The sequence below is a fragment of the Microbacterium sp. zg.Y1084 genome (genome assembly GCF_024623595.1).
Classification (GTDB): Bacteria; Actinomycetota; Actinomycetes; order Actinomycetales; family Microbacteriaceae; genus Microbacterium; species Microbacterium wangruii.
The window spans coordinates 1-57,671 of record NZ_JANJGV010000004.1; the positions used below are offsets into that span (position 1 = coordinate 1).

Sequence of the window (57,671 nt, forward strand, 5' to 3'; positions counted from 1 at the left end):
CTCCACGGCGAGCTCGACATGCGCACCCCCGCCGAGGTCGAGCAGGCGTACTACGCTGACCTCGAATCAGCCCAGCCGGCCCCTGCCGGACAAAGCTCCCAATAGGAACGAAAGCCAGGCCGATTCACCTGGGGTTGGAGTCAGCCGCTACCGCGTACTTCGATCGAGCGCTCAAGCTGGGCGCGCACCCTCTCGGGTATTGGGAGATTCGTCGTCTCTGGCTCCAGCAGGGGCCAGATGATCCGAGTCTTGTCCCCGCAGATATCCATCACCCTCTCGTCCAGGCACGCAATCTGGAACTCTCCGGTGACCTCGATAGAGCAGCGGCAGCAATTCGTTACTGGAACCCGTCGACCGCCGTCGAATCGGTCACTCGCGGAGTGCTCCTGGCAAGGATTGCTCTGCATGCGAACGAGTTCGACCGCGCAATTGACCTTGCCCTGCCGCTCGCAAGAGAGCAGGGGTCTCCAGCGGGCGCTCTGATCGCTGCACGCGCCCTCATCGCTCGCGACACCACCAGCGACGGTTCACCGGTTCACTCGGCAGATCTTTCTGACGCCCTGGAGCTCTTGTTGGAGACGCGAGATGCGCAGCGCGTTTGGGGCTACGACACAAGCGCGGTGGTGGTGCTTGCAGTGACCGCTGCGCGACTGCTGAATGACCCCACGCGCGCTATGGCGCTAGCGACTCCACCCCCCGACGGTGAGGCAACTGAGATTGAAGCTGCCGCCCCGTCGGTTCGCGCAATCTACGCGCTCATGAGTGCAGAGAACGGAGTCCTGGAACCCGCGCGACTGCTTCTCGAACAAGAGGGCATCGCGCCTTCCCTCGTCCTGCAGTTGAAGGGTGCCGTCGCAGCGGCAGACGGCGACTCAGAGGCTGCCATCCACTATCTCAGTGAGGCACTCGAGCTTGTTGAGGAGTGGGACCAGAAGGGGCAATTGGCCGTCAAGTTGGCGACGATGGGCTACCTACATCCGTTCGTGGGTGATCAACTTCAAGTCGGCAACGAAGAGTTCGCGGCAGAACTGAAACTGATTGCCGAGGCGTTCGGCGACGCCCCTGGTGCGCTGCAGCGACTGCGAGCCGCCGCCCACTCCTCGGCGAGGCTCAGCATGATCTTGAGTCAGCTCTATGAGGCCCGTGGGGATACAGCAAATCAACTCCGCGCCCTCACCGCGGCGGCCGAGCGACTGAACGACGCAAACCTCTGGCTCGTTGCAGCCGGCATAGCTCGCCGCACCGGTTCAGATGCTGATGCGGTTGACTATGCCGAGCACGCACGAAGCAGCGCACCACAGGCCTGGGGTGCACACGAACAAGCACTCATGATCCTCATCGAGTCCTACGCAGCGCTCCGCGAGTGGGATGAGGCCACGACGCACGCGGCACTCCTCGTCAAGGCGAGGCCCGAGGATGAGACAGCGATCTGGACTCTTATCACTTGCCAGTATCACGCCGGGGAGCTGGCCGCGGCCCTGGGGACGTGGATTACCGTCGCCCGAAAGCAGCGTCCCCATCGTCGGGAGCACGTAACGGTCTGGCTTGGGCTCTGCCAGGAATTCGGGGAGGCAATCGCGTCCGCCGAGGACTTCGTTGCTGTAGCTGCGCAATTCCCAGACGACGAAGAGATCCGGCGCTTCATCGTCGGGCTCGTTCTGTTGCCGGCGGCCGACGGCGGAGGATCCCAGGATGCCGATGGCCTAGCCGGTGGTGAGCGGTCTGAGCTCGACGCCACCGGTGTACTCAATCAAGACAATCCTGGTCGCGCCGATGGCGGTAAGGCAGACCCAGATGACCCGCGCGCCACGCTGATACGCGACTACTTTCGCGACTTTCCCGACGGGCAAATTCGACAGTTCACAGTTGATCTCGAAGAGGACGCAGTCGGTCTACTCGATCAGATTGCCGCTCACGTAGGCGAGCGGCCGGACACCTCGGAGTTCGATGGGCAAATCTTCTCGGGCGCATTCCCACTTGGCGTAATCTCACTCACGCACGGAGCGACGTACAGCGAGGCGGTTGTCTCCCATGCGTCTGGAGTGCGATTTGCCCGCGGTGACGCCGAGAACGACCGCGCGTCCGCACTGGAGTCGCTCGACGGGCGACCCGTCCTCGACACCACGGCGGCTTTCGCGCTCAGCGCCCTCCCGAGCCCTTCGCGCACACTCTTGATGGCGCCCTTCGCACGATTGACGGTCGCGGCGGAGCAGTTCCGAGACGCCGTCCAAGGACTGCAAGCGGTGAATCGCTTCGGCCACGCTGGTCCGAACATCGGTCAATGGAAGGGCCCCGTTGCACTACGGGGTCACTCGGCACCGGCAAATGGCAACCGCTCCGATCGCGCAAGAATCGCGGCGCTCGTAGGATTTATGCGACCGCTACCTCGCGCCTCGCGCGTGGCCGGATTTCCGGCGCAAGACGCAGAGGACCGATTCGAAGACGCTGCGTGGTTCGCAGCTGTGGCGGTCGCAGCTGATGAAGCGCCGCTCTGGTCGGATGATCGAGCGCTAAATCTCATCGCGGCACACTTCGGCGTCGTCACGTTCACGACACTGGGTCTCGTGGATGCGCTCGAGAGCGAGTCGAGGATTAGCACGTCCGATGCACGTGACATCCGGGCGCTACTGGTCGCAGAACGATACGTCGGGATCCCCTTTGAGCCGGACCTCTACCAGTTGGCCCTCGACTCGCACCCTGCCGCAAGTGTTGACCTCGCCTCGGTCATCGAGTGTCTCGATGGCGTCTCTGCCGATAACGTCATCCGCTGGATGCTGACTCAGGCCCCATCGCTCCTCGGAGACGGCCATCTTCTCGAGCTGTGGATGTCAGCATGTGTTCGATACCTCGTTCGTGTCTCTCCAGATGAAGTGTCGACGACGGCGAATCTGCGGTTGCTTTCTTCGCGGATCGCGCGCTCGATTTGGGTCGTGCCGTCCTCCTTCGGGTTCATCGATCGAGGTTTCATGGATGGTCTTGATGGGGCGGTCCTAGACCCGCTGGCAGATGGAATCGATCGAGCGTTCCAACTCCTGGCGACGAGGGACCGCGGAATGGCCACGCGTTGGCTGTTCGACTTGCTCGCTGGTGTAGATCCCCTCCGACGACCTGTCTACTTGGGCATACTGCTTCGGCCCTGAGCTTTAATCCCGTTCCTCGCAGGCTACGTTTCATGACGATTGGCTTGCGGTGTCTGCGGTGCGCGGAAACCGGTCGCCATTCGCGCGGAAGAAGCTGACTGATGCGCAAGGAAGTCGACGTGCCGAGCGGTGCGCGTTTGACCCGTCCGCTTCGATTCCCGACGACGGGACCCTGAACGCACACACGCGCTCATCGTTGAGTTCACCTGGGCGGCTGGCACCCACTGAACCAGCGCAAATGGGAAGTGCTCGCAAACCACGCTCGGGACGCTGCTATCTCGGCGTGGAACCGCAACGCGACTCAACTACCCGAAATGTCCATATGGACATCGCGTGGACATTTCACCCGCGAAATGGACAATTTCAAAAAAAACCTACAGCAAGCGCCGTCCGCTACACCGGCGCCATGTCGGTGAAGCGGGAAAAGTGACCCTGGAAGGCGATCTCGATCGTCGCGGTCGGGCCGTTACGGTGCTTCGCGACGATGAGGTCGGCCTCGCCGGGGCGGGTGTCCTTGTCGTACACCGAATCGCGGTGCAGCAGCATGACCATGTCGGCGTCCTGCTCGATCGAGCCGGACTCGCGCAGGTCGCTGACCTGCGGGCGCTTGTCGGTGCGCTGCTCCGAACCACGGTTCAGCTGCGACAGCGCGATCACGGGCACCTGCAGCTCCTTGGCGAGCAGCTTGAGCGCACGCGAGAACTCGCTGACCTCCTGCTGGCGCGACTCGACCTTCTTGCCGCTGGTCATCAGCTGCAGGTAGTCGATGATCACCATGCGCAGGCCGACGCGCTGCTTGAGGCGACGGCACTTGGCGCGGATCTCGACCAGCGTCATGTTGGGGCTGTCGTCGATGTAGAGCGGCGCGTCGTTGATGCGGCCGCGGGTGGCGGCGATGGTGGTCCAGTCACGGGAATCCAAGGTGCCCTTGCGCATGTTCTGCAGCGGCACGGCCCCCTCGGCGCTCATGAGACGCATGGCGATCTCGCTGCGCCCCATTTCGAGCGAGAAGAAGATCGTGGGCATGTTGTGCTTGATCGCCGCGGAGCGGGCGAAGTCGAGCGCGAGCGTGGACTTTCCCATGGCGGGACGGGCGGCGACGACGATCATCTGGCCACCGTGCAGACCGTTGGTGAGCTCGTCGAGCTGCGCGAACCCCGTGGGGATGCCGGTCATCGACCCGTCGCGACCTCGCGCGGCCTCGATCTCATCGATGGCCGAGGTGACGGCCGTCTCGAGAGGCACGTAGTCCTCGGCGGCTTCGGCACCGGTGACCGCGTAGATCTCGGCCTGCGCGTTGTTGACCAGCTCGACGGCCTCGCCCTGGCCGGAGTAGCCCATCTGCACGATGCGGGTGCCGGCTTCGACGAGTCGGCGCAGCAGCGCCCGCTCGGAGACGATCGAGGCGTAGTAGCCGGCGTTGGCGGCCGTCGGCACGATCGAGGTCAGAGAGTGCAGGTAGTCGGCACCGCCGGCGCGCTGGAGCTCGCCGGTCTTGATCAGCTCGTCGGTGACCGCCACGACATCGGTGGGCTCACCGTGGGAATACAGGCTGAGGATCGCCTCGAAGATGAGCTCGTGCTTGGGCACGTAGAAGTCGGCGCCGCGGAGGGTCTCGATGACGTCGGCGACGGCATCCTTCGACAGCAGCATGCCCCCCAGCGCGCTCTGCTCCGCGAGGATGTCGTGCGGCGGGGTGCGCTCGTTGTCACGGCGGCCGCCGAGCCGTTCGTCGGAGATGTCAGCGATCGACACGCGTGCGTACCTCCGTCGATTCGGGTCTGTCGGGGTGGGACGATCTCACGCTAGACACGGCCACCGACACCTGCAACCAAGCCTGTGGATAACTCTGTGGAGAGTCTGCGCGAAACGCCGCCCACCCTGTGCACAATCCCTGTGGAAAACGCCCGGGATCCGCAAAAAGCACAGATGCGTTTTCCGGGACGACCAGGGAATAATTCCTCCACAGCCTGTGGATGGGATTGTGGTTGAAGTGGATGTTGAAGGTTGGGGACGGAGCCGTACGTTATGCACAGTTCGGAGGATCCCGCCACCCGGTGAAACGACGGATGCCGCGGACCTGAGGTCCACGGCATCCGTGTCGTTCACACGCCCCAGGGGGCGCTTCACCGCCCTTACTTGGCGGCGACCACCTGCAGGGTGATCACGGCGGTGAGGTCGTCACGCAGGCGGATCGTCGCCTCGTGCTCGCCCACAGCCTTGATCGGCGAGGTGATGTGGATCTTGCGCTTGTCCAGGTCGCCCAGACCGGCGGCCTTGACCGCGTCCGCGACGTCACCGGTCTTGACCGAACCGAAGAGGCGACCCTCGTTGCCGGCCTTGACGGCCAGACGAACCTTGGTCGACTCGAGCGAGTTCTTCAGGGCCACGGCCTCTTCGTGGTCGTGGATCGCGCGCGACTCGCGGGCGGCGCGGATGGACGCCACCTGCTTCTCGCCACCGCGGGTCCACGCCACTGCGAAGCCCTGGGGGATGAGGTAGTTGCGGGCGAACCCGTTCTTGACCTCGATCACGTCGCCGGCGCTTCCGAGCCCGGCGACCTCATTCGTGAGAATCAGCTTTGCCATGTCGGGACCCCTTAACGGCCAGCGCCGGCGTAAGGCAGGAGCGCCATTTCACGGGCGTTCTTGATCGCCTTGGCGATCAGACGCTGCTCCTGCACCGAGACACCGGTGATACGGCGGGCGCGGATCTTCCCACGCTCCGAGATGAACTTGCGAAGAGTGGCGACGTCCTTGTAATCAATGACGCCGACACGGATCGCCTTCGCGGGAGCAGCGTTCTTCGCGCCCTTCCGCGGCTTGCGGCGGTCGCCGCTCGACTTTCCAGCCATGGTTTTTCCTTAGAGAGAGTTGGTTGATCCGAGAGATCAGAACGGAGTGTCGTCGCCGTAAGCGCCGGGGGCGCTCCAGGCGTCGGGGCTCGCCGAACCCGGCGTGGCCCACGGCTCGTCGGCGACCTGGGGGCGGGACTGCTGCCCGCCACCGCCGCCGCCGGCGTTTCCGCCACCACCGCTGCTGCTGGTGCGCGTCACCTGAGCGGTGGCGTATCGCAGCGAGGGACCGATCTCGTCGACCTCGAGTTCGATGGAGACCCGGTTCTGGCCCTCACGGTCCTGGTAGGACCGCTGCTTGAGCCGGCCGGTCGCGATGACCCGCATGCCCTTGGTGAGGGAACCGGCCACGTGCTCGGCGAAATCCCGCCAGACACTCGCGCGGAGGAACAGCGCTTCGCCGTCCTTCCACTCGTTGGCCTGACGGTCGAAGGTGCGCGGCGTCGACGCGATCGTGAAGTTCGCGACGGGCAGCCCGCTCTGCGTGTAACGCAGCTCGGGGTCTGCCGTGAGGTTTCCCACAACGGTGATGATCGTCTCGCCGGCCATCGTCGTTACGCCTTCGCAGCCTTCGCGGGCGCGGCAGCCTTGCGGGCGGCCTTCGCGTCGGAACGCTCCTTCTCGGCGGCGACCATGGCCATGGCCTCTTCAGCGCGGAGGATCTTGGTGCGCATGATCTGCTCGTTCAGCTTCAGCTGACGGTCGAGCTCCTGCGCGGACTCGCTGGTCGCGGTGAAGTTGACGACGGCGTAGACGCCCTCGGTCTTCTTCTGGATCTCGTATGCGAGACGGCGGCGACCCCAGATGTCGACGTTGTCGACAGTGCCACCACCGTTGGTGATGACCTTGAGGAACTTCTCAAGGTTCGTGGCGACAAGGCGCTCGTCGATCTCGGGGTTGAGGATCACCATCAGTTCGTACTGGTGGATGTGCGTCACTGACCCACCTCCTTCGGACTAGAACGGCTCCCGGGCATTTCCCGGAAGCAGGAGGGTGTGTGCACGTGCCCGTTCTCACACGCACAGGGGCGCGACAGACGGGCAACCACGACAGTCTAGCGGACGGGGGCGCGTCCTCGACAATCCGCGGTTCCCGGTAGCGTGACGGCATGCAGCGCACCGCCGACGACGCGAACCGGAGAATCCCGCGATGAGCGCGCGATTCGATCCCCGCCCCCTCACGGATCCGGCTGACCGTGGGGCGATCGCGGCGCACAGGCGGCACCTCTCGGCGACCGGTCGGATATCGGGGAGCCCGAACGTCCAGACGATCGCCGCCCTCGTCGTCGTGGGTGTGTTCGGGTTCAGCATCGTCGGCTCGATGGGCAGCATGTTCGTCGGCTTCGCCTCTGTCGGGGGCGGAGTGTTCGGGCTCCTCGCCTTCGTGCCGGTGCTGTTCATCGTGGTCGTCGCCGCCGTGGTCGCCGTGGTGGTGGTGCGCTCCCTGCGCGGGCAGGGAGAGCGCGCCTACCGCCTCGACCGCTTCGCCGCCGCCAACGGCATGACCTGGCATCCGGAGCTCAAGACCCCGCCCCTGCCCGGGATGATCTTCCACCAGGGACGCAGCCGGGTGGCGTCCGACCTGGTGCGGGGGGAGCACCCGCGCTTCGTGGAGTTCGCGAACTACCGGTACACGACCGGGTCGGGCAAGAACAGCACCACCCACCGCTGGGGCTACATCGCCATCAAGCTGTCGACCCCGCTGCCGCACATCGTGCTGGATGCCGTCGGCAACAACGGCCTGTTCGGCTCGAACCTGCCCGCCAGCTTCGACAAGGATCAGCTGCTCAGCCTGGAGGGCGACTTCGACCGCTACTTCCGGCTCTACTGCCCGCAGGGCTACGAGCGGGACGCGCTCTACCTGTTCACGCCCGACATCATGGCGCGGCTCATCGACAGCGCCGCGGAGCTCGACGTCGAGATCGTCGACGACTGGCTCTTCCTCTACGCCCGGCGTGACTTCTGCACGCTCGACCCCCGCATGTGGGCGTGGCTGTTCTCTGTCGTGGGCGCGATGCTCGACAAGCTGGCCCAGTGGGAGCGCTGGCGCGACGACCGGCTGGCGACCGCGGCGTCGCTGCCGGCCGCTGCGGCACCCACCCCGGCGGGGGCGGCGCCCGCGGCCCAGGCCGCCGTCGGCGGGGCCGAGACCCTGCCGTTCACTCCGCCGACCGAGTCCCTGCGCCCGCCGGCCGGGGTCGCGCAGCAGGGACGGCGCCTGCAACAGCGCGTGCCGTGGGGCGCCATCATCGTGGCCGGGGTGTTCCTGGTGCTGTGGCTGGGTATGCAGACCGGCATGTTCGGCCTGTTCGGCCTGCTGAGTCGCTGACCCGGTGCCCGGCCGCATGAGCGACCCGACGGCATCCACGCCCTTCGACCCGGGAGCCTTGACCGAGCGCGTGAAACGCGCTGACGTGCGTGCGTTCGCGAGAGAGCTGCGCGCGTCGGGCCGCGCCGAGAACGCGGTGGTGTCGAGCATCGTCGCCGTCGTGCTGGTCGTGGTGTTCTCCGCGGGCATGATGGTGATCGGGACGCTGTCCGATGCGCGATCGCTCGCCTCGGGCCTCTCTGCCCTGTCCGAACTCGGCCCCTTCGTCATGGTGCTCCTGGCCGGAGGCCTGGCCTACCTGGTCTCGGTGCTCATCTCGCAGTCGCGTGCGGCCACGCGTCGGTACCGGCTCGACCGCTTCGCCCGTGCGAACGGGATGCGCTACCTGCCGCAGGTGCGCAGCACGGCGCTGCCGGGGATGATCTTCGGGGTCGGCTCCTACCGCGAGAGCTTCGACGTGGTGCGCGCCGAGAGGCCGCGCCGTGTCGAGTTCGCGAACTACGTCTACACGACCGGCTCCGGCAAGCATCGCCGGACCCACCGCTGGGGGTACGTCGCGGTGAAGATCGACAACCGGCTCCCCCACATCGTGCTGGATGCGACCGGCAACAACAGCCTGTTCGGCTCCAACCTGCCCACGTTGTACAAGAAGGAGCAGCGGCTCAGCCTCGAGGGCGACTTCGACCGCTACTTCGCGCTCTACTGCCCCGAGGGGTACGAGCGGGACGCCCTGTACCTGTTCACCCCCGACGTCATGGCGAGGTTCATCGACAACGCGGCAGAACTCGACGTCGAGATCGTGGATGACTGGCTGCTCATGTACACCAAGCGCAAGGTGAGCACGACCGACCCGGCCACCTGGGAGTGGCTCTTCGGGGCGGTCGACGCCGTGCTCGACAAGCTCGGGCAGTGGGAGCGTTGGCGTGATGAGCGGCTGGTCGTCGGCGGCGGCGGCGGGCGCAGCGGCGGCGGGCGCGCGGCATACGCCGGCGCGCGCGGCGACAGGACCGCGGCATCCCGGCCCGTGACCTCACCCCCGGGGCTGCGGCGCCCCCCTCGCGGGGTGGCCCCGGAGGGCCGCCGCCTCGCGACGCGCTTCCCGTGGCTGATCTCCGGGCTGGTCCTCGCGGCGCTGGCGCTCACGTGGCTGCTGGACCTCCCGTAGCCGTTCGCGCTCCGCGCCCGCTGCCCGATCGCTGAGACTGCATCCGGCGGGTGAGACCGTGGGTGACAACCGCTGTCTCAGTCGCCAGATGCAGTCTCACGGCGTCGGCACCGGCGTCGGCACCGGCTGACGGACTACGCCGGGGCGAGGCCGAAGTGGGCGAGCTCGGGGCCGGTGAGCATGCGGGAGCGCACGATGAACCGCATCCCTGTCGGGGATTCGACCGAGAACCCCGCGCCCCGACCCGGCACCACGTCGATGGTCAGGTGGGTGTACTTCCAGTACTCGAACTGCGCCTCGGAGATGAACACCTCGATCGGGTCGTCCCGTCCGACCTCGAGCGAGGCGAGGTGCACATCGCTCGGCCCGGTGAGGAACATCCCGACCGGAAAGCACATCGGCGCGCTGCCGTCGCAGCATCCGCCCGACTGATGGAACATCAGCGGCCCGTGCTGCGCCGTCAGGTCGCGCAGCAGGGCGGCCGCGGCATCCGTCACGGCCACCCTGCTGAACGTGGTCTCCATCTCAGAAGAAGCCCATCGGGCCTTCGGCGTAGGACACCAGCAGGTTCTTGGTCTGCTGGTAGTGGTCCAGCATCTTCAGGTGGTTCTCCCGCCCGATGCCCGACTGCTTGTACCCGCCGAATGCGGCGTGCGCCGGGTACTGGTGGTAGGTGTTGGTCCACACCCGGCCGGCCTCGATGGCCCGCCCCGCCCGGTAGGCGATGTCGCCCGTGCGGCTCCACACCCCGGCCCCCAGACCGTAGAGGGAGTCGTTGGCGATCGAGATGCCGTCGTCGAAGTCGTCGAAGCTCGTCACCGAGAGCACCGGCCCGAAGATCTCCTCCTGGAAGATGCGCATGTCGTTGCTGCCCTCGAACACGGTCGGCGCGACGTAGTAGCCGCCCGTGAGGTCGCCGCCGAGGTCGACGCGCTCCCCGCCGGTGAGCAGCTTCGCTCCGCCCTGCGTGCCGATGTCGATGTACGACAGGATCTTCTCGAGCTGGTCGTTCGAGGCCTGCGCGCCGATCATCGTCTCGGGGTCGAGGGGGTTCCCCTGCCGCACCTTCGCGACGCGCTCGAGGCCGTCAGCGAGGAACGAGTCGTAGATCGACCGCTGGATGAGCGCGCGTGACGGGCAGGTGCAGACCTCGCCCTGGTTGAGCGCGAACATCGTGAAACCCTCGAGTGCCTTGTCGTAGTACGGGTCGTCGGTCACGCGCGCGACATCCTCGAAGAAGATGTTCGGGCTCTTGCCACCGAGCTCGAGCGTCACGGGGATGAGGTTCTGCGACGCGTACTGCATGATGAGCCGGCCGGTCGTGGTCTCGCCGGTGAACGCGATCTTGCGAATGCGCTTGTGCGACGCCAGCGGCGCACCGGCCTCGATGCCGAACCCGTTGACGATGTTCACGACGCCCGCCGGCAGCAGGTCGCCGATGATCTCGAAGAGGAACAGGATGGATGCCGGCGTCTGCTCGGCCGGCTTCAGCACCACGCAATTGCCCGCGGCCAGGGCGGGGGCAAGCTTCCACGTGGCCATGAGGATGGGGAAGTTCCACGGGATGATCTGCCCGACCACGCCCAGGGGCTCCTGGAAGTGGTACGCCACGGTGTTCTCGTCGAGCTGGCTGAGCGAGCCCTCCTGCGCGCGCAGCACCCCGGCGAAGTAGCGGAAGTGATCCACGGCGAGCGGGATGTCGGCGGCGAGCGTCTCGCGGATCGGCTTGCCGTTCTCCCACGTCTCGGCGACCGCGATCCTCTCGAGGTTCTCCTCGATGCGGTCGGCGATCTTGTTGAGGATGATCGCCCGCTCGGCGGGGCTGGTGCGACGCCAGTCGGCGAACGCCTTCCAGGCGACGTCGACGGCACGGTCGATGTCCTCGACGGTGCCGCGGGCGACCTCGGTGAAGGGCTTCCCCGTCACCGGGGTGATGTCCTCGAAGTACTCCCCCTTGATCGGGTCGACCCACTCGCCCCCGATGTAGTGCCCGTAGCGGGAGCGGTACTCGGCCAGCGAGCCGTGCTCACCGGGTGCGGCGTAGACGCTCGAGACGCCCTCTTCGACGATCGTCATGTCTGTCTCCTTCGACTGTCCATGGGTGGTGTGCTGCGCGGGCGCGACGACCCTGCTGCTGCCGGGCACGCTACGCCCGACGACGTTGCATCGGGTTGCGCGCGCTCACGCCTCGAGAACGGCGAGGCGGGCGACGACAGCCGAGCGGCGCGGCGAGCGCGGCGGCAGCATCGCGAGGCACAGCCGCAGCAGCTCGACGTCGTGCTCCCCCTCGGCCGTGTCGGCGAAGGCCAGCAGCACATCCACGCTCGCCTCGCCCACCAGCGACTCGCGCAGCGTGGCACGCAGCGAGTCACGGAGCGCCTCGACGCCCGGGGCGACCGAGTCGGGCAGGACGGGACCCGGATACGCCGACAGCGCGACGCGGTGCGCTCCGCGGTCGAGCAGCGACACCACGTGCTGCACGTCCGTCTCCAGCGGCGCGGGCAGACGATAGGGGCGGGATGCCGGGACGAGGTGCGGCGCGATGCGCTCGAGCACCCGGCGCAGGCGCACCATCTCGGGTCGCAGCGTCTCCGTCGACGGCATTCCGTAGACGAGCTCGCTGAGGGCCTCCGCCGTGAGCCCTTCGCGATGGCTGGCGAGCATGAGCAGGATCTCGGCGTGGCGGGCGCTCAGCTCGACGACGGTCTGGGTGCCGTCGGCGCCCGCTTCCAGCAGCGCACGGTCTCGACCGAGCACCCGCAGGGTGGCGCGGGTCGTCGCACGCGGTCGTGGAGGGCGCCGCCGGGGAGCCTCGGCGCGGGCCCGCAGGCGGGCGACCATCAGCTCCCCCTCGATCGCGCGAGCCGTCGCATCGACCAGCAGCTGTGCCTGGGGCGTCGCGGCCTCGGCGCGGCCGGTCACGTCGATCACGCCCAGCAGACGGCGCGTCTCGGGGTCGTGCACGGGCGCGGCAGTGCACGACCAGGGCTGCACGAACCGGTTGAAGTGCTCCGCCTCGCGGATCTGCACGTGCGCGTCGAGGGCCAGGGCGGTGCCCGGCGCCGAGGTGCCGACGGCATCCTCCGACCAGTTGGCGCCGGCGATGAAGCCCATGTCGCCGGTGAGCGTGCGCACGCCGCGGTCGCCTTCGACCCAGAGCAGGCGGCCGGCCGCGTCGCCGACGGCGACGACGACGCCCGCCTCGTCGGGCGAGCCGGGGAGCAGGAGCGAGCGCACCATCTGCATCACGCCGGCGAGAGGATGCCCACGACGGTATACGTCCAGTTCGGCGTCGGAGAGATCGAGGCGGGGCAGCTGCTCGGCTCCCACCGCGGATGCCAGCGAGCGACGCCAGGACTCTCGCACGAGAGGGCGCACATCGGCGAGACGCGGGTCGGAGAGGTTCCCGGCGAGCAGCTCCTCGTGCGCGCGTTCGACGATGAGGCGGGAGGTCGCGGGTGAGACCTCGCGGCGCGTAGACCACGACGACATGCGCGCTCCGATCATCGGTGAGGGAGCTGGTGCCGATCAGTGTAGGTGCGCCGTGACGGCCGGTCGAGGGCTGTGTCGTGCGCCCCGCGTGAGCCGCCGCCGGCGGCCCGCCCGTTCGCTGAGACCGCATCTGCCGACTGAGACTGTGGGTGACGACCGCGGTCTCACCCGCCAGGTGCAGTCTCACGGTTCTGGGCCGGCGGCGGACCGGCGCGCGGGCCGGCGGCGGGCCGCCGGGCGGGCGCCGGGAGCGCGGGTCAGCCGCGGGCGGCCCACCAGGCGCGCAGGCGCTGCTCGGCCTCGGCCTCGTCGACGACGCCCTCGTCGAGGCGCACGTCCAGCAGGAACCGGTACGCCTCGCCGACGACGGGCCCGGGCGGGATGCCGAGGATCTCCTGGATCCGGTTGCCGTCGAGCGCCGGGCGCATCGACTGCAGCTGCTCCTGCTCGGCGAGCTCGGCGATGCGACGCTCGATGTCGTCGTACGCCGAGCGCAGCCGCGCGGCCTTGCGCTTGTTGCGGGTGGTGACGTCGGCGCGGGTGAGGATGTGCAGCCGGTCGAGCTCGTCGCCGGCATCCCGCACGTACCGCCGCACCGCGGAGTCGGTCCACGCGCCCTCGGAGTAGCCGAAGAACCGCAGGTGCAGCTCGATCAGCCGCGTCACGGCGCCGATGGTGTCGGAGTCGAAGCGCAGCGCCTGCAGCCGCTTGCGGGCCAGACGCGCGCCCTTGATGTCGTGGTGGTGGAAGGTCACCCCGCCGCCGGGTTCGAGGCGCCGCGTGGCGGGCTTGCCGATGTCGTGCAGCAAGGCGGCCACGCGCAGCGGCACGTCGGGTGCGGCATCCGGCGTGCGCTCGCCCTCGAGCTCGATGGCCTGGCGCAGCACGGTGAGTGAGTGCTCGTAGACGTCCTTGTGGTGATGGTGCTCGTCCACCTCGAGCCGCAGCGCGGGCACCTCGGGGAGGAACTTCTCCATCAGCCCGGTCTCGACGAGCAGGCGGATGCCGCGCACCGGGTCGTCGGCCTGCAGGAGCTTCACGAACTCGCCCTGGATGCGCTCGGGGCTCACGATCGACAGCGTGTCGGCGCGCTCGGTCATCGCCGCCACGGTCGCCGGCTCGACGTCGAACCCGAGCTGGGCGCTGAAGCGCGCGGCGCGCAGCATGCGCAGCGGGTCGTCGCCGAAGCTCACCGCGGGGTCGATGGGGGTGCGCAGGATGCCGGTGACGAGATCTTCCACGCCCCCCGACGGGTCGACGAGGGTCGGCCCGGGAAGGCGCAGCGCCATCGCGTTGACGGTGAAGTCGCGCCGCGACAGGTCGCCTTCGAGGTCGTCCCCGAACGCGACGACGGGCTTGCGCGTGGTGCCGTCGTACTCGTCGGCACGGTACGTGGTGATCTCCACCTGCTCACCGCGCACGCGCGCGCCGATGGTGCCGAACTCCCGGCCGATGTCCCACTGCGCCGTCGAGACGGGCGTGACGATGCGCAGGATGTCGTCGGGGCGGGCGTTCGTGGTGAAGTCGAGGTCGTTGGTCGACCGTCCCAGCAGCGCGTCGCGCACCGGCCCGCCCACCAGCGCCAGCTCGAAACCGGCAGCGGCGAAGGCCCGCGCGAGGGTGTCGACGACCGGCGACGCGGCGAGCGCGCCGATGCGGGCGAGGCCCTCGGCCATGTTGAGCATGGGTTCGAGCCTACCGAGCGGTCCTGCGCGCACGTCTCGACAACCGCTCAGGCGAACTGCAGGAACTGTGTGAACAGCAACTCACGCACGCGAGGGAGAAGGTCGGCGCGCAATTCGGCGGCATCCACCTCGAGCAGCTGCGCGATCGCGTCGACGAGCACTCCGACCGGCAGGTCGCCGTCGCAGGCGCCCACGAGACCGGCCAGCGCCGGGTCGACCTCGAGCACGCGCGCGAAGGCGCCACCCTGGCGCAGCTCGATGACGCTGGGGTCCTCCGCACCGGGCAGGTGGTGCCGTGCCTCCGTGACGTCGGGGGCGACCTGCAGCACACACGCCGCCAGCGCGGCGTCGTCCAGCCCGGCCAGGCGGTCGTGGACGGCCAGCGCCGCCGTGAGGTGCGGGCCCAGCGCCCCGCCGACCGGCTGCGTCACGCGCTCATAGCGCGCGAGCGTGGGTGCCGAGCCCCCCGCCCGCCGCAGCAGGACGTACCCGAAGCCCACCGCCGTGACGCCCCGCTCGGCGAAGTCGTCGAGCCACGCCCCCAGCAGGCGCTGCGCGTCGGGCGAGCCGGGAGGCGTGCCGCCGTCGCGGGTCCACAGCTCCGCGTAGGCGAGCGGGTCGAGCACCTCGCGCTCGAGAACCCAGGCATCCAGCGGCACGGCGGATGCCGCGACCCACTGCCGCACCCGGTCCAGCCCGTCTTCTCCGTCGCGGTACTCCCAGTTGCCCAGCAGCTGGGCGACCCCACCGGGCGCGAGGTGCGCACCCACGCCACTGACGACCTCGGCCACGAGGGCGTCGCCGACGAGCCCGCCGTCGCGGTACTCGTATGCGGGCACCCCCTCGCTGCGCGGCGTGATGACGAACGGCGGATTGGACACGACCCGGTCGAACTGCTCGCCCGCAACCGGCTCGAACAGGCTCCCCCGCCGCTCCTCGATGCCGTCGAACCCGTTCACCAGGGAGTTCAGGCGGGTGAAGTGCAGCGCCCGTTGCGACACATCCGTCGCCACGACGAGGTCGGCGTCGCGTCGCGCGCGCAGCGCCTGGATGCCGCAGCCGGTGCCGATGTCGAGCACGCGGCCGACGTGGCCGGGCAGCTGCAGGCCAGCGAGCGTCAGCGACGCCCCGCCCACTCCCAGCACGTGGTCCTCAGGGAGCGGTCCGCCCAGTGCCGCCTCGTCGAGATCGCTCGCGATCCACCAGTGGGCATCGCCGGCGTCGTCGCCGAACTCCTGCGGCCTGATCACCGCGCGGGGCACGACGTCACCGGCATCCGTCATCGCCAGTCCGAGAGCGACCAGGCCGGCTGCGCCCGTCTGCGGCAGCGCCGCGTCGACGACCGCCACCGGCTGACGCAGCCCGAGGACGAGCAGCCGGGCCAGCACCGCGAGCGCGTCGGACCGGCCCGCGAGCGCCCGTTCGGCCGGCAGCCGCAACCCACGGGCGATGGCCCCGTCGGCGGCCTCGCCCCAGGCGTCGCGCAGTGCGTCGGCGGTGAACCCCGCGGTGGCGAGGTCGGTGCCGAGAGCGCGGCAGAGGGCGGGATCCGGAGTGCAGGGCATCCCTTCATTCAACCCTGCTTCGGGCGGATCGCCCCGCCGTTCGGGAAGCTCGGAGGGCTCCCGGCCTAGAATCGGCTGATCGTGCGGTCATGAATCGCACCCGAACCGAAACCCGCCATGACCGACATCTCCGCATCGCGCCGCCCGTGGCATGCCGCACTGCTGACCGCGCTGCTGGTCGTGCTGACGCTGGCGCCCGGGCTCACCGCCGGCGCGACGACGGAGGATTCGGATGAGACGCGCGGCACCGCTGCGCTGCACCTGACCCTGTCACCGGTGGGCAACGGGGTCGTGCGGCCCGGTGACGCGCTCTCGGTGTCGGTGACCATCTCGAACGAGAGCCCCCTCGACACCCCGCCCGCCGACATCGGCCTGGAGCTCGGCGCGACGCCGCTGGCGGACCGTGCGGCGCTGGCGTCGTGGCTGGGCGGCGACGGCAGCGGCTACGACCTGACCGCCGTCGGCTCGGCCGTCTCCGATCCGGTGGATGCCGGCGGCCGCGGCACCACCGGCATCCTCGTCGCCGCCGACGATCCGCAACTGGCCGGCCGGGCCCCCGGCGTGTACCCGCTGCGGGCCACCGCGACGAACGCGACGGGAACCCTGGTGTCCACGAGCGTCATGGTCGTGCCCGACGACGCCGCCGGCGGCGCCGGTGTGGGCGTGGTGGTGCCCATCACCGCGCCGGCGACCGAAAGCGGGCTGCTCACGGCCGATGACCTGCTCGCCCTCACCGCACCCGACGGCGAACTGACCGCTCAGCTCGAGGCGGTCGCCGGCAGCAGCGCCATCCTCGCGATCGACCCCGCCGTGCCCGCCGCGGTGCGTGCCCTCGGTTCCAGCGCTCCCCCCGCGGTGACGCGGTGGCTGCAGCGGCTCGAGGAGCTGCCCAACGACCGGTTCGCCCTGCAGTTCGGCGACGCGGACATCGCCGCCCAACTCGACGCCGGCCTGCCCGCGCCCCTGCAGCCCACCACACTGCAGCCCTACCTGGCCGCGGCGGACTTCGTGCCGGCTGCCACTCCTGGCCAGACGCCGACACCGACTCCCACGCCCACCCCCACCGAGGCGGTGGTCCCCGCGCCCGCGCGCGTCTCCCCCGGAGCGACGACGCCGGGAGCGGCCGCTTCCCCCGAGGAGACGGCCACCCCCACGCCCACCCCCACTCCGACGCCCGAGCCCACACCGACCCCCGAACCCGAGCCCGGACAGCCGGTGTATCCGACGCTCGAGGAACTGCTGTCGGTCGACGCGACGCGCGACAACGTGTTCTGGCCCTTCGGCGGCACCGCCGGGGCGGGCGTCGTCGACGCGCTGGGAGCCCTCCGCGGCGACGCCGACGACACCGCGAGCCTCACGCTCGTCCCGTCGGCCACGACCGCGCAGGGGGCGCGCACCGCCACGGTGCCGGCCCGCGGCAGCGCCGGAGCGGCATCCGTGCTCGTCTACGACTCGGCGATCTCCGCCGCCCTGCGCGCCGCCTCGCTCCGCGACGAGACCACCCTGCGCGGTGCCGCGTTGGCCGAGGCCACGGCGCACCTGTCGTTCGCACTGCGTGAGACGGGCGGAAAGCCTCTGCTCGTCACCCTCGACCGCGCCGACGGTCGCTCCCGCGTGGGGCTGTCCACGGCACTGGCCACGGTGGGTGCGGCCCCGGGGGCGACCCCTGTCCGCCTCGACGCGCTCGTCGCCGCCGAACCGACGGCCGTGAGCATCGCAGAGGCGACGGCCGACGAGGCTCGCGTGGCAGCGGTGACCGAGCTGCAGGCCGAAGAGGCGTCGCTCGTCGCGTTCTCCACCGTGCTGACCGATGCCACGGTGCTCACGGCTCCGGAGCGGGCCGAAGTGCTGCAGCTGCTCGGCGGTGGCTGGCTGTCCGACGCGGAAGCGTGGCGGCAGGCCCTCGTCGCGCACCGCGAGGCGACCGCCGCCACCCTGGGCGCCGTCAGCATCCCGCAGCTGACCGACATCAACCTCGTGGGCAAGAACGTGCCGCTGCGCATCTGGGTGCGCAACAGCCTGCCGTGGCCGGTGGATGTGATGCTCATCGCGCAGCCGGGAGACGCCAGAATCCTCGTGCAGCGAGGAACCCCCGTGCAGGCGGAGCCCAACAGCAACACCCGCGTGGAGATCCCGGTGGAGGCACACGTCGGAAACGGCGAGGTCGACATCCGGTTCGAGCTGCTCTCCCCCACCGGCGTCCCCATCGGCCAGCCGCAGAACGCCACCGTGATGGTGCGAGCGGACTGGGAGATCATCGGCATCGGCGCCCTCGTCACCGTCGTGGGCGGGCTGCTCACGATCGGCCTCATCCGCACCGTGCGACGGCGGCGTGCGGGGGCGGCGGAGGACGACGTCGAGAAGGATGCCACGGCAGACATGGATGCCGCCGACGTATCGAAGACGGCGGGCGACGACCCGCAGAGCGGAGCCTCATGAGCATCGGCCGGGCGAGCGTCATGATCGGCGCCGGAACGCTCGTCTCGCGGGTGACGGGGCTGCTGCGACAGATCGTGCTCGTCACGGCGATCGGCACTGCGATGGCAGGCGATGCCTTCGTGGTGGCGAACCAACTCCCCAACGCGATCTTCCTCATCGTCTCGATGGGCATCCTCACCGGCGTCATCGTGCCGCAGATCGTCGCCGCGGGCCGCAGCGACGACGGCGGCGAGGCGTTCATCTCGAAGCTGATCACCTTGGGTGCGGTGGTGCTGCTGGCGATCACCGTGATCGCGGTCGCGTGCGCGCCGCTGCTGGTCTCGCTCTACGGCGGTGGCTTCGCACCCGAGCAGCACGCCCTCGCCACGGTCTTCGCCTACTGGTGCCTGCCGCAGATCTTCTTCTACGGCCTCTATGCGCTGCTGGGTGAGACCCTCAACGCGCGGCGCGTCTTCGGCCCGTACACGTGGTCCCCGGTGATCAACAACATCGTGTCGATCATCGGCTTCGGCGCCTTCATCCTGCTCTACGGCACGACGAACTCCATCGAGGGCTGGGATGCCGCGATGATCGCGCTCATCGCCGGCACCGCGACGCTCGGCATCGTGCTGCAGGCGGTCGTCCTGCTGCTGTTCTGGCGCCGCACCGGCCTGCACCTGCGGCCCCACTTCCACTGGCGCGGCATGGGCCTCGGGGTCATCGGGCGCCTCGCCAGCTGGACGTTCCTCATGGTGCTCGTCGGGCAGCTGAGCGCCCTCGTGCAGTCCGCAGTGCTGTCGGTCGCCTCGCGCGAAGCTGCCGCCGCGAACATGGTCACCGGCAACGCGAACCTCATCTTCATGCTGCCGTACTCGATCATCGTGCTCTCGATCGGCATCCCCTACTTCACGCAACTGAGCGAGCACGCCGCCGACGGCCGCATCGACGACATGCGGCGCGACATCGACACCAGCATCCGCTCGATCGGCGTGCTCATCGTCGGCGCCGCCGCCGCGATCGCGGCCGCCGCTGTGCCCGTCTCCCGGATCTTCACCAACGACGCCCCCACCGCCGTCGAAGGCGCCCTGGTGCTCGGCGGCTACCTCGTGGGACTCATCCCCATCGCGGTGCTGTTCACCATCCAGCGGTCGTTCTACGCCCTCGGCGACACCCGCACGCCCTTCGTCTTCTCGCTCGTGCAGGCCGTCATCGTCGCCGTCACGGCGCTGCTGGCATCCACCCTGCCCGCCGGGCTCACGGCGGCGGGCATCGCGCTCGGACAGTCGATCGCCCTCACCGTCGCCCTCGTCATGGCGGCGGCGCTGCTGCGACGCAAGATCGGCCGACTCGCAGCGGGGAGCTGGCTGCCCGCGCTCGGCAGGTTCGTGCTCGCGGCCGTCCCCGCAGGCGCGGCCGGCTGGCTGGTCTACTTCGCCGTCGGCGCGCAGGACAGCTGGATGGTCGCCGACAAGCTCCAGGGCGCCCTCGGGACCATGCTCATCGGCGCCGTCGTCGCCGCGGTCTACGTGGGCATGCTCGCCCTGCTGCGGGCGCCCGAGCTGCAGGTGGCCCTCGGCCTCGTGCGCCGCGTGCTGCCCGGCAAGCGCTGACTCCGCGCCGCGCGGCGCCGCCGAGGGCGGCTGGAATGCCCCGCGGTTAGCATGTGTTGAAGACAGGAGCGGACGGCCCCTCGTCCGCCGTCGAAGGAGCAGCACACGTGCGTCAGGTCATCATCATCGGTTCGGGTCCCGCCGGCTACACCGCCGCCATCTACGCGGCCCGCGCCAACCTCGAGCCGCTGGTCATCGCGAGCTCCGTCGAAGTCGGCGGCGAGCTCATGAACACCACCGAGGTCGAGAACTTCCCCGGCTTCCCCGAGGCCATCATGGGCCCGGACCTCATGGCGAAGATGCAGGAGCAGGCCGAGCGCTTCGGCGCAGAGGTGCTGTACCAGGACGTCGTGTCGCTGGATCTGGACGGCGACGTCAAGACGGTCACGTTGGGCAACGGCGAGACGCATCAGGCGTACTCCGTGATCTACGCGACCGGGTCCGCCTACCGCAAGCTCGGCGTGCCCGGCGAGGAGCGTCTCTCCGGCCGCGGGGTGTCGTGGTGCGCCACCTGCGACGGCTTCTTCTTCCGTGAGCGCACGATCGCCGTCGTCGGCGGCGGCGACTCCGCCATGGAGGAGGCGACCTTCCTCACGAAGTTCGCCTCGAAGGTGTACATCATCCACCGCAAGGACACTCTGCGCGCGTCGAAGATCATGCAGGAGCGCGCCTTCGCGAACGAGAAGATCGAGTTCATCTGGAACAGCGAGGTCGCCGACATCCTCGGCGACGAGGCCGTCAACGGCGTCGTGCTGCGCTCCACCACCGACGGCACCACCCGCGAGCTGCCGCTGGACGGTCTGTTCGTCGCCATCGGCAACGACCCGCGCACCCACCTCGTGCACGACAAGCTCGAGCTGACCGCTGAGGGGACCATCTGGGTCGACGGACGCACCTCGCGCACCTCGGTGCCCGGCGTGTTCGCCGCCGGCGACGTCATCGACCCGACCTACCGCCAGGCCGTCACGGCTGCCGCCAGTGGCACGGTGGCCGCCCTCGACGTGGAGCACTACCTCGCCGCCCGCGGTGAGGCGGCCCTGCCGGAGAGCGACGTCGCGCAGATCGATGGACTGCCGGATGCCGCCACGGTCGGCGCCTGAGGAACAATCCCCTCCGCTCCGGCGTTGCCTCCACTGACAGACTTCCGAAGGAGATCATCATGACAGCCCAGGCCACCACCTCGTCCAACTGGCAGCAGGACGTCCTCGACGCCGACGGCCCCGTGCTCGTCGACTTCTGGGCGGAATGGTGCGGCCCGTGCCGCATGGTCTCGCCGATCCTCGACGAGATCCAGTCCGAGCACCCGGGCAAGATCACGATCCTCAAGCTCAACGTCGACGAGAACCCGGATCTTGCGATGAAGTACCAGATCACCTCGATCCCGGCGATGAAGGTCTTCCGCAAGGGCGAGGTCGAGAAGACGATCATCGGCGCCAAGCCGAAGTTCGCCCTCGAGCAGGACCTCGCCGCCTACATCGGCTGAGACACCACACGAAACCCCCGGTCGGATCTTTTTCTGACCGGGGGTTTCGTCGTCTCTGGGCTCTCTGCTGCGCAGCGCGGCGGTCAGGATGCCTGTACGCGCACCGTGGCATCCCACCGTCGGTACGGCTCCGAGCCGAGCAGACGCCACACCGCCGTGGTGAGCGACGGGTAGTCGATCGCGATCTGGCGCAGCACGCGGTAGTTGCGCGCCTCGGTGGGGCGGGTGCCGCCGTCTGCCGCGATGTTCTCAGCGCGGAGAATCAGCACGACCAGCTCATCGACGCTCGGCAGGTCCTCCATGAAGTCCCAGGGATCCTCGCCGGCGCGCAGCCGCTCATGGATGAGCACCGAGAGCTCGTCCGCCGCCTCGGCGCGCAGCACTTCGACGCTGGCGCGGCGAGGTACAGAGCGGTCGGAGTCGGTCATGTATCCAGCCTACGCTCGGCTGGAGACACCGGGCTCACGTCGTGCCGAACTCCGTCTCCCCGATCTCGGCGAGGATGCGATTGAGGTCCTGAATGGTCGCGAAATCGATCACGACCTGGCCTTTTCTTGCGGAGATGTTGATCTTGACACGGGTGTTGAGGCGATCGGCCAGGCGCTCCGCCACCTCGTCGAGGTGAGCGCGGCGCGCCCCGGCCTTGGGCGCCGGGCGACGCGATCTCCCGGCATCCAGGCTCTTGGCGGCAGCTTCCGCCGCGCGCACCGAGAGGTCCTCGTTGACGATCTTGTCGGCGAGGCGCTGCATGGCGTCGGCATCGTCGAGCGACAGGACGGCGCGGGCGTGACCGGCGCTGAGCACCCCGGCCGCGACGCGCTGCTGCACGGGCACCGGCAGCTTCAGCAGACGGATGGTGTTGCTGATCTGCGGACGAGAGCGCCCGATGCGGGTGGCCAGCTCCTCCTGCGTGATGCCGAAGTCCTCCAGCAGCTGCTGGTAGGCGGAGGCCTCTTCGAGCGGGTTCAGCTGCGCACGGTGGAGGTTCTCCAGCAGCGCATCGCGCAGCAGGTGCTCGTCGTCGGTGTCCCGTACGATCGCCGGGATCGACGTGAGGCCGGCTTCGCGGGATGCGCGGGTGCGCCGCTCCCCCATGATCAGCTCGTACTTGCCCTCGGCGTTGGTGCGCACGACGACGGGCTGCAGCACGCCGAACTGGCGCACGCTGTGGACGAGCTCAGCGAGGTCGTCGGTGTCGAAGTGCGTGCGGGGCTGGCGCGGGTTGGGGACGATGTCGCTCGGGTTGATCTCGATCAGGCGGGTGCCCGGGATCGCCACGAGTTCGACCGCGTCGTCCGCCGCGGTCGGTGCGGGTGCAGACGGAGCCTCCTCCCTTGATGCCTCGGTGGTCGCGGCGGAGGTGTCCGCGCCCTTCGGTGTGACACCGGCATCCTTCGCCTCATAGGCGGCGGACCGTGAGGCCGTCGACGGCATGGCTCCACTCGGGAAGAAGACGTCGACCGGACGGGCTTCCGATGACTCCGCGGTCGGGATGAGCGCCCCGATGCCTCGACCGAGACCAGTTCTCTTCGCCATCAGGCTGTTCCTTCGTTCTCGTGTGTTTCGCCGCGTCGGATGATCTCCACGGCTGCTTCCCGGTAGGCCACCGCGCCGGCGGAGTGCCCATCGTAGGCGATGACCGTCTGCCCGAAGCTCGGCGCCTCGGACACCCGCACGGAGCGTGGGATGACGGTGTCGAGCACCTGCTCGGCGAAGTGTGCGCGGACCTCTTCGGCCACCTGCTGCGCGAGCCGGGTGCGTCCGTCGTACATCGTGAGCAGGATGGTCGAGACGGTCAGCCGCGGGTTCAGGTGCTTCTGGATCATGCGCACGCTGCCGAGCAGCTGGCTCAGTCCCTCCAGCGCGTAGTACTCGCACTGGATGGGGATCATCACCTCATCCGCGGCGGTGAAGGCGTTGATGGTCAGCAGCCCCAGAGACGGCGGGCAGTCGATGATGACGAAATCGAGCGGCTGGTCGACGTCTGAGAGATAGGTCTCGAGGGCGGTCTTCAGCCGGTGCTCGCGGGCGACCTGCGAGACGAGTTCGATCTCCGCGCCGGCGAGATGAATGGTGCTCGGCGCACAGAAGAGGTTCGGGGACTCAGGGCTCTGCTGCACGATGTCCGCGATGGGGAAATCGTCGATCAGCACGTCATAGACGCTCGGCACGTCCGCCGTGTGCGGGACGCCGAGGGCCGTGGACGCGTTGCCCTGCGGATCGAGGTCTATCACCAGCACGCGAGCGCCGACGGATGCCAGTGCAGCGGCCACATTCACCGCGGTCGTGGTCTTGCCGACCCCGCCCTTCTGGTTCGAGACGGTGATGATGCGGGTCTTCCCGGGAAGTCGCACATCGACGCTCTCCAGCGCGCGGCGCCGCGCGCTGAGGTCGGCGAGTTCCCGCGCGAGCGGTGCGTCATCGAGGGAGAAGGCTGCCGAGTCGGCGGCATCCTCGGGTTGTTTCACGTGAAACATCCTTCCGTTTTCGCTCGACGAGACACTCTCTCCACCCTACGCGACACCACCCCCACTCCCCGCCGACGTCGCCGGATGCACGCTGATATCGGACGCCACCCGCGCACGCGCGCGGGTGATGCGCGGCGATGGCTCCGTTCCCCCGCGCGTTGGTCGCGTCGCCTCGCTCACCCCCGGCGGTGCGGCCCGGCGCCGACGTGACGGAACCACTGCGTCCGCGCCACCTCTGGGCATCTCAGAGGGCGCACCGGAGCTGAGTGAGGTCTCGCCGCGGTCGTGCACCGCATCGAGGGACGATGCGATTGCTGGGCCACCTGTCGCCGCGAGCACGAAGGCCGGGCCGCGCCGATCGAGACAGCCGCCCCTGGGTTCACCGCGTCGCATTGTGCACAACAGACACGGGCGCGCCCGCCTGATCACGCCGGCCCTGCGACCCACAGGGCCGAAACGTCGGCGATCGATGCGCCGACCTCGACGCATGTCACCTCCGCGATGCCGCGGCCATCTCCGCTGCCGCGACCGAGCCACAGAGCACCCGCCACTCACCTCACGCGAACTCTCCGACCACCCCTGTCCCCTTGCCCCCGTGGGGACCGCCCGCGCATCTGACCCCGTCGGATCACGGAAGCCAGGAGGGAAAGGCAGCGAGTGGGCGTCTTGGTTTCACGTGAAACACCCGCGCGCCATCCCGGGTGGCAGCGCGGCCGGAGCGGGCAGTGCGCGACCCGTCCCGGATCGTTTCACGTGAAACGCTGGGCCTCGTGCAGTAGGGCTGGACGCATGACCGGGGCACAGACGGCGCTTCGGTCCGGGGACGGAGCTATCGCGAGGCTGGCTTCTCCCGCCTGACGCCGGAGTGCTGGAGCAGAGCGACAGAGCTGCCGATACCGCAACCGATACAGACGGCTGGGTGGCCAGGGAGCCCCGTCCCTATCGCGCGGTCGCGGACGCTCCATGCCGTATGCCTGTCGCGATTCCCATGAAGCCGGCTGCCGCCCCCGCCCTCCGCCGTAGATGAGTCGCGACGGGTGACCTCGTCGCGACTCTCCTCCTCACGCGTCAGAGCGCACGCGGAGGAGCGCCGGCCTTGTCCGTGACGGTCGCGAAAGCCTCCGTACCCACCTATCCGCGTATGGCCGGCACGCGCTGAGCCGCGTGACGGATGAGTTCGCCATCAGCAATGTGCCTCGTCGCCCGCACATCACGTGAGCGAGATGGCGGTTGAGGCGGTGCCGTGCATCCGATGTTTCGCGTGAAACGGGGTGGACGATCAGCGCGTTTCCACATCAACTCGGCATTCGGGCAGCGCACACGCACGGCTTCGGCGCCCACACAGACGTTCGCCGGGCACCGGCACGCGGATCCGGAAGCACCACTCCCCCGCCGCGTCGCTCAGACGGCGGAGGGGTCGGGGTTGCACACACGAGCCGTGCCGCTCTGCAGCATGAGCGGATGTTTCACGTGAAACGGCTGCGCCGCCCGACCGCGCTGAGTCAGCGACAGGCTGACGAACGGGGGCACGGGGCGCTGTCGACGCGCGCCCGATCCATCCTCGGAGCCATGATTCGCGCGTCACCGGTCTGCAGGACCGAGTTCCGTCCGCTCCCGGCGTGCACGACATCGCGACCACGCCGCTCCTCTCGCGCGCCGCAGCACGCGCACAGCACACCGCACGCTCCGTTTCACGTGAAACGCCCTGCCAGGAGCGTGCACTGGTCCCGAGATGAAAGGCCGGTATGACTCACGCACTGACGCCCCAATGGAATCCACCACCGGCGAGCGGCCCGAGCACCCCCGACAACCTCAGTGCGCCCGCGCGCCCCTCAAGCTCGAACCGTCGCGTCGGGTGCCCACGCAGCGACCGGTGTGCAACCGGACTCACGCATGGGACGCACGCTCGATTCTCGGCAGGCCAATCCCCGCCGGTTCGCGTGATCTGCCATGCACGGCGCGGTGATGTTTCACGTGAAACGTCGCGTACGGGGGAGGAGCGTGGGTCCCCAGGGGAGGGAACACAACGCGGAGGCGAGGCGGAAGAGTCGAGCACGAAGAACCTCCGTGACCACGGCCTGCCCCCCCCGGGGGGGCTGGCGAGCCTTCACAGGGGCGTCGCTCACTGACCGTCACGTGCCCCCGCGGCCTGAAGTGAAAAGCGTGCTCGTTTCACGTGAAACATCACGTGAGTGCCGTCGCCTTTCAGCAGGGCCGCGCCGCCTTCGCGGGTGGGGTGAGGTCGCTCCCCCGCCCACGGGCCTCTCGGATGATTCGGCACCACTGCGCAGAGTCGACGAGCATCGGTGCACGCCACCCGTCCGCGCCCCACCCCAACACCGACTCGCGGCGCGTGTCCACGCACACGTCGTCACCGACGTCGTCCGTCGAACGCGCCGCTGCCAGGACGTCAGCGCCCGGCGCACGCGATCCGTCGGGCACGTACTTCGCAGGCGCGGGTCACCCGGCTGAACTCCCATCCCTCACCCCCGCGCGGGCTGACGTACACGACCGCGACACCGAAGGGGGTCGTTCTGCGGCGAATCTGCGCTCGAGTGGGCTGAAAACCGACCTGCCGCGCATCGCCGGATCGCCCGGAGAATCGCTCTCACACAACTGAAATCGGGCTACATCTGCCGCTCGAACGGGCTCGCGTACCGATGAGGCGAGCGGAGCTCGGCCGGAATCCCCCGTCGAGGAAACCCGGATGGGCTCAGTGAGTCATCGACTCGGCGCGCGAATCACATCATGCGATGCACAACCGGGTTCCCCGGCGCCCAACGCGAACCGACGTCAGCGCACCGTTGCGCGAATGACCCGTGTGGGTTCGTCGACGAGACCCTCGCCCACCGGCTCGACGCGGACATCGCTCAGCTTGTACTTGCGGATGACCTTGTCCGCCGCCGCGATCTCATTCGCGGCGTTCGCACCCTTGAGCAGAATGAGTTCGCCGCCGTCTCGCACCAGCGGAGCCGTCAGCGGAACGAGGGTCCGCAGGGCGCTCACCGCGCGTGCCGTAACGGCATCCAGCACCGGGCCGCGCTTCCAATCCCCTGCTCGACCGCGCACGACCTCGACGTTGTCCAAGCCGAGGGCATCCACCTGCTCGTTGAGCCACACCACCCGGCGCTCCATCGGCTCGATCAGCACCCATTCCACGTCGGGTCGAGCGATCGCGAGCACGATTCCGGGCAGGCCCGCGCCCGAACCCACGTCGCCGACGCGCCCGCTGAACAGCGGCGCAGCCACGGCGCTGTTCAGAATGTGCCGGCTCCACAGACGCGGCAGCTCGAGCGGGCCGATGAGACCCCGCTCCTCGCCGTGCTGCGCCAGCGCGTCAGCAAAAGAACGCGCAAGGTCAACGCGGTCACCGAAGATATCGGCGGTGACCTGGGGTTCCTCTTCGAGGTTGTTCACGCGCGGCGAATGACGGTGTGTCGTTCCGCACCCTCGCCGTACGACTCCGAGACGAGGCCGCGCGCCGACACCACATCGTGCACGAGCTTGCGCTCGTAGCTCGACATCGCCGGCAGAGACGCCTGCGACGCTCCCTCATCCAGCCGGGCGATCGCGACATCGACGAGCTTCTCCAGCTCACGCTGACGCTGCTCGCGGGAGCCCCCGACGTCGAGGATCAGCCGCGAGAACCGACCGGTGCGGTTCTGCACGGCCAGACGCGTCAGCTCCTGCAGCGCCTGCACGGTGTCGGGATGACTCAGACGCGAGAGCGACGAGGAGTCTTCGGCTTCCACCGACACGTACGCCCGTCCCGCGCGCACATCCAAGGCGAGATCGCCGTCGATGTCAGCGATGTCCAGCAGCTCCTCGAGGTAGTCGGCGGCGATGTCGCCTTCCTGTTCGAGCTGCTCGACAGTGGCATCCGCGGATTCAGGCGTGAGGGTCATGTCGATGTTCCTTCGTAGCTCAGGACTTCTTCGGCGGCGCGGGCGGCGTCGTTCCGGGGCGGCCATCGGTGCCCTTTCCGTCCATGCCGGCGGCACCACCCTTCGGCGGCTGCTTCTTCGGTGCTGCCGGCGGCGTCTTGCCCGCGGGCTTCTCGCCGGCACCACCGGAGCCTTCTTTGCCGGCCGGCTTACCGGCATTGCCGGCGGCCTTCGGCGGCTGCTTCTTCTTCGCGCGCTGCTTGCCCATCGGCTGCTGACGCTTCGGTGCGGCGGCGCGAGCACGCTCCGCCTCCTCCGCCAGGCGGCGCTGCTCCTCCTGGTACTTCTCCAGCGGAATCACGCGGCCCTTGGCATCCAGTGCCTTGCCCTTGCGCGCCAGACGCTCCTCGCGCTGCTTCGCAGCGTCGGAACCCGGGGTCGGGAGGTTGCGGATCACGACGAACTGCTGCGCCATCGTCCAGAGGTTCGAGGTGAACCAGTACATGACCACGCCGAGCGGGAAGAAGACACCCGAGAAGATGAATGCCAGCGGCAGGACGTACAGCATGATCTTCTGCATCTGGTACGCCTGGCCGGTTTTGGCCTCGGGCGACAGGTTCTTCGAGATGATCTGCAGCTGAGTGATGAACTGCGACGCGATCATGAGCACGACGAGGATGACGAGGATGATGACCGTGGCCGTCTGACCCTCGTTGATCGCATCGATCATGTTCGTGTGCAGCGGCGCGACATCGAACAGCTGGGCGTCGTAGAACTGCTTCGTCAGCTCGGTGTTGAGCAGTCCCACACCACCGACGCCCCACTCGGCGTGCTTCTTGACGTCGCTGAGCGTGTAGAACATGCCCAGCAGAATCGGCATCTGCACCAGCAGCGGCAGGCAACTCGACACCGGTGTCGTGCCGTGCTTCTTGTACAGGGCCATCGTCTCGCGGCTCATGGCCTCGCGAGAGAGCTGGTCCTTCTTGCCGCGGTACTTCTCCTGGACTTTACGCAGTTCAGGAGCGATTTCCATCATCTTGCGCTGGCTCTTGATCTGCCGCACGAAGAGCGGGATCAGCGCCGAGCGCACGACGATCACGAGACCGATGATCGAGAGCACCCACGTGGCACCCGCGGCCGCGGGCATGCCCACCGCGGTGAACAGCCAGTGCCAGAACACCAGGATGAGCTCGACGAGCCACTTGAAGGGCCACATCAGCGTGCTGAAGAGGTCGAATCCCTCACCCGGCGGCGGTGTCGTCGGGGTGGGCACCACCGGGATGGGGGTGGCAGCGAAGAGATCCAGCACGGATCAGTCCTTTCCGGAGGGCACGACGAAGCCGTGCCGGGTCAGCTCGTGACGGAAGCGTGGGTTCGGCGGGACGTCGTCGATTCCGCCGGCGGCCCAGGGATGGCACCGCCCCAGACGTGCGGCGGTGAGCACAGTGCCCTTCGCCAGGCCGTGCTGCTGCACGGCACCCACCGCGTACGCCGAGCACGAGGGGTAGTACTTGCAGACATCGCCGTACAGGTGCGAGATCGTCGCCCGATAGCTGTGCAACAGGGCGAGCCCGAGGTTGCGGGGGACGAGTGGAAGGCCGCGCCACACCTGGGTGGGTTCGAGCGTCGCCTCACCCACCGAGGCCATGGGGAGCGTGGACGTGCTCATGCTGCGGCCCGCTTGGCGAGGCAGCGCCGGACGTCTCCGCGCAGCTGGTCGTACGGAGCGGTGGCCGCGCTGGGCAGGGCGCGGATGACGATGTCGGCACCGGATGCCACGTCGTCGACCACCTCTGCGCACACGGCCTTCAGCCGTCGGCGCACGGTGTTGCGCACGACGGCGCCGCCGACCTGCTTGCTGACGATGAAACCGAATCGCGGCGCACGGTCACCGACGGGACCCATGACGTAGGTGACGGTGTGGGATCCCCCACACCGTCTCCCGCCACGGACGACCGCTCGGTACTCGACGCCGCGTGTGAGGCGGTTCAGCCTCGAAAGCACAGCTTGCGTCAGGCGGAGAGCTCGGTGCGCCCCTTGGCGCGACGAGCGGCGAGGATGCCACGACCGGCGCGGGTGCGCATGCGGGCGCGGAAGCCGTGCTTCTTGGCGCGGCGACGGTTGTTGGGCTGGAAAGTGCGCTTGCTCATGAGGATCACTCCGGATCGGCGGTCACCGGAACGCTGGGACCGGGGACGCGGGTACAGGGGACTGCCCGAACGGGCATACGTCAACCGATTAAGGGTACGTCGCCACGCCCGAGAACTCAAACCGGCCAGGAGGGGCACACTTTATCCACCGACCGGGCGCTCGCCTGGCAATGACACGCACCCGCGCCGTACAGTGGATTTGGTTGAGGCGCGCACCGTGATTAGCGTTGCAGCCGCACGTTATCCACAGGCCCGCCCTCCGAGTGCGGCGGATGCCACCGCGCATCGATCCCCGGAGTCGCAATGTCACAGCCCGAGCTACCAGACGTCCCGGTCTGGAGAGCCGTGCTCGACGAACTCACCCACGACGAGCGCGTCACCCCGCAGCTGCAGGGGTTCCTCAGCCTCGCCGTGGCCCAGGGCGTCATGGGTGGAACGCTGTATCTCGACGTGCCCAATGAGCTCACCGCGGCACAGTTCAACAAGCGGCTTCGTGCTCCGATCCTCGAAGCGCTGACGCGCGCCGATGCCGAACCTGCTGCCAGCGCCTTCCGCGTCGTGGTCAACCCTGAACTCGCCGATGCGCACCTGAACGCACCGGTGTCGCAGATCTCGGTCGCCGCGCCGCCTGCCCCGCTCGTCGCGCGCAACCCCGTTCTGGAGGAGCCGGAGCCGATCGCCCCGCCCTCGCGCAACGACACCCGGCTGAACCCGAAGTACACCTTCGACAACTTCGTCATCGGTCAGTCCAACCGCTTCGCACACGCCGCCGCGGTGGCCGTGGCCGAGGCGCCGGCGAAGGCCTACAACCCGCTGTTCATCTATGGCGACTCGGGACTGGGCAAGACCCACCTGCTGCATGCCATCGGCGAGTATGGACTCAGCCTCTACCCCGGCATCCGAGTGCGGTACGTGTCGAGCGAAGAGTTCACGAACGACTTCATCAACTCGATCGCCAACAACCGCGGCGCCGCGTTCCAGGCGCGCTATCGCGAGGTCGACATCCTGCTCATCGACGACATCCAGTTCTTGCAGGGTCGCGCCGAGACGCAGGAAGCCTTCTTCCACACGTTCAACACGCTGCACGACCATGACAAGCAGGTCGTGATCACGAGCGACGTTCCGCCTCGTCACCTCACCGGGTTCGAGGACCGCATGCGCAGCCGGTTCGAGTGGGGCCTGATCACCGACGTGCAGGCGCCCGACCTCGAGACCCGCATCGCGATCCTGCGCAAGAAGGCCCAGTCCGAGCGACTGCTGGTTCCGGACGAGGTCCTCGAGTACATCGCGACGAAGGTCTCCTCGAACATCCGCGAGCTCGAAGGCGCACTGATCCGCGTCTCCGCGTTCGCAAGCCTCAACCGCTCGCCGCTCGATATCGCGCTGGCACAGACCGTGCTGCGCGACATCGTCGACCACGATGACGCCAACGTGGTCTCGCCCACCGACATCATCACGGCCACCGCGCAGTACTTCCGCCTGTCCGTCGACGACCTCTATGGCTCGAGCAGGTCGCAGGCCGTCGCCACCGCGCGACAGATCGCCATGTATCTGTGCCGAGAGCGCACCAGCCTGTCGCTGCCGAAGATCGGCCAGCTGTTCGGCAACCGCGACCACACCACGGTCATGTACGCCTACAAGAAGATCAGCGAGCTCATGAAGGAGCGTCGCTCGATCTACAACCAGGTGTCCGAGATCACGACGCAACTGGGGCGCAACGGGCGCTGACGCCCGGCTGAAGCCCACGCCCGGAGGCCGCTCGACGGTCCCGTCTTCTCCGCGCGCCTTCCGTACGCGTCGGCGCCGTTGGCCACCCTCGCCGGCACCCCTGCCGCTCGTCGTCGGGCCGTCGGGTCCCCACCGGCGCACATCCACGTCCCTGCACGACGCGCGTCGACGTCCCTCCTCGGCCCCACCGGCGCCCGTCGATACCGCCACCGGCGGACCATGCCCTCGGCGGCATGGTCCGAACCGCGAATATTCGCGATCGCGCCGCTTGACATGCCCCCGACAAGGCCCCAACATGCCGTTCTGCACAGTGTGGAAAACCTGTGGATAAATGTGAGACGCGCCGGGCAGATTGTGAGTCGATCGTGCCGACCTGTGGACGACGAGAGTTTTCTGTCATTCGCCGCAGACCCGCGTAATCACGCTCATCCGCAGCTTTTTCACAAGTCACACGCGTGTAGTTCCCCTGTCTCGACTGCGATCGGCGAAGTTATCCACAGTTTCCACAGCTGTTAACAAGATGACAGAACCATCTCAATGAAATCTCCGGTCCATCACCGTGACCGGCGAGGGCCGCCACTTCCGGGCTTGCGCAGCGAGGGCACTAGCATGGGAGGCCCTACCCGCCGTCAAGGGAGCACCAGTGAAGTTCCACGTCAATCGCGATGTGTTCAGCGAGGCCGTGTCGTTCGTCGTGAAGCTTCTGCCGCAGCGCAATCCGCAGCCGATCCTGGCCGGCGTGCTGATCGAAGCCACGGAAACGGGCCTGTCCCTGTCGGCGTTCGACTACGAGGCCTCGGCCCGCACGACCATCGAGGCGACCGTCGACGAGCCCGGCACGATCCTGGTGCACGGTCGTCTGCTGGCGGATATCGCGAGCAAGCTCCCCAACGCCCCGATCCAGATGAGTCTCGAGGAAGACGGCGGCATCCTGCTGACGTGCGGCTCGGCCCGCTTCACGCTGTCGTCGATGCCGGTGCAGGAGTACCCCGCGATCCCCGAGGTCTCGGGCGAGTCCGGCCTGGTGCCCTCCGATGACTTCGCCACCGCCATCGCCCAGGTGGCCTTCGCGGCATCCCGCGACGACGTCACCCCGGTGCTCACCGGTGTGCAGCTCGAGGTCTCCGGCACGCAGCTGAGCCTGGTCGCCACCGACCGCTACCGGGTCGCGCTTCGCGAGCTGCCGTGGGACGGCGGCTCCGCCGCGAGCGACGAAGCCACCACCGCGCTCGTCCCTGCCCGCACGCTCACCGAGGTCGGCAAGACCTTCGCCCACTCCGGCGACATCTCGATCGCCTTCTCGGGATCCGGCGATCGCGAGATCATCGCCTTCACCGCCGGCAACAAGACGGTCACCTCGCTGCTGATCAAGGGCAATTTCCCGCCCGTGCGTCGCCTGTTCCCCGAGCAGACCGAGCACCACGCCGTCGTCAACACCGCCGAGCTGGTCGAGGCCGTCCGCCGTGTCTCGCTCGTGCTCGACCGCTCGGCGCCGCTGCGGTTCACCTTCACCGCCGAAGGCGTGTCCATGGACGCATCCGGCACCGAGCAGGCTCGCGCCACCGAGTCGGTGGATGCCACGCTCGTCGGCGACGACGTGACACTGGGTCTGAACCCGCAGTACCTGATCGAGGCGCTCGGCGCCGTGCGCAGCGAGTTCACACGCATCACCTTCACCTCCAGCGACAACGCCAACAAGCTCAGCCCGGTGCTGATCACGGCGCAGACGTCGGTCGACAAGGGCGGCGAGAACTCGTTCAAGTACCTGCTGCAGCCCAACCTCCTGCTGCGCTGAGTCGGCCGGCAGCCGCACAGCGGCCGAGTCGACTGTCAGAGCCGCGAACTAAGGTGATTCGGTGATCGTCGAGCAGCTCAGCCTCGTGGACTTCCGCAACTATGCGGCCGCCGACGTCGCGCTGTCGGCGGGCGCGAACGTCTTCGTCGGACGCAACGGGCAGGGCAAGACGAATCTGGTCGAGGCCATCGCGTTCTTCGCCACCCTGGGATCGCATCGCGTCTCCAACGACGCGCCGATGGTGCGGCACGGCGCGGATGCCGCGATCGTGCGGGCCCGCCTCGCGCATGGCGAGCGACGGGTGCAGCTCGAAGCGCAGGTGAACCGGCAGGGATCGAACAAGGCGAGGGTGAACGGCTCGCCGGTCAAGCCCGCCGAACTCCCGCGCTACGCGCAGGTGGTGCTGTTCGCCCCCGAAGACCTGCAGATCGTCCGGGGCGATCCTTCGGCACGGCGGCGATTCGCCGATCAGCTGTTGACGCAGCGCACGCCGCGCATGGCCGGCGTTCTGGCCGACTACGACCGCGTGCTCAAGCAGCGCAATGCCCTGCTGAAGTCCGCGCGCGCCCGGGGTGTGCGCGGCGACGCCCTCACGACCCTCGATGTGTGGGACGACAAGCTCGTCACGCTTGGCACTCAGGTGATCCGCGCGAGGCTCGCCCTGGCAACCGAGCTTACGGGCCCCCTCACCACCTCGTACGAGGCCATCGCAGGGGCGGACCACCGTCCCGAGCTGGTGTGGGCGCTGTCCGTCGACGGCGCCGACCCCGAGGAGGATGCCGCGTCGGCGGCCACCGCGGCCGATGCCACCGCGGTGGAGGCCCTCTTCCGCACCGCGCTGGCGACCCGACGCTCGGCCGAGCTCGAACGCGGACTCACGCTGACCGGACCCCACCGCGACGACCTGCTGATGCGGGTGCGCGGCCTGCCGGTGAAGGGCTACGCGTCGCATGGCGAGTCCTGGTCGGTCGCCCTCGCCCTGCGACTGGCTTCGGCCGACCTCCTGCGTGCCGAATCACGCCTGGGCGATCCGGTGCTCATCCTCGACGATGTGTTCGCGGAACTCGACGCCGACCGGCGCACGCGACTGGCCGCACTGGTGGCCGGCTACGAGCAGGTCGTCGTCACCGCCGCGGTCGAGGCCGATGTGCCCGACGCGCTGCGCGCCCGCACAGTGCGGGTGGAGGCCGGCCGCATTCTGGAGCCCATCGATGATTGAGCCGGACCGCGTTCCCGAGACGATCGCCACCTACATGCGGCTGCGTGGCCTCGAGCCGGTGCACCGCGTCTCCCGCAAGCGTCGTCGCCGACCCGTCGACGACGAGAACGCGCCGTTCGCGCCGGGACGCGATCCCCACGGACTGGGCGATGTCATGGCAGACCTCACCCGTGCCTCCGGATGGAACTCGCAGCTCGCGCGCGAAGACCTCGTGCTGCAGTGGGAACAGGTCGCCGGCGCGGAGACCGCCCAGCACGCCTCGCCCGTCGCTCTCGGCGACGGGGTGCTGACCGTGCAGTGCGACTCGACGGCCTGGGCGCGCCAGCTCACCCTGATGCGAGCGACGATCGTGTCGGAGATCGTCCGACGCTTCCCGGAAGCGGGTGTCACGAGCATCCGGTTCATCGGGCCGGACGTCCCCTCTTGGAAATGGGGTCGCAGAGCGATTCCAGGGCGCGGTCCTCGCGATACCTACGGGTGACCCACGATCTGCACTGTTCCGATCGATTTCAGCGCGCCACAGGGGCATTCAGAGGCAGATCGGCGGCCGAAACCCGATAGACTGGACCCTCACGCACGATCGATGTGGAGCGCTCGAAACATATGACGTCTCAGAATCCCGACAGCGTTTCCGAAGAACACCACTCGCGGACCGCGCCGGCCGCGAACAGCGAGTACGGTGCCGACGAGATCCAGGTGCTCGAGGGACTCGAAGCGGTCCGCAAGCGTCCCGGAATGTACATCGGCTCGACCGGTGAGCGTGGTCTGCACCACCTGGTCTACGAGATCGTCGACAACTCCGTCGATGAGGCGCTGGCCGGGTACTGCGACACCATCCACGTCACGATCCTCGCCGACGGCGGTCTGCGCGTGGTCGACAACGGCCGCGGCATCCCCGTGGACATGCATCGCTCCGAGGGCAAGTCCACCGTCGAGGTCGTGCTGACCGTGCTGCACGCCGGCGGCAAGTTCGGCGGCGGCGGATACGCCGTGTCGGGTGGTCTGCACGGGGTGGGTTCGTCCGTGGTCAACGCGCTGTCGAGCCGCCTCGAGGTCGAGGTCAAGCGTCAGGGCTACGCCTGGCGTCAGACCTACCGCGACGGCGGCGTGCCCCAGGCCCCGCTGGCCCGCGCCGAGGAGACGAACGAGACCGGGACGACCATCGAGTTCTGGCCCGACGACACCATCTTCGAGACCGTGCAGTTCGATTACGACACGCTGCGCACCCGCTTCCAGCAGACCGCGTTCCTGAACAAGGGACTGCGCATCACACTGCGCGACGAGCGTCCGGATTCCGTGTACACCGTGGATCTGCCCGACGGTTCATCCGAGGAGCAGCAGCCCCACGACGACTTCCACTACGAGCGCGGCCTGGTCGACTATGTCGAGTACCTCAACAAGGTGCGCAAGGCCGAGGTCGTCAACGACGAGATCATCGAGATCGAGTCGGAGGACACCGTGCGCCACATCGCGCTGGAACTCGCCATGCAGTGGACCACGAGTTACACCGAGAACGTCTACACCTTCGCCAACACCATCAACACGCACGAGGGCGGCACCCACGAAGAGGGCTTCCGTGCCGCGCTGACCACGCTGGTCAACCGGTACGCCCGCGAGAAGGGCATGCTCAAGGAGAAGGACGACAACCTCACCGGTGAGGACATCCGCGAGGGTCTCACCGCGGTCATCTCGGTGAAGCTGTCTGAGCCGCAGTTCGAGGGGCAGACCAAGACGAAGCTCGGCAACACCGAGGCGAAGGCGTTCGTGCAGAAGGTCGTGGGCGACAAGCTCACCGACTGGCTCGATCGCAACCCTGGACAGGCCAAGCGCGTCATCGGCAAGGCGATCGATGCGGCCACGGCGCGTCTGGCTGCCCGCAAGGCCCGCGAGACGGCGCGACGCAAGAGCGTCTTCGAGTCGGCATCCATGCCCGACAAGCTCAAGGACTGCACCAGCAAGGATCCCTCGATCAGCGAGATCTTCCTCGTCGAGGGGGACTCGGCCGGCGGCTCGGCCGTGAGCGGCCGCGACCCTGAGCGTCAGGCGATCCTGTCGCTGCGCGGCAAGATCCTCAACGTCGAGAAGGCGCGGCTCGACCGGGCGCTGGGCAACGCCGAGATCCAGGCGATGATCTCCGCCTTCGGCACCGGCATCGGCGAGGACTTCTCGGTGGAGAAGGCCAGGTATCACAAGATCGTGCTGATGGCGGATGCCGATGTCGACGGTCAGCACATCACGACGCTGCTGCTGACGCTGCTCTTCCGTTACATGCGCGGGCTCATCGAGGCGGGCTTCGTCTACCTCGCCCAGCCGCCGCTGTATCGACTCAAGTGGACGAACTCCGACCACGAGTACGTCTACAGCGACCGTGAGCGAGATGCGCTGCTGACGGAGGGCGTCGCCGCCGGCAAGCGCATCCCCAAGGACAACGGCGTGCAGCGCTACAAGGGTCTGGGCGAGATGAACGCCAAGGAGCTGTGGGAGACCACCATGGACCCGGAGACCCGCACGCTGCGCCAGGTGACCATCGATGACGCCGCCGCAGCGGACGAGATCTTCTCGGTGCTGATGGGCGAGGACGTCGAGGCGCGCCGCGGGTTCATCCAGCGCAACGCCAAGGACGTGCGCTTCCTGGACATCTGACGTGGTCTCGACGCGGCCGTGCTCTGCACGCCGCGATCGACCAGCGGACCGAGATCACCGGACTGAGAGAACAGAATGACTGACGACAAGCGCCCGGCCCCGATCGACGGGTACGAGCACGGCAACATCGACCAGGTCGACCTCCAGGTCGAGATGCAGCGGAGCTACCTCGACTACGCCATGAGCGTCATCGTGGGGCGCGCGCTGCCCGACGTGCGCGATGGGCTCAAGCCGGTGCACCGCCGCGTGATCTACGGCATGTACGACGGCGGCTACCGCCCCGACAAGGCCTACTCCAAGTGCGCGCGCGTCGTCGGCGAGGTGATGGGTCAGTACCACCCGCACGGTGACAGCGCCATCTACGACGCGCTCGTGCGCCTCGTGCAGCCGTGGTCGCTGCGCTATCCGCTGGCCGACGGGCAGGGCAACTTCGGGTCGCCCGGCAACATGGGCGCCGCCGCTCCGCGATACACCGAGACCAAGATGGCCCAGCTCGCGCTGGAGATGGTCCGCGACATCAACGAAGAGACCGTCGACTTCGAGGACAACTACGACGGCCGCACCCAGGAGCCCTCGGTGCTGCCGGCGCGGTTCCCGAACCTGCTCGTCAACGGCTCGGTCGGCATCGCAGTCGGCATGGCCACCAACATCCCCCCGCACAACCTGCGCGAGGTCGCCGACGGTGCGCTGTGGGCCCTGGAGAACCCGGATGCCACACGTGAGGAGCTGCTCGAAGCGCTCATGCAGCGCATCCCCGGCCCCGACTTCCCCACCGGCGCGCAGATCCTCGGCACCCGCGGCATCCGCGAAGCCCAGCGCACCGGCCGCGGCTCGATCACGATGCGCGCCGTCGTCAGCGTCGAGGAGCTGCAGGGACGCACCTGCCTCGTCGTCACCGAGCTGCCGTATCAGGTCAACCCCGACAACGTCGCGGCGAAGATCCGCGACCTCGCCCGTGACGGCAAGCTGAGCGGCATCGCCGACATCCGGGATGAGACCTCCGACCGCACCGGGCAGCGCCTCGTGATCGTGCTCAAGCGCGACGCGGTCGCGAAGGTCGTGCTGAACAACCTCTACAAGCACACGCAGCTGCAGGAGAACTTCGGCGCCAACATGCTGGCGATCGTCGACGGCGTGCCCCGCACGCTGCCGCTGGACGGCTTCGTGTCGTACTGGATCGAGCACCAGGTCGAGGTCATCGTCCGTCGCACGCGCTACCGCCTGCGCGAGGCCGAAGACCGCATGCACATCCTGCGCGGCTACCTGAAGGCGCTCGACGCCCTCGATGACGTGATCGCGCTGATCCGCCGCTCGCCGACGGTCGACGAGGCCCGCGAGGGTCTGAAGGTGCTGCTGGAGATCGACGACCAGCAGGCGGATGCCATCCTGTCGATGCAGCTGCGTCGACTGGCCGCCCTGGAACGGCAGAAGATCGTCGACGAGGCCACCGAGCTCGAGACGAAGATCGCCGACTACAACAGCATCCTCGCCAGCCCGCTGCGCCAGCGCGAGATCATCCGGGACGAGCTCACCGGGATCGTCGAGAAGTTCGGCGACGAGCGGCGCACGCACATCCTGCACGGATTCGACGGCGACATGTCGATCGAGGACCTCATCCCCGAGGAGGAGATGGTCGTCACCGTCACCCGCGCCGGCTACATCAAGCGCACGCGCAGCGACAACTATCGCTCGCAGCACCGCGGCGGCAAGGGCGTGAAGGGTGCGCAGCTGCGCGCCGATGACGTCGTGGAGCACTTCTTCGTCACCACGACCCACCACTGGCTGCTGTTCTTCACCAACAAGGGCCGGGTGTACCGGTCGAAGGGCTATGAGGTGCCCGAGGCCGGGCGCGATGCCAAGGGCCAGCATGTGGCGAACCTGCTCGCGCTGCAGCCGGATGAGGAGATCGCCCAGATCCTCGACATCCGCGACTACGCCGCGGCGAACTATCTCGTGCTCGCCACCCGCGGTGGTCTCGTCAAGAAGACCCGCCTGACCGAGTACGACACCAACCGCCAGGGCGGCATCATCGCGATTCGCCTGCGCGAGGACGATGAGGTGGTCAGCGCGCTGCTGGTGGACGAGACGGATGACATCCTGCTCATCTCCCGCCACGGCATGTCGTTGCGCTTCACCGCCACCGACGAGTCGCTGCGCCCGATGGGGCGCTCCACCGAGGGCGTGAAGGGCATGTCGTTCCGCGGTGACGACAGCCTGCTGTCGGCATCGGTGGCCCATGACGACGGATACGTCTTCGTCGTCACCGAGGGCGGCTACGCCAAGCGCACCGCGATCGGTGAATACCGCGTGCAGGGACGTGGCGGAATCGGCATCAAGGTGGCCAAGCTCAACGAGGACCGCGGTGACCTCGCCGGCGGCCTGATCGTGGGTGAGGAGGACGAGGTCCTCGTGGTTCTTGCCAGCGGCAAGGTGGTACGCTCTGCCGTGGCCGAGGTGCCCGCCAAGGGTCGTGACACCATGGGTGTCGTCTTCGCCCGGCCGGACGAGGACGACCGCATCCTCGCCATCGCACGCAACGGTGAGCGCGGACTGGCTGAAGCCGCTGAGGCCGCCGCCGAACCCGACGCTCCGGCGGCCGAACCCGCGAGCGGGTCCACGTCCCCCGAGATCCCGGAAGAGAGTACTGACGCATGAGCACGGTAGCCGACAAGCTGGCGAAGAAGTCCTCCAGCAGACCCAGCTCCAAGCAGGTGCGGCTGCGCCTGGTCTACGTGGACTTCTGGTCCGCGGTGAAGCTGTCGTTCCTGGCGGCTGTGGCCCTGGCGATCGTCACGGTCGTGTCGATCTTCCTGGTGTACATGGTGCTCGAGGCGACCACCCTGCTGGCCAAGGTCGATGAGCTGTTCGTCGCCTTCACCGACGGCACCGTGTCGCTGACGTCGTTCATCGGGCTCCCGCAGGTGATGGCCTTCGCCGCGATCATCGCGATCCTGAACCTCATCGTCGTGACCGTCATGGGAGCCGTGGTGGCCGGCATCTACAACCTCATGGTCAAGATCACCGGCGGCCTGCTCGTCGGATTCACCTCCAACTGACGCGCCCGGGCGCGACTCGGTTTCGTGAAACCGGGTCGCGTCGGGTAAAGTCTTGGAGGTTGCCGATGAGAAATCGCGGCAGACGGGGCTATAGCTCAGGCGGTTAGAGCGCTTCACTGATAATGAAGAGGTCCCAGGTTCAAGTCCTGGTAGCCCCACAACACAGCCCCGGGGCCTTAGCTCAGTTGGTAGAGCGCCTGCTTTGCAAGCAGGATGTCAGGAGTTCGAATCTCCTAGGCTCCACAGTCGGACAGAACCCCGGAATCCCCGTGATTCCGGGGTTCTCTGCATCAGTGCGTGCGGGGCGGGCGACACCGGCCGTTCTCAGCGCCAGGAGCGTTCCGCCAAAGACGACCCGTCGCAGCTTCCCGCACAGCCCACCCCCGCCGTGTGAGCGGCGACTCACACGGCCGATCGAGAGATGCTCGATCCCCCGCGGCGGCTGCCCTGCTCTCGCGCCGGTAGAGTCACGGGATGGAGTTGCGCGTCGCGGCCTACGCCGTCATCACCGACGATGAGGAGCGGCTGCTGCTGGCGCACTGGAACGACAAGGGCCGTTCGGGGTGGACCATGCCCGGTGGCGGGATGGAGCCGGGGGAGGACCCCGTGCAGACCGTGCGTCGGGAGGTGCGGGAGGAGACCGGCTACCGGGTCGAGGTCGGCGACCTGCTCGGCATCCACTCCCGTGTGATCCCGGTGGGCAGACGGCTGACCGAGGCCACGGAGCCGCTGCACACGCTGCGCATCGTCTACCGCGCGCGGGTGACCGGCGGCCGGTTGCGCGATGAGGTCGACGGCTCCACCGACCGGGCCGAGTGGTTCGATCTCGCCGGCGTGGGGCTGCTGCAGCGGGTCAAGCTCGTCGACATCGCCCTGAAGATGGCGGGTCTCAGTTGAGGGATGCCGGCTCTTCGGCGGAGATGTCGGCCACAGTGGCCCCGTAGGCGGCGATGAGGGCGTCGGCGTCGACGAACAGGCTGTACCCGGGCGCACCGGCGCCCATCGCGATGCGCGTGCCGACGATGCGCTCGTCGGCATACACGGGCCAGTCCACGGTGCTGCCGATCGGCACGATGGTGCCGCGTTCATAACCGGTGGCTGCCAGCGCGTCGTCCGCGTCGGGCAGGCGCAGCTTGTTCACGCCCACGACCGCGCGCAGCTTCGGCCAGGAGATCACCCGGTCCCCGGGGACGAGTGCGAACAGGTAGCTGCCGTCGCTGCGCTTGACCACGAGCGTCTTCACGATGTCGCGTGGTTGCAGCCCCAGCAGGGCCGCGGCCTCGGCGAGGCTCCGCGCTGCCGGACGCTCCCGGAAAGACACCTCGAGCCCGCGCGCCTGTGCGGCGTCGCGGGCTCGAGAAAGTGCGTCGGGTTCGACGGTCACGCGTCGGGGGCGCTCAGCGGGTCGTCCGCCACCCACAGCTCGTCGTCGGCGCGCAGCGTCTGCCACGCGGCGTAGATGACGCCGGCAGCGGCGGCGGCACCCAGGATGAGGGCGATGACGCTGCCGGCACCCATGCGCTTCTTCGGCTCGGGCGCGACGACGGAGATCTTCTTGGCGATCTTCTTCGCGGCGTCCTTTCCGTACTTGTCGGCTTTCTTGGAGTACTTCGCCACATCGGGGGCGGCGAACCCACGGCCGGCGGCCACACGGGCACGCGTGTCGTTCGCGGCATCCCACACCGACATCGCGGAGCCGACGACGGCGCCCGCGGCCGGGACGACCTTGTCGTTCAGCACCGTGCGGGAGACCTTGGCGGCCTTCGTGACGTACGGTGCGGCGTAGTGGCTGTAGGTGTCGTTGATGACGGGCATGACCCGCTCACGGTTGTAGTGGCCGAGCTGACGCCCGGCTTCCTTTGCGACGTTGGCCGCTTCACCGACGAGCACCTGCTGCGTTTCCCACAGCGTGTTGGCCTGCTTCTGGAGCTTGCGGAGTTCCTTCTTGCGCTTGCGGCTGAGGCTCACGAGGTGGCCCTCCCTTATCGCTCGGAGACGTTTCTCCTTATCTTGCCAGACCTGTCCAGGCGCGGGAGGGGTTGCGCATAACTCTGCGAGAATGTTAGGTATGGCACTCCCCACCGCGGTCGCGACCCTGCACACCAACCACGGCGACATCGTCGTCAATCTCTTCGGAGACCACGCACCCCGCACGGTGCAGAACTTCATCGGACTGGCCGACGGCACCGGAGCGTGGACGGACCCCGCCACCGGCAAGCCGGGCGAAGGCCCGCTCTACACCGACGTGATCTTCCACCGCATCATCCCCGGCTTCATGATCCAGGGCGGCGACCCGCTCGGTCAGGGCGTCGGCGGCCCCGGCTACACCTTCGACGACGAGATCCACCCCGAGCTGACCTTCAGCGCGCCGTACCTGCTGGCAATGGCCAACGCCGGACTGCGCCGCAACGCCATCACCGGCAAGGTCGAAGGCACCAACGGGTCGCAGTTCTTCATCACGACCGACCCCACCCCGTGGCTCAACGGCAAGCACACCATCTTCGGCGAGGTCGCCGACGACGCCTCGCGCGCGGTCGTCGACGCCATCGCGAAGGTCCCGACCGGTGCGGGCGACCGTCCGATCGAGCCCGTCGTGATCTCGTCGATCGACGTCGCCGCCGTCTGACGATCGGCTGAGTCCGAGCGTGGCCTCCGCGGACTTCCGCACCAATCCGGAGAACTTCTGCTACCGGCATCCCGATCGGCAGAGCTTCGTGCTGTGCCAGCGGTGCCTGCGCACGATCTGCCCGGAATGCCAGACGCAGATGCCCGTCGGGGTGATCTGCCCGGAGTGCCTGCGCGATCAGCAGCAGGCCGCGAAGGTCACGCGGATGCCACGGCGTCGCGGGTCGGTGCGCGCGCGCGCCGCCGACTCGCGGCCCCTGGTGACGTACGCGATCGTCATCGTGACGTCGCTGACCTACCTCGTCACCCTGATCCCCGGGATCGGCAACATCGTCCAGGGGTACCTGGCCTTCAACAGCGCGTTCCTGTTCCCCGGCATCGGGTTCCAGCCCTGGCGGCTGCTGACGGTCACCCTCGTGCACGCGAGCCTCTGGCACGTCGCACTGAACATGCTGGCGCTGTGGGCGCTCGGTCGCAGCCTCGAGCCGCTGCTCGGGCGCGTGCGGTTCCTGGCGCTCTACCTGCTGAGCGCCCTGGGCGGTTCGGTGCTGGTGTCGCTGCTGGCGCCCGGAACCTGGGTCGTCGGAGCCTCGGGCGCCGTGTGGGGACTGCTCGGGGCCATGTTCGTGATCGGCCGGCATCTCGGGGTCAACGTCACGGCCATCGCCGTGCTGCTGGGGCTGAACCTGGTGATCACCTTCCTGCCGGGATCGAACATCTCCTGGCAGGCGCACATCGGCGGCGGGCTGGTCGGAGCCCTGGTGGCGTACATCTTCGCGCGCACGCGGGCGCGTGCACAGCAGCGCACGCAGATGTGGCTGCTCATCGGCGTCGCGGTCGGGTTGCTCGCGCTGCTCGTCGTGCCGGTTCTCGTCTACGGGTGAAAGTTATCCACAGATTCATCCCCAGCCTGGGGATGAATCACACCGGTGTAATTCACAGGTGGGGAAGACGGTGTGGAGGGATCGCTCAGCGCCAGCGGGTCGTCATCAGAAAGCCCACGAAGGCGATGCCGAAACCGATGACCAGATTCCACGAGCCGAGTCCCGGGATGGGCAACTGCGAGCTGCTCAAGTAGAAGACGAGCACCCAGACGAGACCGATGAGCATGAGCCCGAACATGATCGGCTTGAACCACACGGGGTTGGGGGCGGTGCCCTCAGGGCGCTCGGAAACCGGGTCGTCGCGCTTGTCGCTAGGTGCCATGGCCGTAAGTTTAGCCTTGTGCGCACTCATAGCATGTCTCGTTAGGATCCTCCGGTGACATCGATACCCCCAACCCTCGGCATGCGCACGCGCAGTGCGGCGCCGTCGCGCCGGCCGTCGGCATGGGGAGTGCTCGGCGAAGTCCTCATCACCTTCGGTGTCATCGTGCTGCTGTACGTGGCCTGGCAGATGTGGATCGGGGACGCGATCATCAGCACCCAGCGCCAGGCCGAGGCGCGTGAGGTCACCGAGCAGTGGGCCAGCGCACCCGTCGATCCCGTGCCGGATGCCGCGGAGCCGGCAGCCGAGCCCATCGTGGCCGAGCCGGTCGGCGAAGGCGAGGTCTTCGCGACGCTGCACATCCCGCGCTTCGGCGACGACTGGATCTTCCCCATCGCCGAAGGTGTGAGCAAGACTCAGGTGCTCGACCCCATCGGCGTCGGGCACTATCCGGGCACGCCCATGCCCGGGGCGATGGGCAACGTCGCCCTCGCCGCCCACCGCTACACGCATGGCGCGCCGTTCGAGAACGTGCCGTCGCTGCAGGTGGGAGATGCCATCGTCCTCGAGACCGCCGACGGCTGGTACACGTACCGGTACCGCAACATGGAGTACGTGCGTCCCGACGAGGTCTCCGTGCTCGCGCCGGTGCCGCAGAACCCTGGCGCGGCCGCCGACGGGCGCTACCTCACCCTCACCACCTGCAGCCCGATGTGGTCCACCCAGGAGCGCATCGCCGCCTACGCCGTGTTCGAATCGTTCACCCCTCGCGCCGCGGGCGAACCCGACGCGCTGACCTCGGCCGAAGGAGCCTGATGTACGCAGCACTGTGGCGGGCACTGCCCGGTCCGTGGTGGATCCGCACCATCATCCTGCTGCTTCTCGCAGCCGGCATCCTCTACGGGCTCTTCTTCTACGTCTTCCCCTGGGTGGGGGCGCTCCTCAACTCCGAGGACGTCGTCGTCGGATGATGCGAGGCCGGGTGCTCGTGGTCGACAACCATGACAGCTTCGTGCACACCCTCGTGGGCTACCTCGACGAACTGGGGGCCATGGCATCCCTCGTCGAGGCCGACGCGATCGATGACGCCGACGCGACACTGGCGGGGTTCGACGGCGTGATGATCTCACCCGGGCCGGGCACGCCCGCGCGCGCGGGGGCGTCGATCGCGGTCGTGCACGCCGCCGCCGCGACAGGATTGCCGCTGCTGGGCGTGTGCCTCGGGCACCAAGCCCTCGCCGAGGCGTTCGGGGCGAGCGTCGCCACGGCGCCCGAGTTGATGCACGGCATGACGAGCCGTGTGCACCACGACGGCAGCGCGCTGTACGCCGGGCTTCCGGACCCGTTCACCGCCGGGAGATACCATTCCCTCGCCGTCGTGCCCGAGACGCTGACCCCCGAACTGGTCGTCACCAGCCGCACCCCGGAGGGCGTGGTGATGGGCCTGTCGCATCGCTCGCTGCCGCTCCAGGGTGTGCAGTTCCACCCGGAGAGCGTGCTGACCGAGGGCGGCTACCGGCTGCTGGGCAACTGGCTTGAGCTCGTCGGCGTGACGGATGCCGCGCGGCGCGGCGCCGGTCTGCACCCCCACCGCGGAGCGGTCGTCTAGGACCCGGAGCAGTAGACGAGCGTGACGGTGGAGTGGATCGGCACGTCACCGGGGGCGAGCGACTGCGAGAGCACGACGGGACCACCCGGAGCAGCCGGGCACTCCGGGTTCTCCTCGGTCAGCACCGTCAGCTGCTTGTCGTCCGCCTCGAGCTCGCGCGTGGCGGCCTCGACGGTGTAACCGGCGACATCGATCAGCGTGACCTGGCCGGTCGCCACCTCCAGGTTGACGGCGGTGCCCTCGGGGACCTCGGCGCCCTCCTCCTGCGACGCCGACAGCACCGTGCCCGCGGCAGCGGCGGGATCGTTGCGCATGGTGGCGCTGCCCAGTCGCAGCCCGGCCGATTTGAGCGCCTCATCGGCTGCCGCGCGGTTGAGGCCGACCAGGCGGGGCACGGCCGTCGTCTCCACCCCGGTCGAGACGAAGACGTCGATCTTCTCGCCGATGGCGACGGATGTCCCCGACGCGGGGGAGACGCGGATGACGTTGCCCGCGGCCACCGTGTCGCTCGGCTCCTCCAGGCGAGTCGGCTCGAGGTCCTCGTCGAGCAGCAGCTGCTCCGCGCGCTCGTAGGCCATGTCCGTCACATTCGGCACGATGCGCGCGTTGCTCGGCACTCCGGTGCCGGGCTGGATGCTGACCACCCAGAACACCAGCGATGCCAGCAGCGCGATCAGCAGCACCACGCCGGCCCAGATCCATGCGGCGGGCGGGCCCGACTGCGTGCGCGTCATCGTGGTGTCGGTGGTCAGCTGGCGCAGCGAACGCGCGGTGTCCTGGGCCTGCCGGGGGTCGGGGCCGTAGAGCTGCGACGTCAGCGCGCCGACCTGGCGCTTCGAGGGCGTGCGGCCGTCGACGGCGCTGTCCAGCGCCTCACGGAACGCGGCGGCATCCTGGAATCGCTGGAAGGGATCCTTGGCGAGGGCCCGCAGCACGACGGCGTCGAGGGCTCGCGGCACCGTGGGGTTGACCTCGCTGGGCGGGACGGGCGTCTCGCTGACGTGCTGGTAGGCCACAGCGACCGGGCTCTCCCCGCGGAAGGGCTGCCGGCCGGTGAGCAGCTCGTACAGCACGACGCCGGTGGAGTACACGTCGGCCCGCGCATCGACCGGCTCGCCCTTGGCCTGCTCGGGGGAGAAGTACGCGGCGGTGCCGAGGATGGCGGTGGTGTCGGCCACCGTGGACGATGAGTCGGACACTGCGCGCGCGATGCCGAAGTCCATCACCTTCACCTGGCCGGAGTCGGTGACCATGACGTTGCCGGGCTTGATGTCGCGGTGCACGACACCGGCACGATGGGAGTACTCCAGCGCTTCGAGGATGCCGTCGACGTACCGCACGGCGGTGTCGGCTGCCAGCGGGCCCGCCGCGACGAGGTCTTTGAGCAGCTCGCCGTCGACCAGCTCCATCACGATGTACGGCACCGGGTGCACGGAGCCGTCGGGGTCGGTCTCCGCATCCTCGCCCGCGTCGTAGACGCGCACGATCGTGGGATTCGACATGCGCGATGCCGCCTGCGCCTCGAGGCGGAAACGCGTGCGGAACGCACTGTCCTCGGCGAGATCGCGCTTGAGGATCTTGATCGCCACCGGCCTGCCGAGGGTGAGGTCGTAGCCGCGGTACACCCGAGCCATCCCGCCGCGCCCGATGGGCTCATCGACGCGGTATCGTCCCGAAAGAACGCGCGGCTCAGCCGACACGGTCACCCCCTTGCTCGAACAACCAGCCTAGTCGGTGTGCTCCGCTCGACCTGAGCGGAGCACAGCCGATCACGGCCCGTCGTTCTGCGCGCCCTCGGTCGGCTCGGGCGTCGGAGCCGGCTCAGGCTCAGGCGGTGCGGTGATGAGCGCCGCGGCCTCGCCGGAGGCGCCGGTCGTGCGCTCACCGGCGCTGCCGCCGCTGCAGGTCACGGTGTAGGTGACGATGACCGATTGCCCGGCCGCTCCGGTGATCTGCAGCGGCGCGGAGCGCTCGCTGCTGCCGAAGGCCGAGGACGACTGCCCGTTGGGGAAGACGCCGTTGGTCGCGGTGAGGTTGTACGAGCTGACGCTGCCCTGACCGGACGGGCAGGAGTACCCGGGCCAGGTCACCTGCACGGTCGTGCCGGTCTCCACCGGGCTCGACAGCGTGGGTGCGCCGGGGTTCTCCAGGGCGACCTGGCCGCCGTAGTAGATGAGCTGCACGACCGTGCCCAGCGGCAGGTTGCCGGTGGTGGGGACGCGGTAGATCAGGCCCTGGCTCGCCTCGTTGGGGGCGGGGTCGCCCTCCACGCAGTCCGCTCCGAGGCCGAGTTCCTGCAGCACGGCAGAGGCCTGTTCGCAGGTGAGTCCCTCGAGGTCACCGGCGCTCACGGCGACGGTCTCGGGGGTCGACGGTGTCGCTGACGGGCTCGGCGCGCGGCTCGGGGTGGACGAGTTCGTCGGCGAAGGGGTCGGCTCGGGCTGCTGGTTGGACAGCAGTGCCCACACGGTGCCGCCCAGCACGAGCAGCAGCAGCACGATCAGGCCGATCAGCGGCCAGGTCCAGCGGTTGCGCTTGGGCTTGGGCTTGTCCGTCACGCCCTCGACAGCCGCGTCGTCGCCGGTGGCCGCCATCGTGGCGGTCGCCGGCAGCAGCCGCGTGGCATCCTGCGTGCTCAGCCCGGGGGTGAGCAGCTGGGTGACCTCGTCGACGGCGACGCCCCCGGCGATGGCCGGCACGGCAGCGACGGCGGCAGTGAGGTCGCCGCGCCGCAGCGCGGTGGCGGCGCGGGCGACGGCCGACGCCGTGGCGGGCCGGTCGTCGGGCTTCTTGGCGATCATCGCCATCACGAGGTTCTGCACCGGCAGCGGCACCGACTCGGGAAGGGGCGGTGCCTGCTCGTTGATCTGCGCCATCGCGATGGCGACCTGCGACTCACCCGTGAACGGGCGCTTGCCCGCCAGGCACTCGTACGCGACGATGCCGAGCGAGTAGATGTCGGTGGCGGGGGATGCCGGGTGACCCGATGCCTGCTCGGGGGAGAGGTACTGCACCGTGCCCATGACCTGACCGGTGGCGGTCAAGGGCACCTGGTCGGCGATGCGCGCGATGCCGAAGTCGGTGATCTTGACGCGGCCATCAGGGGTGATCAGCAGGTTTCCGGGCTTGATGTCGCGGTGCACGAGGCCGGCCGCGTGGGCGGCCTGCAGAGCGAGCGACGTCTGAGCGACGATGTCGAGCGTCTTGTCGGGCGAGAGCGATCCCTCGCGCTCGAGGATCGTCGACAGAGCCTCGCCGGGGACGAGCTCCATCACGAGGAAGGCGCTGCCGTTCTCCTCGCCGTAGTCGAACACGCTGGCGATGCCCTCGTGGTTGACGAGTGCGGCGTGACGGGCCTCGGCGCGGAAGCGCTCGAGGAACCCGGGGTCGCCCATGTACTCGTCTTTGAGGATCTTGATGGCGACGGTGCGGCCGATGACGTGGTCGGTCGCCTCCCACACCTCGCCCATGCCGCCGATCGCGATCCGCGAGTCCAGCTCGTATCGGCCGCCGAAGGTCACTCCCTGCGTCGGTCTCATCTGCTCAGCACCGCCTCCATGACCTTTGCCGCGATCGGAGCCGCGATCCTGTTGCTGCTGCCAGACTGGCCCAGTCCGCCGCCGTTCTCGACCACGACGGCCACGGCGACCCGAGGGTCGTCGGCCGGAGCGAAACCTGTGAACCACAACGTGTAGGGATCGTCCACCCCGTTCTCCGCGGTACCGGTCTTCCCGGCGACGTCTACGCCGTCTATTGTTGCACCGCTTGCGATGCCCGTTTGGACATTCGCCACCATCATCCTCGTCATGGATGCCGCTACTTCCTCCGAGACGGCACGGCCGTACTCGGTGTCGTCGAATGACTGCTGCTGGGTGAAGTCCGCAGCGATGATCGCCTCGACCATCCGGGGGTTCATCACGACGCCCTGATGGGCGATTCCGGCGGACACCATCGCCATCTGCAGGGGAGTGGCCCGCACGTCTCCCTGGCCGAAGCCGGACAGTGCCGTCTGCGCGTCGTCGAGGACCGTGGGGTAGACCGAGGGGGTCGACTCCAGCGGCATGGTGAAGGAGGAATCGAAGCCGAACTTCTCCGCCTCGTCGCGGATGACGTCGTCGCCGAGCCGCACGGCGAGCTCGGCGAACGGGATGTTGCAGCTCAGCCGCAGCGCGTCGGCGATGGTGACCTCCTCGCCGGGGCCGCAGGTGCCGCCGCCGGCGTTGCGCACGATGCTCGAGGACTGCGGGAGCGTGTAGGCGGCCGGGTTGGGGAGCGTGGACTGGGCCGTCCATTCACCCGTCGACAGCGCAGCCGACGCCACGACCAGTTTGAAGGTCGAACCCGGGGGGTTGAGCCGGCCGGCGATCGCACGGTTGTCGAGGGGCTGCAGCGGGTCGTCGAGCAGCGCGGCCTCGGTCGCCTCGACCGCCGCGGCGTCGTGGACGGCGAGGAGGTTCGTGTCGTAGCTGGGGCTCGAGACCATCGCCAGGATGCGTCCGGTGGCGGGCTCGATCGCCACGACCGCGCCCTGCAGGTCGCCGAGGGCCTCGAAGGCCGCCCGCTGCGCGGCGGCGTCGAGGGTGAGCACGACGTTCGACCCGCGCGGCTGCTGACCGCTGATGATCTGCTCGATGCGGGCGAGGAACTGCGAGTCGGCGGTGCCGCTGAGCTCCTGGTTCATCGCGCGCTCCATGCCGGTGGCCGAGCCCAGCACGGGGTTGATGAAGCCGGTGACCGGAGCCCACATGTACGGATCGGTGTAGACCCGCTGCCAGCTGTAGAGGTCGTCGGTCGGCACCGACGCCGCGATCGCGGCACCGCTGGCGATGATCGCGCCGCGCTGCACCTCGAAGGTGTCGTACAGGGCACGTCGGTTGAGCGGGTTGGCGCTGAGGTCGTCGGCCTGCACCACCTGGATGACGCTCGTCGAGACGAACAGCGCCAGGAACATGGCGAGCACCAGCATCGACAGCCGTCGCAGTTCTTTGGTCATCGGATCACCTCGCTGAGGGCGCTGGAGACCACTGGCCGGTCCCTGAGCCGCGCCGCAGGCGCGTGTCGAAGGGTGGTCATCCGATCACCACCCGGGGTCGGCTGCGCACGGCATCCGAGATGCGCAGCAGCAGGGCCACGATGATCCAGTTCGCCACGAGTGACGATCCGCCCGCTGCGAGGAACGGGGTGGTCAGTCCGGTCAGCGGAATGATGCGGGTGACGCCGCCCACCATGATGAACACCTGCAGCGCGAGGGTGAACGACAGTCCGGTGGCGAGCAGCTTGCCGAAGTCGTCCTGCCCGGCCAGCCCGATGCGGATGCCGCGGCTGGTGAACACCATGTACAGGCAGAGGATCGCGAAGACGCCGATGAGCCCGAGCTCCTCACCGAGGCTGGGGAAGATGTAGTCGCTCTGCGACAGCGGGGTCATCCACGGCCGGCCCTGACCGAGACCCGTGCCGACCAGGCCGCCCTGTGCCAGGCCGAAGATGCCGTTGGCGAGCTGGAAGGTGCCGGCGCCGGCCTCGTACAGCTCGGGGTCGAAGGCGTTCAGCCAGTTCTCGAACCGGCCGCCGACGTAGGGCAGCACGCGGGATGCCAGGAAAGCGCCGACCGCGGCGAGGATCAACCCGATGAGGACCCAGCTCGTCTTGCCCGTCGCGACGTACAGCATGGCGACGAACATGCCGAAGATGAGCAGGCCGGTGCCGAGGTCCCGCTGCAGCACGATGATGCCGAGCGACGCCAGCCAGATCACCAGCAGCGGCCCGAGCTCCCGGGCGCGGGGCCAGGTCATGCCGAGCACCCTCGTGCCCACCGAGGTGAGGGACTCCCGCGTGCGCACGAGGTAGCCGGCGAAGAAGATCGCCAGGGCGATCTTGGCCAGCTCGCCAGGCTGGAAGGAGAAGATGCCCAGGCTCACCCAGACGTCCGCGTTGGCGTCGGCACCCAGTCCGGGCACGATCGGCAGGAGCATCAGCAGGATGCCGAGCAGCCCGAACAGGTAGGTGTACCGGAACAGCACCCGGTAGTTGCGCAGCGCGAGGACGACGGCGATCGCCCCGAGGACGGCGATCGCCGTCCACGCCAGCTGCCGGTTGGACGTCGCGCCCCAGCCCGTGCTGTCGAAGTACAGATCGATGCGGTAGATCATCGCGATGCCGAGGCCAGTGAGCACGGTGGCGATCGGCACGACGAAGGGGTCGGCGTCGCGGGCGACCAGGCGCAGCACGATGTGCAGCGCGAGGACGAGCACGGTCAGTCCGCCGCAGTAGAGGAGGAAGCTCGGGTCGAGTGCGTCGTTCGCGCCCAACTGCACGAGCGCCACGGCGGCGGTGTTGACGATGAAGGCGAAGATCAGCAGTCCGAGTTCGCGATTGCGCTGGGTCTGCGGCATCCGGAGCTTGCGCAGCGCCTTGATGACGGCGGTGTCGGTCTTCACATCGGCGGGAGCGGTCATGGCATCTCCTCCGCCGTGTCGCGCAGCTGTGTGACGATGCGGCGGGCGTCGTCCAGCGAACCGGCCGAGATCGTCTGCTCGACGCTGTCGCGCACGAACGCGGGCAGATCGGCCAGCTCGATGCCGGTGTCGCGGTAGGGGGTCGACAGCGACAGCGGGCCGATCGTCTGCTGGATGCCGCGGTAGATCACCACCGTGTCGTCGTCCGCGCCGACGTAGAACCGCGTCTGCGTCCAGGAGTACCCCGCGAACAGGCCGCCGGCGAGCAGCACGAGAACGCCGACCGTCGCGAGAACCCACCAGATGCGGCGGCTGCGGGCGCGGCGGCGATCCTCTTCGATGAGTTCTTCGAGGAACTCGGCGGCCGGCTCGAAGTGCGTGGGTTCGTTGGCAGCCTGCCGGCCGGTGTGCAGCCAGCCCGCTCGCGCGGGACGGACGGCGGGGACCTCGATGCCCGTCGGATTGGATGCGGAGCCGACGACGGTGGGGGTGCCGAGGAAGACGGGGTGCTGCCCGCCCACGTCGACGAGCACGATCGTGACGTTGTCGGGGGCTCCGCCGTCCAGCGCCTGGCGCAGCAGCACGTCGGCGGTGCGCCCCGGGGGCAGACCCTGGCCGAGGGCCTTCGCGGTGTGGGCCTCATCGACGACGCCCGACAGTCCGTCCGAGCACAGCAGCCAGCGGTCGCCGGGCTGGGTCGGCATGATGAAGGTGTCGAGCTCGGGGTCGGCGTCCATGTCGCCGAGCACGCGCATGAGCACCGAGCGACGGGGGTGGAAGCGGGCCTCCTCGGGCGTGATGCGGCCGGAGTCGACCAGGCGCTGCACGAAGGTGTGATCGGTCGTGATCTGGGTGAGCGTGTCGTCGCGGTAGAGGTAGACGCGGGAATCGCCGATGTGGGCGAGCACGGCGTAGTCGTCCACCATGATGAGGGCGCTGAGGGTGGTCCCCATGCCCGCGAGCTCCGGCTTGGCCTTGACCGTCTCGATCAGCTGCGTCGCGGTGTCGGCGACGGCGTCGCGCAGTGCGAGCTCGGCATCCGAGGGGGAGTCGTACGTGCGGTCCAGCTCGGCCAGGCGGGTGATCGCGATGCTCGAGGCCACGTCACCGCCGGCGTGACCGCCCATGCCGTCCGCGACGGCGAACAGGTTCGACCCGGCGTAGCCGGAGTCCTGGTTGTTGGAGCGCACCTTGCCGGTGTGCGAGATCGCAACGCTCGAACCCTGGAAGACCATGTGCCGACGTACCGCTTACTTCCGCAGCTCGAAGGTCGTCGCGCCCACCTTGATGGGAGCGCCGACCTTGATCGCCACCGGCGAGGCCACGCGCTGGCCGTCGTGCCAGGTGCCGTTGGTCGAATCGAGGTCCTGGATCATCCACTGATCCCCCCACAGCACGAGGCGTGCGTGGTGGCTGGAGGTGTAGTCGTCGCGGATCACCAGACCCGATTCGCTGGACCGGCCGATGGTGAGCGGCTCGGTGCCGAGGGGCAGCTCGAGCCCGGTCTTCGGGCCGCTGGTGATCACGATGCGGCTGACGGTGCCGGTCGTGGCGGGTCCGCCGGACCGCGGCGCCGGTGCGGCTGCGGGACGCCCCACCGGCGCGGTGGCTGCAGCGGGGGCGCTGGCGGCGGGAGCCGCGGCGGCGGGGGTGGGCTCGGGGAGCTTGCGCACCTTCACGCCGAACAGGTCGGCGCGCAGGGAGTAGACCACCGCGAAGACGAAGAACCACAGCAGAACCAGGAAGCCGATGCGCAGCAGCAGCAGGGTCAGCTCACTCACCGGAGCCTCCTCGCACGTCGAAGCGGCGGGTGGTGTCGTCCGGCCGGGTGGCGGGACGCGGCGGCTGAGCCTGCGCCACGACACGGAAGACGATGTCGGTGCGTCCGATGGTGACGGTCGAGTCCGGCGGAAGCGGCGCCTCGGTGATGCGGCTGCCGTCGAGCTTGGTGCCGTTGGTGGAGCCGAGGTCGCGCACCATGGCGCGCTCGCCATCCCAGAGGATCTCCACGTGCTTGCGGCTGGTGCCAGCGTCGGCGATGGTGATGTCGGCGTCGCTGCCGCGGCCGATGACGGTGCGGCCCTTGGTCAGCGGATGCCGCGTGCCGTTGATGTCGACCACGCCACGCCATGCCACGGTGCCCTGGGCGCTCTGCGAGTCGACCCGCAGGGTGCCGGTGGTCAGGCCGGGGTCGGCTGTGACGTTGATGGTCACGGGTCCGGCGAAGGAATAGCCCTGCGCGCGGGCGTGGCCGGTGACGAGGGTGTTCAGTTCATCGCCGAGCGTGGGGCCGAGGGCCTGCATGCGGGACTCGTCACTGGGCGCCAGGCGCACCGTGAAGCTGTTGGGCGCGAGAATGCGGTCGCGGCTGACGACCGCGGCCTTGGTGTCGAGTTCGGCGCGCAGTGCCGAAGCGATCTCGACAGGCTGTACGCCGCTGCGGAAGGTCTTTGCGAAGGCGCCGTTGACGGCGCGTTCGAGCCCCTTCTCGAAGCTGTCTAGTAGTCCCACACGACTCCTCAGGCAGGCAGACCGGTCGCTTCATGCTAGTTGCAACCGCTGGGAGATCGTGCGCACACCGGTGGTGATCCCCGGAATTCCGCGGTTCGCGGGGGCGTGGACAGGGCGATTCCGGCCTCTTCGCGCCCTCATCGCGGGTGGATGCGTGCGAAGCGCACCCACGGATCGTGATATTCTCGGAAAGTTGAGTCCGCGCATGCGCGGCTCGCGCGAGTGGCGGAATAGGTAGACGCGCTGGCTTCAGGTGCCAGTGCCCGTAAGGGCGTGGGGGTTCAAGTCCCCCCTCGCGCACGACAGGGGTCTGTTCGGAAATACAGACCCGATGTGTTTGGAAATGCACGGAAGATCCGGCCGGAGCGGTTGCTCCGGCCGGATTCTTCGTTTTCGGGGTACTGGGTGGGGTGGCGCCGCGATCTCCGCAGCTCCGGTTCCCCCCTGAACCAACACGAGTAGCCCCTTTCGGGGCCGTTCACGGAATGTTCGGTTCTTGCGAGGCGGACTCTAATCGTCGCGGCCGGCCGCTAGTCGGTTCGACTGCTCGAGTGCTCCTTGGGCTTGTCGGAGCTGATGGAGCTGTCGTACTGGGCCTTGAGGAAGCTGACGATTCGTCGCAGGTTCGACACGGCGAAAGCTGCAGCTGCGCAGAGGGCCTGGTAGGCATAGCCGCGGGGGCGGCGCTTCTCCGGGTTGCCGAGGTCGGTTGCGGCGTCGGACTTCACATACTGGTTGTTGGACTCGACGTGACTGCGCAGGCCGTACCAGCGCTTCCACTCATCGCTCTTGTGCTCGAAGGCCTGGAGGTTCTTGACGATGCGGAGGCTGACTTCGTCTTCGGGGCGTAGCTGGAAGGTGCGCTTCTTGATGACTGGCTTGACCAACTCGTTGGTGGCGGGGTCGAAGCAGAGCACCCTGGACAGGTCCGGGTACGTGTACCGGTGAGTTCCGTCGCTGTGGGGCCATCCATGCTTGACCATGGCGTACGGCTCACGCGCTTTGATGCGCTTCTCGTAGGTGTCGCGGTCGATGAGGCCCGCTTTGTAGTCGGTGCGCGCGGTCACGAGGTCGCGGGGCATCCATTTGACGTAGAGGTAGCCGCCGACCTGGATGACGTCCTCGATGGCACCCTGTTTGCCGGAGAAGCGGTCTTTGTAGTCGAAGACCGTCCGGAAGCCCATGCGGGCGAGGTGCTCCTGGAACCGGTGCGGCTTCGACCCGTTATAGGCGCGGTCAGCAATGAGGTAACCGCGCTGAGAGAAGACTTTCCTGTGCTCGGTGACTGCGATGCGCGGGCCGTGCTTGATGCGTCCGGGCTGGTGCACTGTCATCCCCGTCGTCAGAACGGGCATGCTGCGGGGCTGGCCCGGCTCGTTCGGGAGCGTGACGACGGTCTCGACCTCCCAGCCAGCCTTGTCCTTCTTCGCGCCTTGGCCTTCGTGGCGTCCGCCGCGCTTGTAGCGTCCGCTCATCGCGTCGAGGTTGAGTCGGGCTAGATGCCCGTTGGTGCGGTTGGGGTTTGCTTCTCCCACAACCTCCAGGAAGGTGGCATCGATGGCGACGTTGCCCTTATAGCTTGCGGCGATGTCCTTGGGGAGACGGCGCACTGTGGCGTGGAGGAGTCGGTTCATCACCTCGTCCATGCGGTCGCGGGCGTCCTGCGAGTAATCCGCGACGGCTCGCTGGTACTCCTCAGGGTCGGCGGTGCGGTTTCGGGGGACGTCCCAGGGCTCAAGCAGGGTGAGCATGCGGTTCATTGCTCGCCAATAGCGTTCGTACCATCCGCGACGGGTCAGACGCGTCGTCGGTAGACCGAGGTACGCGCGGGTCTCCGGCGTGGTCTGCGCGAACAGGGTCTTCGCGATGGCTCGGTAACGCTGGTCTCCGGCGTCCATGTGCATGATGAACAGCACGAGCACCGTGCGGAAGGACATCGTCGCCTTCCGGCCCGCCTTCGATTTCCGTCGCGACTCACTCCATTGCTCAAGCCGTTCGATGACACCAGACTCGTCGACGATGCGACCGAACAACTGCACGTGTTCCAGGTTTGTGTGCGCGGAGTGTCGCACGACCTCGTAGTCCTCATGGGTGAATCCGAACGCTTCGACCATCAGCCGGTCGAACCGCTCGCGTGCCGCCGCCGCCGCGGCCTCCTTCGCTGCGCCGGTCATGACTGGCTCTCCGCGCGGAGGACGTGACGGAAGTCGGTGTCGTCGAGACGGTCGATGAATTCCAGGTAGAGGTGCAGGTGCTGCATCTTCTCGACGCCGGCGGCGCGGAACAGCTCCTTCATGGGGACGCCGGCGCGGAGGTGTTGAACGAGCCAGGTGGCGCGGAGGCGGTCGGCGCGCGGCGGATTACCGTGGCTGCGCTCGGTGAACACGGACGTGAGGTTGTGGGTGCTCTTTCGGGTCAGCGGCCCCCACAGCCTCTCACCGTCGGGCCGGCGCTTGAGGAGGGCGCGCATCCACTCCTCCCACTGGGCCAGCAGGGGCACGTCGCGAGGCTGGTCGCCGCCGACCGAGACGAGAATGCCCTCGTCGTCGGCCGTGATGTCCGACGGGTAGATGAGGGGGATT

At 68.5% G+C, this 57,671-nt stretch carries 51 protein-coding genes and 3 tRNA genes (1 of these 54 running past the window's edge); 23 read left to right on the forward strand and 31 right to left on the reverse strand.

Annotated elements, in window-relative coordinates:
* Nucleotides 1–134: 134 nt before the first annotated feature.
* The gene (locus NQ165_RS08140) at nt 135–3,140 is read left to right on the forward strand and encodes a hypothetical protein (protein ID WP_257532418.1); all 3,006 of its coding nucleotides are present in this window, start codon (nt 135–137) and stop codon (nt 3,138–3,140) included.
* Between the two features lie 393 nt (nt 3,141–3,533).
* On the opposite strand, the gene dnaB is transcribed toward NQ165_RS08140, so the two are convergent.
* The 5 genes from dnaB to rpsF form a co-directional block, all read right to left on the reverse strand.
* A complete protein-coding gene (gene dnaB, locus NQ165_RS08145) occupies nt 3,534–4,895 on the reverse strand; it encodes a replicative DNA helicase (protein WP_257532420.1) in 1,362 nt (453 codons plus the stop codon).
* A 380-nt stretch (nt 4,896–5,275) separates the two neighbouring features.
* Entirely contained in the window at nt 5,276–5,728 is a 453-nt protein-coding gene (gene rplI / locus NQ165_RS08150; protein WP_257532422.1) for a 50S ribosomal protein L9, read from the reverse strand.
* An 11-nt stretch (nt 5,729–5,739) separates the two neighbouring features.
* Nucleotides 5,740–5,994: a 30S ribosomal protein S18 gene (gene rpsR, locus NQ165_RS08155; RefSeq protein ID WP_133541417.1), complete on the reverse strand. Its 255-nt coding sequence runs from the start codon at nt 5,992–5,994 to the stop codon at nt 5,740–5,742.
* 36 nt (nt 5,995–6,030) lie between these two features.
* Nucleotides 6,031–6,543 (reverse strand): single-stranded DNA-binding protein, encoded by a 513-nt coding sequence (locus tag NQ165_RS08160; protein ID WP_257532423.1) that lies wholly within the window; start codon nt 6,541–6,543, stop codon nt 6,031–6,033.
* Between the two features lie 5 nt (nt 6,544–6,548).
* The gene (rpsF, locus tag NQ165_RS08165; RefSeq protein WP_257532426.1) at nt 6,549–6,932 is read right to left on the reverse strand and encodes a 30S ribosomal protein S6; all 384 of its coding nucleotides are present in this window, start codon (nt 6,930–6,932) and stop codon (nt 6,549–6,551) included.
* 211 nt (nt 6,933–7,143) lie between these two features.
* Between rpsF and NQ165_RS08170 the strand changes: the two genes are divergently transcribed.
* Nucleotides 7,144–8,322: a hypothetical protein gene (locus tag NQ165_RS08170; protein ID WP_257532428.1), complete on the forward strand. Its 1,179-nt coding sequence runs from the start codon at nt 7,144–7,146 to the stop codon at nt 8,320–8,322.
* A 16-nt stretch (nt 8,323–8,338) separates the two neighbouring features.
* Complete coding sequence (locus NQ165_RS08175; protein ID WP_257532430.1) at nt 8,339–9,487, forward strand: hypothetical protein; 1,149 nt, start codon at nt 8,339–8,341, stop codon at nt 9,485–9,487.
* Nucleotides 9,488–9,621: 134 nt separating this feature from the next.
* Here NQ165_RS08175 and NQ165_RS08180 read toward each other — a convergent pair whose 3' ends face one another.
* The 5 genes from NQ165_RS08180 to NQ165_RS08200 all read right to left on the reverse strand — a co-directional run bounded on the left by NQ165_RS08180 (nt 9,622) and on the right by NQ165_RS08200 (nt 16,229).
* The gene (locus NQ165_RS08180; protein ID WP_257532432.1) at nt 9,622–10,011 is read right to left on the reverse strand and encodes a DUF779 domain-containing protein; all 390 of its coding nucleotides are present in this window, start codon (nt 10,009–10,011) and stop codon (nt 9,622–9,624) included.
* A gap of 1 nt (nt 10,012) precedes the next feature.
* Nucleotides 10,013–11,563 (reverse strand): aldehyde dehydrogenase family protein, encoded by a 1,551-nt coding sequence (locus NQ165_RS08185; RefSeq protein ID WP_257532434.1) that lies wholly within the window; start codon nt 11,561–11,563, stop codon nt 10,013–10,015.
* A 105-nt stretch (nt 11,564–11,668) separates the two neighbouring features.
* Nucleotides 11,669–12,979 (reverse strand): helix-turn-helix domain-containing protein, encoded by a 1,311-nt coding sequence (locus tag NQ165_RS08190; RefSeq protein WP_257532436.1) that lies wholly within the window; start codon nt 12,977–12,979, stop codon nt 11,669–11,671.
* Between the two features lie 257 nt (nt 12,980–13,236).
* Nucleotides 13,237–14,664, reverse strand: coding sequence for a CCA tRNA nucleotidyltransferase (locus NQ165_RS08195; protein ID WP_257532438.1), 1,428 nt, complete (start codon nt 14,662–14,664; stop codon nt 13,237–13,239).
* A gap of 47 nt (nt 14,665–14,711) precedes the next feature.
* Entirely contained in the window at nt 14,712–16,229 is a 1,518-nt protein-coding gene (locus tag NQ165_RS08200) for a methyltransferase (protein WP_257532440.1), read from the reverse strand.
* A 117-nt stretch (nt 16,230–16,346) separates the two neighbouring features.
* Between NQ165_RS08200 and NQ165_RS08205 the strand changes: the two genes are divergently transcribed.
* The 4 genes from NQ165_RS08205 (at nt 16,347) to trxA (ending at nt 21,740) form a co-directional block, all read left to right on the forward strand.
* Nucleotides 16,347–18,668 carry a DUF6049 family protein gene (locus NQ165_RS08205; RefSeq protein ID WP_257532442.1) on the forward strand — a complete coding sequence of 774 codons (2,322 nt, stop codon included), beginning with the start codon at nt 16,347–16,349 and terminating at the stop codon, nt 18,666–18,668.
* Nucleotides 18,669–18,688: 20 nt separating this feature from the next.
* Nucleotides 18,689–20,257, forward strand: a complete 1,569-nt coding sequence (murJ, locus tag NQ165_RS08210; RefSeq protein ID WP_374940937.1) for a murein biosynthesis integral membrane protein MurJ — start codon at nt 18,689–18,691, stop codon at nt 20,255–20,257.
* 107 nt (nt 20,258–20,364) lie between these two features.
* A complete protein-coding gene (gene trxB, locus NQ165_RS08215) occupies nt 20,365–21,357 on the forward strand; it encodes a thioredoxin-disulfide reductase (RefSeq protein ID WP_257532446.1) in 993 nt (330 codons plus the stop codon).
* 59 nt (nt 21,358–21,416) lie between these two features.
* Entirely contained in the window at nt 21,417–21,740 is a 324-nt protein-coding gene (trxA, locus tag NQ165_RS08220; protein ID WP_257532448.1) for a thioredoxin, read from the forward strand.
* Between the two features lie 83 nt (nt 21,741–21,823).
* On the opposite strand, the gene NQ165_RS08225 is transcribed toward trxA, so the two are convergent.
* The 9 genes from NQ165_RS08225 to rpmH all read right to left on the reverse strand — a co-directional run bounded on the left by NQ165_RS08225 (nt 21,824) and on the right by rpmH (nt 30,242).
* Nucleotides 21,824–22,168, reverse strand: coding sequence for a tryptophan synthase subunit alpha (locus NQ165_RS08225; RefSeq protein WP_257532450.1), 345 nt, complete (start codon nt 22,166–22,168; stop codon nt 21,824–21,826).
* A gap of 34 nt (nt 22,169–22,202) precedes the next feature.
* Nucleotides 22,203–23,276, reverse strand: a complete 1,074-nt coding sequence (locus NQ165_RS08230) for a ParB/RepB/Spo0J family partition protein (protein ID WP_257532451.1) — start codon at nt 23,274–23,276, stop codon at nt 22,203–22,205.
* A complete protein-coding gene (locus NQ165_RS08235) occupies nt 23,276–24,217 on the reverse strand; it encodes a ParA family protein (RefSeq protein ID WP_257532453.1) in 942 nt (313 codons plus the stop codon). Before NQ165_RS08235 ends, NQ165_RS08230 begins: the two co-directional genes overlap by 1 nt.
* A gap of 2,784 nt (nt 24,218–27,001) precedes the next feature.
* Nucleotides 27,002–27,625 carry a 16S rRNA (guanine(527)-N(7))-methyltransferase RsmG gene (gene rsmG / locus NQ165_RS08240; protein ID WP_257532455.1) on the reverse strand — a complete coding sequence of 208 codons (624 nt, stop codon included), beginning with the start codon at nt 27,623–27,625 and terminating at the stop codon, nt 27,002–27,004.
* The gene (locus NQ165_RS08245; RefSeq protein ID WP_257532458.1) at nt 27,622–28,113 is read right to left on the reverse strand and encodes a R3H domain-containing nucleic acid-binding protein; all 492 of its coding nucleotides are present in this window, start codon (nt 28,111–28,113) and stop codon (nt 27,622–27,624) included. Before NQ165_RS08245 ends, rsmG begins: the two co-directional genes overlap by 4 nt.
* Nucleotides 28,114–28,132: 19 nt before the next feature.
* Complete coding sequence (yidC, locus tag NQ165_RS08250; protein ID WP_306816620.1) at nt 28,133–29,398, reverse strand: membrane protein insertase YidC; 1,266 nt, start codon at nt 29,396–29,398, stop codon at nt 28,133–28,135.
* A gap of 6 nt (nt 29,399–29,404) precedes the next feature.
* The gene (gene yidD / locus NQ165_RS08255; RefSeq protein WP_374679389.1) at nt 29,405–29,740 is read right to left on the reverse strand and encodes a membrane protein insertion efficiency factor YidD; all 336 of its coding nucleotides are present in this window, start codon (nt 29,738–29,740) and stop codon (nt 29,405–29,407) included.
* A gap of 17 nt (nt 29,741–29,757) precedes the next feature.
* Nucleotides 29,758–30,096, reverse strand: coding sequence for a ribonuclease P protein component (gene rnpA / locus NQ165_RS08260; protein WP_257532462.1), 339 nt, complete (start codon nt 30,094–30,096; stop codon nt 29,758–29,760).
* Between the two features lie 8 nt (nt 30,097–30,104).
* On the reverse strand, nt 30,105–30,242 hold the full coding sequence (gene rpmH / locus NQ165_RS08265) for a 50S ribosomal protein L34 (RefSeq protein WP_013584598.1): 138 nt from the start codon (nt 30,240–30,242) through the stop codon (nt 30,105–30,107).
* Nucleotides 30,243–30,545: 303 nt separating this feature from the next.
* Here rpmH and dnaA point away from each other — a divergent pair, with 303 nt between their 5' ends.
* The 10 genes from dnaA (at nt 30,546) to NQ165_RS08315 (ending at nt 41,580) form a co-directional block, all read left to right on the forward strand.
* Entirely contained in the window at nt 30,546–31,970 is a 1,425-nt protein-coding gene (gene dnaA / locus NQ165_RS08270; RefSeq protein ID WP_257532463.1) for a chromosomal replication initiator protein DnaA, read from the forward strand.
* Nucleotides 31,971–32,613: 643 nt separating this feature from the next.
* Nucleotides 32,614–33,765 carry a DNA polymerase III subunit beta gene (gene dnaN, locus NQ165_RS08275; RefSeq protein ID WP_257532465.1) on the forward strand — a complete coding sequence of 384 codons (1,152 nt, stop codon included), beginning with the start codon at nt 32,614–32,616 and terminating at the stop codon, nt 33,763–33,765.
* A 61-nt stretch (nt 33,766–33,826) separates the two neighbouring features.
* Complete coding sequence (recF, locus tag NQ165_RS08280) at nt 33,827–34,984, forward strand: DNA replication/repair protein RecF (RefSeq protein ID WP_257532467.1); 1,158 nt, start codon at nt 33,827–33,829, stop codon at nt 34,982–34,984.
* A complete protein-coding gene (locus NQ165_RS08285) occupies nt 34,977–35,465 on the forward strand; it encodes a DUF721 domain-containing protein (RefSeq protein WP_257532470.1) in 489 nt (162 codons plus the stop codon). The genes recF and NQ165_RS08285 overlap by 8 nt, the downstream gene beginning before the upstream one ends.
* Before the next feature lie 122 nt (nt 35,466–35,587).
* A complete protein-coding gene (gene gyrB, locus NQ165_RS08290) occupies nt 35,588–37,627 on the forward strand; it encodes a DNA topoisomerase (ATP-hydrolyzing) subunit B (protein ID WP_257532471.1) in 2,040 nt (679 codons plus the stop codon).
* A 75-nt stretch (nt 37,628–37,702) separates the two neighbouring features.
* Complete coding sequence (gene gyrA, locus NQ165_RS08295) at nt 37,703–40,282, forward strand: DNA gyrase subunit A (RefSeq protein WP_257532473.1); 2,580 nt, start codon at nt 37,703–37,705, stop codon at nt 40,280–40,282.
* Complete coding sequence (locus NQ165_RS08300) at nt 40,279–40,683, forward strand: DUF3566 domain-containing protein (RefSeq protein WP_257532475.1); 405 nt, start codon at nt 40,279–40,281, stop codon at nt 40,681–40,683. Before gyrA ends, NQ165_RS08300 begins: the two co-directional genes overlap by 4 nt.
* Before the next feature lie 84 nt (nt 40,684–40,767).
* Nucleotides 40,768–40,841, forward strand: a tRNA-Ile gene (locus tag NQ165_RS08305).
* A gap of 12 nt (nt 40,842–40,853) precedes the next feature.
* Nucleotides 40,854–40,926 (forward strand) — tRNA-Ala (locus NQ165_RS08310).
* A gap of 231 nt (nt 40,927–41,157) precedes the next feature.
* The gene (locus tag NQ165_RS08315; protein ID WP_257532478.1) at nt 41,158–41,580 is read left to right on the forward strand and encodes an NUDIX hydrolase; all 423 of its coding nucleotides are present in this window, start codon (nt 41,158–41,160) and stop codon (nt 41,578–41,580) included.
* Here NQ165_RS08315 and NQ165_RS08320 read toward each other — a convergent pair.
* The gene (locus NQ165_RS08320) at nt 41,573–42,067 is read right to left on the reverse strand and encodes an aminoacyl-tRNA deacylase (protein ID WP_257532480.1); all 495 of its coding nucleotides are present in this window, start codon (nt 42,065–42,067) and stop codon (nt 41,573–41,575) included. The two genes, NQ165_RS08315 and NQ165_RS08320, sit on opposite strands and share 8 nt — an antisense overlap.
* Nucleotides 42,064–42,651 carry a DNA helicase gene (locus tag NQ165_RS08325; protein WP_257532482.1) on the reverse strand — a complete coding sequence of 196 codons (588 nt, stop codon included), beginning with the start codon at nt 42,649–42,651 and terminating at the stop codon, nt 42,064–42,066. The genes NQ165_RS08320 and NQ165_RS08325 overlap by 4 nt, the downstream gene beginning before the upstream one ends.
* Before the next feature lie 100 nt (nt 42,652–42,751).
* On the opposite strand from NQ165_RS08325, the gene NQ165_RS08330 reads away from it, so the two are divergent.
* Both NQ165_RS08330 and NQ165_RS08335 read left to right on the forward strand, forming a co-directional pair.
* Entirely contained in the window at nt 42,752–43,309 is a 558-nt protein-coding gene (locus NQ165_RS08330; RefSeq protein WP_257532484.1) for a peptidylprolyl isomerase, read from the forward strand.
* A 19-nt stretch (nt 43,310–43,328) separates the two neighbouring features.
* Complete coding sequence (locus NQ165_RS08335; RefSeq protein WP_257532486.1) at nt 43,329–44,192, forward strand: rhomboid family intramembrane serine protease; 864 nt, start codon at nt 43,329–43,331, stop codon at nt 44,190–44,192.
* A gap of 85 nt (nt 44,193–44,277) precedes the next feature.
* Here the strand turns inward: NQ165_RS08335 and NQ165_RS08340 are convergent, their stop codons facing one another.
* Entirely contained in the window at nt 44,278–44,514 is a 237-nt protein-coding gene (locus NQ165_RS08340) for a cell division protein CrgA (protein ID WP_257532488.1), read from the reverse strand.
* Nucleotides 44,515–44,568: 54 nt separating this feature from the next.
* Here NQ165_RS08340 and NQ165_RS08345 point away from each other — a divergent pair, with 54 nt between their 5' ends.
* From NQ165_RS08345 to NQ165_RS08355, 3 genes are read left to right on the forward strand one after another with little or no spacing between them, the layout of a single operon-like run.
* A complete protein-coding gene (locus NQ165_RS08345; RefSeq protein ID WP_257532490.1) occupies nt 44,569–45,330 on the forward strand; it encodes a class E sortase in 762 nt (253 codons plus the stop codon).
* Nucleotides 45,330–45,485 (forward strand): hypothetical protein, encoded by a 156-nt coding sequence (locus NQ165_RS08350; RefSeq protein ID WP_257532492.1) that lies wholly within the window; start codon nt 45,330–45,332, stop codon nt 45,483–45,485. Before NQ165_RS08345 ends, NQ165_RS08350 begins: the two co-directional genes overlap by 1 nt.
* On the forward strand, nt 45,482–46,123 hold the full coding sequence (locus NQ165_RS08355; protein ID WP_374679385.1) for an aminodeoxychorismate/anthranilate synthase component II: 642 nt from the start codon (nt 45,482–45,484) through the stop codon (nt 46,121–46,123). The genes NQ165_RS08350 and NQ165_RS08355 overlap by 4 nt, the downstream gene beginning before the upstream one ends.
* Here the strand turns inward: NQ165_RS08355 and pknB are convergent.
* The 7 genes from pknB to NQ165_RS08390 form a co-directional block, all read right to left on the reverse strand.
* On the reverse strand, nt 46,120–47,823 hold the full coding sequence (pknB, locus tag NQ165_RS08360; protein ID WP_257532494.1) for a Stk1 family PASTA domain-containing Ser/Thr kinase: 1,704 nt from the start codon (nt 47,821–47,823) through the stop codon (nt 46,120–46,122). The genes NQ165_RS08355 and pknB overlap by 4 nt on opposite strands.
* 69 nt (nt 47,824–47,892) lie before the next feature.
* Nucleotides 47,893–49,662, reverse strand: a complete 1,770-nt coding sequence (locus tag NQ165_RS08365; protein WP_257532496.1) for a serine/threonine-protein kinase — start codon at nt 49,660–49,662, stop codon at nt 47,893–47,895.
* Nucleotides 49,659–51,116 carry a penicillin-binding protein 2 gene (locus tag NQ165_RS08370; protein WP_257532497.1) on the reverse strand — a complete coding sequence of 486 codons (1,458 nt, stop codon included), beginning with the start codon at nt 51,114–51,116 and terminating at the stop codon, nt 49,659–49,661. Before NQ165_RS08370 ends, NQ165_RS08365 begins: the two co-directional genes overlap by 4 nt.
* A gap of 76 nt (nt 51,117–51,192) precedes the next feature.
* The gene (locus NQ165_RS08375) at nt 51,193–52,578 is read right to left on the reverse strand and encodes an FtsW/RodA/SpoVE family cell cycle protein (RefSeq protein WP_257532499.1); all 1,386 of its coding nucleotides are present in this window, start codon (nt 52,576–52,578) and stop codon (nt 51,193–51,195) included.
* Entirely contained in the window at nt 52,575–53,813 is a 1,239-nt protein-coding gene (locus tag NQ165_RS08380; RefSeq protein ID WP_257532501.1) for a PP2C family serine/threonine-protein phosphatase, read from the reverse strand. The genes NQ165_RS08375 and NQ165_RS08380 overlap by 4 nt, the downstream gene beginning before the upstream one ends.
* Before the next feature lie 15 nt (nt 53,814–53,828).
* Complete coding sequence (locus NQ165_RS08385) at nt 53,829–54,359, reverse strand: FHA domain-containing protein (protein ID WP_257532503.1); 531 nt, start codon at nt 54,357–54,359, stop codon at nt 53,829–53,831.
* Complete coding sequence (locus NQ165_RS08390) at nt 54,352–55,089, reverse strand: DUF3662 and FHA domain-containing protein (protein ID WP_257532505.1); 738 nt, start codon at nt 55,087–55,089, stop codon at nt 54,352–54,354. Before NQ165_RS08390 ends, NQ165_RS08385 begins: the two co-directional genes overlap by 8 nt.
* 216 nt (nt 55,090–55,305) lie before the next feature.
* On the opposite strand from NQ165_RS08390, the gene NQ165_RS08395 reads away from it, so the two are divergent.
* Nucleotides 55,306–55,389: transfer RNA gene (locus NQ165_RS08395), tRNA-Leu, on the forward strand.
* A gap of 230 nt (nt 55,390–55,619) precedes the next feature.
* Here the strand turns inward: NQ165_RS08395 and NQ165_RS08400 are convergent.
* Nucleotides 55,620–57,263, reverse strand: coding sequence for a hypothetical protein (locus NQ165_RS08400; protein ID WP_257532507.1), 1,644 nt, complete (start codon nt 57,261–57,263; stop codon nt 55,620–55,622).
* A protein-coding gene (locus tag NQ165_RS08405; RefSeq protein ID WP_257532509.1) for a hypothetical protein crosses the window boundary here: on the reverse strand, nt 57,260–57,671 show its 3' end. Its footprint extends 680 nt past the window's final position; 412 of the gene's 1,092 nt are visible here — the last part of the coding sequence; its start codon lies beyond the right edge, outside the window; the stop codon is at nt 57,260–57,262. Before NQ165_RS08405 ends, NQ165_RS08400 begins: the two co-directional genes overlap by 4 nt.

Bases quoted from the DNA above. Each gene is read 5' to 3' on its own strand.
- rplI (WP_257532422.1), bottom strand. From the start codon at position 5,728: ATGGCAAAGCTGATTCTCACGAATGAGGTCGCCGGGCTCGGAAGCGCC.
- rpsR (WP_133541417.1), bottom strand. From the start codon at position 5,994: ATGGCTGGAAAGTCGAGCGGCGACCGCCGCAAGCCGCGGAAGGGCGCG.
- NQ165_RS08160 (WP_257532423.1), bottom strand. From the start codon at position 6,543: ATGGCCGGCGAGACGATCATCACCGTTGTGGGAAACCTCACGGCAGAC.
- NQ165_RS08170 (WP_257532428.1), top strand. From the start codon at position 7,144: ATGAGCGCGCGATTCGATCCCCGCCCCCTCACGGATCCGGCTGACCGT.
- NQ165_RS08175 (WP_257532430.1), top strand. From the start codon at position 8,339: ATGAGCGACCCGACGGCATCCACGCCCTTCGACCCGGGAGCCTTGACC.
- NQ165_RS08180 (WP_257532432.1), bottom strand. From the start codon at position 10,011: ATGGAGACCACGTTCAGCAGGGTGGCCGTGACGGATGCCGCGGCCGCC.
- NQ165_RS08185 (WP_257532434.1), bottom strand. From the start codon at position 11,563: ATGACGATCGTCGAAGAGGGCGTCTCGAGCGTCTACGCCGCACCCGGT.
- NQ165_RS08190 (WP_257532436.1), bottom strand. From the start codon at position 12,979: ATGTCGTCGTGGTCTACGCGCCGCGAGGTCTCACCCGCGACCTCCCGC.
- NQ165_RS08195 (WP_257532438.1), bottom strand. From the start codon at position 14,664: ATGCTCAACATGGCCGAGGGCCTCGCCCGCATCGGCGCGCTCGCCGCG.
- NQ165_RS08200 (WP_257532440.1), bottom strand. From the start codon at position 16,229: ATGCCCTGCACTCCGGATCCCGCCCTCTGCCGCGCTCTCGGCACCGAC.
- NQ165_RS08205 (WP_257532442.1), top strand. From the start codon at position 16,347: ATGACCGACATCTCCGCATCGCGCCGCCCGTGGCATGCCGCACTGCTG.
- murJ (WP_374940937.1), top strand. From the start codon at position 18,689: ATGATCGGCGCCGGAACGCTCGTCTCGCGGGTGACGGGGCTGCTGCGA.
- trxA (WP_257532448.1), top strand. From the start codon at position 21,417: ATGACAGCCCAGGCCACCACCTCGTCCAACTGGCAGCAGGACGTCCTC.
- NQ165_RS08225 (WP_257532450.1), bottom strand. From the start codon at position 22,168: ATGACCGACTCCGACCGCTCTGTACCTCGCCGCGCCAGCGTCGAAGTG.
- NQ165_RS08230 (WP_257532451.1), bottom strand. From the start codon at position 23,276: ATGGCGAAGAGAACTGGTCTCGGTCGAGGCATCGGGGCGCTCATCCCG.
- NQ165_RS08235 (WP_257532453.1), bottom strand. From the start codon at position 24,217: ATGTTTCACGTGAAACAACCCGAGGATGCCGCCGACTCGGCAGCCTTC.
- NQ165_RS08245 (WP_257532458.1), bottom strand. From the start codon at position 28,113: ATGACCCTCACGCCTGAATCCGCGGATGCCACTGTCGAGCAGCTCGAA.
- yidD (WP_374679389.1), bottom strand. From the start codon at position 29,740: ATGGCCTCGGTGGGTGAGGCGACGCTCGAACCCACCCAGGTGTGGCGC.
- rpmH (WP_013584598.1), bottom strand. From the start codon at position 30,242: ATGAGCAAGCGCACTTTCCAGCCCAACAACCGTCGCCGCGCCAAGAAG.
- dnaA (WP_257532463.1), top strand. From the start codon at position 30,546: ATGTCACAGCCCGAGCTACCAGACGTCCCGGTCTGGAGAGCCGTGCTC.
- NQ165_RS08285 (WP_257532470.1), top strand. From the start codon at position 34,977: ATGATTGAGCCGGACCGCGTTCCCGAGACGATCGCCACCTACATGCGG.
- gyrB (WP_257532471.1), top strand. From the start codon at position 35,588: ATGACGTCTCAGAATCCCGACAGCGTTTCCGAAGAACACCACTCGCGG.
- gyrA (WP_257532473.1), top strand. From the start codon at position 37,703: ATGACTGACGACAAGCGCCCGGCCCCGATCGACGGGTACGAGCACGGC.
- NQ165_RS08300 (WP_257532475.1), top strand. From the start codon at position 40,279: ATGAGCACGGTAGCCGACAAGCTGGCGAAGAAGTCCTCCAGCAGACCC.
- NQ165_RS08315 (WP_257532478.1), top strand. From the start codon at position 41,158: ATGGAGTTGCGCGTCGCGGCCTACGCCGTCATCACCGACGATGAGGAG.
- NQ165_RS08330 (WP_257532484.1), top strand. From the start codon at position 42,752: ATGGCACTCCCCACCGCGGTCGCGACCCTGCACACCAACCACGGCGAC.
- NQ165_RS08340 (WP_257532488.1), bottom strand. From the start codon at position 44,514: ATGGCACCTAGCGACAAGCGCGACGACCCGGTTTCCGAGCGCCCTGAG.
- NQ165_RS08350 (WP_257532492.1), top strand. From the start codon at position 45,330: ATGTACGCAGCACTGTGGCGGGCACTGCCCGGTCCGTGGTGGATCCGC.
- NQ165_RS08355 (WP_374679385.1), top strand. From the start codon at position 45,482: ATGATGCGAGGCCGGGTGCTCGTGGTCGACAACCATGACAGCTTCGTG.
- NQ165_RS08365 (WP_257532496.1), bottom strand. From the start codon at position 49,662: ATGAGACCGACGCAGGGAGTGACCTTCGGCGGCCGATACGAGCTGGAC.
- NQ165_RS08370 (WP_257532497.1), bottom strand. From the start codon at position 51,116: ATGACCAAAGAACTGCGACGGCTGTCGATGCTGGTGCTCGCCATGTTC.
- NQ165_RS08375 (WP_257532499.1), bottom strand. From the start codon at position 52,578: ATGACCGCTCCCGCCGATGTGAAGACCGACACCGCCGTCATCAAGGCG.
- NQ165_RS08380 (WP_257532501.1), bottom strand. From the start codon at position 53,813: ATGGTCTTCCAGGGTTCGAGCGTTGCGATCTCGCACACCGGCAAGGTG.
- NQ165_RS08400 (WP_257532507.1), bottom strand. From the start codon at position 57,263: ATGACCGGCGCAGCGAAGGAGGCCGCGGCGGCGGCGGCACGCGAGCGG.